The organism is Rhizobium sp. AN6A (assembly GCF_900215635.1).
GTDB lineage: Bacteria > Pseudomonadota > Alphaproteobacteria > Rhizobiales > Rhizobiaceae > Agrobacterium > Agrobacterium tumefaciens.
The window spans coordinates 460801-518471 of record NZ_OCNC01000002.1; the positions used below are offsets into that span (position 1 = coordinate 460801).

Below are 57671 nucleotides of genomic sequence, written 5' to 3' on the forward strand. Positions count from 1 at the left end.
CGTCGTTGTCCTCAACATGATGCACTGGCTGGCGATACTGTCGATCGGCTTTACCGGGCTTGTCGATGGTTTCGTCACGATCGGCGAATTCACGGCTGCCGTTTACGTCCTCAGCCGGCTGTCTGCTCACACCTTCACGTTCCTGCAGATGGGCCAACAGATCTTCCAGGCAGTCGGTACGATCAAGGATGCCATGCCCGTCATGACGACACCGCCCACCATCACCGATCGTCCAGACGCGGCGGAACTTGCCATTCGCCACGGGGAAATCCGCTTCGAGAACGTCCGTTTCGCCTACAAGACTGGCAAGCCGGTTATCGATGATCTCTCGCTGACGATCCGTCCCGGTGAAAAGGTTGGACTCGTCGGGCTTTCGGGGGCTGGCAAGAGCACACTCGCCAATCTCCTGCTGCGCTTCTACGACATCCAGGACGGCGCGATCCTGATCGACGAAAAGGATATTCGTTCGGTTACCCAATCGAGTCTGCGCCGCGCGATTGGCGTTATAGCCCAGGATGTGTCTCTGCTGCATCGTTCGGTCGGTGATAATATCCGCTATGGGCGGCCGCAGGCGAGCGCGCAGGAGGTGGAAGATGTCGCCAGAATGGCTGCTGCCGACACCTTCATAGCCGAACTCTCCGATAGCGATGGCCGCAAGGGCTACGACGCCTACGTCGGTGACCGCGGCATCAAACTGTCCGGCGGCCAACGCCAGCGTGTCGCGATCGCCCGCGTTCTCCTGAAAAACGCTCCGATCCTGATCCTCGATGAAGCAACCTCGGCCCTCGACAGCGAATCCGAAGCCGCCATTCAGGAGAAGCTTGATCTTGTGATGCAAGGCAAAACGGTCATCGCCATTGCCCACCGCCTTTCGACCATCTCCAGCATGGACCGTATCGTAGTGCTCGAAAACGGTCGCATAATCGAGGAAGGCCCACCGGGGGAGCTAATTGAAACCAATGGTCTTTTCGCGCGGCTGTGGCGGCGGCAGACAGGTGGATTTATTCCTGACGACATCAACTGAACTCGCCTTTGCGGTAAAACCCCAGTCATTCGCGACGCATTCCGGATTTGTTTGCTGAACAGATGATCCGCTTCACGGTGAATATTGTTCCTTCTCCAAAGGGCGGCGGACAATGCCAGAGTCGTCCTCGGCTCCCTGTTTAACCTGAAGCGTCGCGCGTTCTTCCTCCGGCCAATCGTGGCCGAAGGAGAACTCAAATCGATATCCCAAATATGATCCAGCTGGATTGGGGCGACCGGCACGCACCTGGCCCATCCAATGGAACTCTTCCAGCGCCCGGCGATCAAATTCTGATCGCCCATAGGAGGTGAAAATTGGATAAAAAAGGGGTCAATGTTCCGTGCTAATTTATCCTTCGCACATGCGCTGACTTGGGCGCTACCGAAGTACGAATTTTATCGAGATAGACCGCTCGCCAGTCATTCAATCGATGCAAGGCTGTTCGATGGTTGGTATCGCATCAAGACAGTGAAAAGAGACACACCCTCACTCAATTCTGGTGAGGGAGAACGCGACAGTTTTTGCAGGTCGGTCACGACAAACAAGCGACGCGGCGCCGAAACGCTTCGCTGCTCACTGGCCCTGCCTGCTCAGTCCTTTGCGCCAGAGAGCGAATGCACAAGATTGGTTTCCTCAAAGTGCCCTCACTTTGGAATTTGCATCTTTGATTATCTATGAAAACTATAGAGATTAAAGATAACAGGAGTGAGGCTAACAATGAACGTACTTGGAATAAGCGGCAGCGTAAAACAACCGTCACGCACGGCGCGCATTGTCTCGGACATTCTGGCCTCGATCGAGAGACGGGCAAGCGTCTCTGTGGATACGATCGATCTGGCTGTAGCGGCGCCGATCCTGTTCAGGGCTCTTCGCGCAGATCAACTGGATGAGGCTGGCCGCAGGATTATTGATGCGGTGGAAGTTGCGGATGTACTTGTCGTCGGCTCACCGGTCTACCGTGCATCCTACACCGGCGCGTTAAAGCATCTCTTCGATCTCGTCGATTTCCGTGCGCTTCAAGGCAAGCGTGTGATCCTTGCGGCAACGGGCGGTACAGCGCTGCATGGCCTCATGCTGGAGCATCAGTTCCGGCCGCTGTTCGGCTTCTTTGGCGCCGTTACAGTGCCAACGACGGTCTACGCCGTTGAGGCGGATTTCACCGGATACACGCTCTCGAACCCCGTGGTTGAGGCGCGCGTCGAGCGTGCCGTCGCCGAATTGATCGATCTACTGCCGGCCAGAAACCTTGTCGCCGACGATCACCAGTCGGCTTTTCGCGTCGTTTCACACGAAGCGGTCGCCAACTGACATCAGGAAAGAGGAGATTTTCATGACTGAACACCACGCTGAGCCCGTGAAATTTGCCTATTGGGTCCCGAATGTGTCCGGCGGCCTCGTCATCTCGAACATCGAGCAACGCACTAGCTGGACAATCGACTACAACCGCAAGCTCGCGCAGATCGCTGAAGCGAGCGGTTTCGATTACGCGCTAAGCCAGATCCGCTTCACTGCCGGCTACGGCGCCGAATTCCAGCATGAATCCGTGTCGTTCAGTCACGCTCTTCTAGAATCGACGAAGACGTTGAAGGTCATCGCCGCCATCCTGCCTGGTCCGTGGAATCCGGCGCTTGCCGCCAAACAGATTGCCACGATCAATCACCTCACCAACGGTCGGGTCGCAGTTAACGTCGTCAGTGGCTGGTTCCGCGGCGAGTTCCACGCCATTGGTGAACCGTGGCTCGATCATGACGAGCGCTACCGCCGTTCGGAAGAGTTCATCCGGGCTCTGCGTGGCATTTGGACAGAAGACAATTTTACCTTTCGCGGCGATTTCTATCGCTTCAACAATTACTCCCTCAAGCCAAAGCCGATCGATCCGCAGCCGGAAATCTTCCAGGGCGGTTCCTCGCGCGCGGCCCGCGATATGGCGGCCCGCGTGTCCGATTGGTACTTTACCAATGGCAACACGCCGGAGGAGATCGCCAAGCAGGTGAACGACATCCGCGCCAAGGCCAAGGAAAACAACCATTCGGTCAAGGTCGGCGTGAATGCCTTCGCCATTGTGCGCGAGACCGAGGAGGAGGCCAGGGCCGTGCTCGCCGAGATCATCGACAAGGCCAATCCGGAAGCGGTCAACGCCTTTGGCCATGAGGTGAAGAATGCCGGTAAGTCTTCTCCCGAAGGCGAAGGTAACTGGGCGAAGTCCAGCTTCGAAGACCTCGTTCAGTACAATGACGGCTTCCGCTCCAACCTGATCGGCACGCCGCGTCAGGTGGCCGAACGCGTCGTCAACCTGAAGCGCGCCGGCGCCGATCTCATTCTGCTCGGCTTCCTGCATTTTCAGGAGGAAGTCGAATACTTCGGCAAGCATGTCATTCCGCTCATACGCGAGCTGGAGCAGGCGGAAGTCAGCGCTGCAATCGCAGCCGAGTAACATTGCAAAGCGCAGATGCAGCGGCCCTAAGCCGCTGCCATCGATGCGGGCGTGATCGCCTCCGCGATTGGAAACCTGTGCCCATCGGGGCAGAGAATGGACTGAACGATGTCGGCATCGAATTTTCTGCTTGCAAGTCTCGGCGCCGAGGTGGCGATCCCCACGGACATCCGCGCGCACGTCACCCTGCGTGATGAGCGCGTCGAGCATGATCGCAGCGCGCCGCGCCCTGATGAAGGGCTTGCGCTTGCCCTTCGCGGTATCGACCTTTCATTTGGAGGTATAGTCGCTCTAAGGGATGTCGACCTTGCCGTGCGGCATGGCGAAATCCGGGCCATCATCGGCCCGAACGGTGCCGGCAAGAGTTCGTTGATCAACGTCATCTCCGGCGTTTATCGCCCGGATCGTGGTCATGTCACGATCGATGGTAGGGCCTATAGACCTGTGCCGACGCAGAAGCTCGCCCGTCTCGGCGTGGCACGGACGTTCCAGAATCTCGCTTTGTTCAAGGGACTGAGTGTTCTCGATAATGTCGCGGCCGGCCGGGCTTACGTCGGGCGCGCAAATTTCATGAGCCAGATCGCCGGCCTGCCGCGCGCACGCCGCGAGCAGGCCGATGCCCGCGAGCGGGCAGGGCGAATCATCGACTTCCTGCACCTGACGCCCTATGTCGACCGACTTGCGGGCGCGCTGCCCTATGGCCTGCAAAAGCGGGTCGAGCTTGCACGCGCGCTTGCCGCCGAACCGCGTATCCTGCTGCTCGATGAGCCGATGGCCGGCATGACGGCGACGGAGAAGAACGAACTTGCCGAATATGTGCGGCTCGCACGGGACGAATATGCCGTCACGGTGGTGCTGATCGAACACGACATCGGCGTCGTGATGGGGCTTTCCGACCGCATCGCGGTGCTCGACTACGGCCGCAAGATCGCCGACGGAACGCCGGCGCAGATTGCCAGCGACCAACGTGTCATCGATGCCTATCTCGGCGTTGCGCCGGAAAATCAAGGCGGGGAGGGTATCTGATGACGTTTGACTGGCTGTTCTTCGCCGAAGTGCTGATCGGCGGGCTGCTCTCCGGGGTCATGTATTCGCTCGTCGCAATCGGCTTCGTGCTGATCTACAAGACATCGGGCGTCCTGAACTTTTCGCAAGGCGCGCTTCTCCTGTTTGCGGCGCTGACTTTCGTCAGCCTTGTGGAGCGTGGCGTGCCTTTTGCGGCGGCCTTGGCAATTACCTTTGCGATCATGGTGGTTCTCGGAATCGTGATCGAGCGCATGGTGCTTCGGCCGCTCACCAACAAGCCGCCGATCACGCTGTTCATGGCGACGCTCGGCCTTTCCTACATCATCGAGGGTGCGGCCCAACTCCTGTGGGGCACGCAGGTTCATGGCCTCGATCTCGGTATCGAGGACATTCCCTTTGATGTCGGCGGCGTGTTCATCAGCCAGTTCGACATCTTTGCCGGCGTCGTTGCGGCCGGCTTGGTGGCGGTTCTTTCCGTCTTCTTCCGCTACAATCGTATCGGCCTCGGTTTCCGCGCTGTCGCCGACGACCAGCTCGCGGCGTTGGCCGTCGGCCTCAAGCTACCCTGGATATGGGCGAGCGTCTGGGCGGCGGCGGGTCTCGTTGCCCTGGTCGCGGGACTGCTTTGGGGCGCGCGTCTCGGCGTGCAGTTCTCGCTGTCGCTGGTGGTGCTGAAGGCGCTGCCGGTGCTGGTTCTCGGCGGCTTCGATTCCATTCTCGGGGCGATCATCGGTGGTCTGATTGTCGGCGCGTCGGAAAAGCTGGCCGAGGTCTATATCGGCGAATATTTCGGCGGCGGCATCGAGGGGTGGTTTGCCTATGTCGTGGCCCTTGCCTTCCTGTTGATCCGTCCCTCCGGGCTCTTCGGTCAAAAGCTCGTGGAAAGGGTCTGAGATGTCCGCCGTTACAGCCCATCTTTCACCGCCGTTTTTCCTGCGGCGTCATGCCGGAACCGTCTGGGTGCTCGCTATCGCGTATCTCGTCGTGCCGTTCGTGGGCACCAGTTACCTCTTCGAGGCAATCCTGCTGCCATTCCTTGCCCTCAGCCTTGCCGGGGTCGGCCTCAACCTTCTCACTGGCTATGCGGGGCAGGTCTCGCTTGGTTCGGCCGCATTCATGGCTGCCGGTGCTTTCGCGGCCTATAATTTCAACCTGCGGGTCGACGGGTTGCCGCTTTTCGTGTCGATCGTGCTGGCCGGCTTTTCGGCGGCCGCCATCGGCATCGTCTTCGGCCTGCCGAGCCTTCGCCTTCGCGGCTTCTACCTTGCCGTCTCGACGCTTGCCGCGCAGTTCTTCGTGCAATGGGCTCTGACGAAATTCAGCTGGTTCTCGAACGAATCCGCATCGGGCGTGATCGATGCACCGGTGCTGTCGCTGGCCGGGGTTTCTTTCGAGGGACCAATCGGGCGCTATCTTTTCGCGCTGACGATCGTCGCCGTCCTCACGTTTCTCGCCTACCGCCTGGTGTCGTCGCAGACCGGCCGCAACTTTATCGCCGTGCGCGATAACGAAACAGCCGCACTCATCATCGGTATTCCGGTGCTGCGCACGAAACTTCTCGCGTTTGCGATCTCGTCTTTCATCATCGGTGTTGCCGGCGTGATCTGGGCTTTTGCCTATCTTCGCACGGTGGAGCCGGCCGGTTTCAATCTCGACCGTTCGTTCCAGATCCTCTTTATCGTCATCATTGGCGGACTTGCCTCGATCCGCGGTGCCTTTTTCGGTGCGGCCTTGATCGTCGTCTTTCCGCTCATCCTCTCCCGGGTCGGCTCATTGTTGCTGGGAAACGTCTTTGATTCCGGCGTGCTCGACATGACGCAGCGCATCGTCATCGGCGCCTTGATCATTCTGTTTCTGATCCTCGAGCCTGACGGCCTCGTGTCGTTGTGGGATCGCTTGAGGTCACGCATTGCGGTCGCCTTCAGGCGGGCGTGAACCCCTCGAAGCCCGGCCCTGAAGGGCAAAGGGCTTCCAACAAGAAAAGTCGCAACAGCCAGTGAATTCCTCAAACCAGCGCGGATGGCAGGGCGCCAGCCGACAGATGGAGTATGTCTAGATATGACCCTTTTCGCCAAGATCAAAGTATCAGCTTTCGCTGCCGGCATCAGCCTTGCGACCATTGCTTTCCCGGCCATGGCTGATGAACAGTACTTCCCCCTGCAGAGCTACCGCGTCGGCCCATACGCAGCCGGTGGCACAGGCTTCTTCGGCGGCTTTATCGACTATCTCAATCTCATCAATATCAGGGACGGTGGCGTCAATGGCGTCAAGCTTACCTGGTCGGAGGCCGAAACCCAGTACGAGGTCGAGCGCGGCGTCGAGGCCTATGAACGGCTTAAGAGCAATCCCGGCATTGCAGCCTGGAACCCGCTCTCGGTTGGCATCGCCTATGCCATGATCGACCGCATCACGCAGGACAAGGTGCCGCTCATTACCATCAACCATGGCCGAACGGATTCGACCGATGGCCGCGTTTTCCCCTATGTTTTCCCGTTGCTGCTCAATCCCTATAGCGAGACCTCCGGTATCGTGAATTATATCGCCTCCAAGGAAGGCGGGCTTGAGGGGCTGAAGGGCAAGAAGATTGTCGTACTCTATCACGGCTCGCCCTATGGCAAGGAAACGATCCCGATCTACGACCTGCTGGCTAAGAAGTATGGCTTTGATTTGCAGCAGATCGAAGTTCCGCATCCGGGCAACGAGCAGCAGTCGCAGTGGCTGACGATCCGCCGTGCGAAGCCTGATTACGTTGTGCTACGCGGTTGGGGCGTCATGAACCCGGTGGCGCTGAAGACAGCGGCAAAGACCGGTTTCCCGGTCGATCACATCATCGGCAATGTCTGGTCCAACTCGGAAGAGGACGTCATTCCCGCCGGCGCCGCGGCAAAGGGCTATACTGCCATAACCACCCAGGCGTCGGGAGCCGAATATCCGGTCGTCAAGGAGATCGTCAGGACGCTTTATGACCAAGGCAAGGGCAACCTCGAAGATAAGAGCCGCATCGGCTCCGTCTACCACAATCTTGGGATCGTCAATGGTATCCTGAACGTCGAGGCGGTGCGGATCGCCCAAGAGAAATTTGGCAAGCGCACCCTGACCGGCGATGAGGTTCGCTGGGGTTTCGAGCATCTGCAACTCGAACCGGCCCGCGTCGAGGCACTGGGCGCCAAAGACCTCTTCCACTCCATCAACGTCACCTGGGATAACCATGAGGGGAACGGCTACGTGACGTTCCAACAGTGGGACGGCAAGAAGTGGAACGTCGTCTCTGATTGGATCGCTCCGGACTGGGCCTTGCTGCGTCCGATCATCGAGAAGTCGTCCGAAGCCTATGCCGCTGAAAAGGGCATCAAGCTTCGGACCTCGCAAGATGCGGGTTCCGTCACGAACTGATGCTCGCGTGCCCGGACACGGGGTTCCCCTCCTGTCCGGCCACGACATCCCAAAAGCGCCAAGGAGATCGTGATGACTGAGGATGACAGGCTGCTCTCTGTGGAGGGCCTTAATGCGACCTACAACCATGTCGTTACCGCATTGCATGGCGTCACACTTTCGCTCGGACGAGGGGAAATTCTTGCCATTCTCGGTGCGAACGGTGCCGGCAAGACCACGACACTGAAGGCCGTTTCGAACCTTCTGCCGGCCGAACGGGGACAGGTGCTTGCCGGCCATATCCTTTTTGACGGCCGTGATGTCACTCGCCAAACCCCGGCCAGCCTTGTTCGTCTCGGTCTTGTGCAGGTGCTTGAGGGACGCCACTGTTTCAAAACGCTGACTGTCGAGGAAAACCTGGTCTGCGGCGGTATCGGTCGATCCGCCACCCGCAGCGAAATCGCAGCCGATCTTGAGAAGATTTACACGCATTTCCCTAGGCTTAAGGAAAAGCGCCGGCTCCTTTCCGGCCTCACCTCGGGCGGCGAGCAGCAGATGACGGCGATCGGCCGCGCACTGATGTCACGGCCGCGGCTTTTGGTGCTCGACGAACCATCGATGGGCTTGGCACCGCTCGTCGTGCAGGACATTTTCCGCACGTTGAAGCGCCTCAATCGTGAGGAGGGCCTGTCGATCCTGGTCGCCGAACAAAACTCGGCGGTGGCGCTGACCTATGCCGACAGGGCCGTCATCCTGGAAAACGGTGTCAGCGTGTTGTCGGGCACGGCCGTTGAACTCAAGGCGCGGAATGACGTCAAGGCCTTTTATCTCGGCCAGAAACCGGCCGCACCCGTCGCGGCGCACATCCACTGAAAATCAAATCGAAGAGGAGACATGCGATGACCATTTCCAACGTCAATACGACAAATGCTGCCGAAGGCGTTCCGGCCGTGCCACGGCCGAGCGAACCGGCACACATCATCAAGAGCGACGCCGAAGCGATCGAGGTGGCAAAGAGGTTGGCCGCCGAAATCGCGCCAGGAGCTGCACTTCGCGACCGCGACCGCATCTGGCCGGTGAAGGAACTCGATGCCTTTTCGCAAAGTGGCCTTTGGTCGATCAACGTGCCGAAAAAATTCGGCGGTCCGGAGGTCTCCTATGCGACACTGGCCAAGGTGATCGAGATCGTCTCCGCGGCCGATTCCTCCATTGGCCAGATCGCACAAAACCATCTCGGCGTCGTTGCGGCGATCCGCACGGTTTCCGATGAGGCACAACAGACGCTGCTGTTTGCAGAGGTGCTGCGCGGTACACGCTTCGGCAATGCCTTCTCCGAATTCGGCTCAAAGCGAGCGGCGGATTTCGAGACGAAGTTCGTCGATGCCGGCGACCACGTGATCGTCAACGGCCAGAAATTCTATTCCTCCGGGGCACTTCTTGCCCATCTTGTGCCGATCGTCGCGCTCGATGATGAAGGCCGTGCCTGGTATGCAATTGCCGAGCGAGACGCGCCTGGATTGACCGTCATTGACGATTGGTCATCCTTTGGCCAACGCACGACGCTGTCCGGCACGGTCATCTTGAACAATGTCAAAGTGCCGAAGACCTATCTGGTTCCCGGCTACAAGGGCTATGCGGAGCCGACTGCGGATGGCGCGATCTTCCAGATCATCCAGGTCGCGGTCGATACGGGGATAGCTCAGGCGGCGATCGATGAAACCGTTTCCTTTGTACGCACCAAGAGCCGTGCCTGGGTGGATAGCGGTGTCGATCATGCCTGGGATGATCCCTACACGATCCAGGCTGTCGGCGATCTGACGCTGCGCCTGCATGCGGCTCAAGCGCTCCTTGAGAAAGCCGGTTACGCGATCGACCGAGCCATCCAGAATCCGAACGCTGAAACGGTGGCAGAGGCGCAGATCGTTACGGCTGAGGCGAAAATCCTCTCGACCGAGATCGCGATTGCGGCGACCAACAAGCTCTTCGAACTTGCAGGTACCCGCTCCACGCTTGCAGAGCATCACCTCGATCGCCATTGGCGCAATGCCCGTACCCACACGCTGCACGATCCGGTCCGGTGGAAATATTCCATCCTCGGTAAGTACTTCCTCAATGGCGAGAAGCCACCGCTTCACGCCTGGAGTTAAGAAAATTTTGGAGGCCGGGGCGCGCAAACGCCCCGGCTGGGCAATTGATCTTGCTACATCCGCCAGCAGTAATGAGATATAGTGAGTGATGAGATGGTGCCCATCACGTCTGTTTCCAATCGAAGCGCCTTGTGACGAAGAGCTTTACCGGGAACTTCGGGAAAACAGAATAGTGGTGACGACGAGCCTTAAGCGCGGGAAGCGGAATTGCCTTCTGGAGCTTTGCTTATTAGCCCGTCGTGCAGGGCGCAGATCTCTTTGGGAGAACGTAGAGGCGATGAATTCTTTTGTTCCCATAGCTTCTGCCCGCTTAACCGTGGCAGTTGTCGGCGGTGGTTTCACCGGCGCGGCGATGGCAATGCATCTGGTAGCGGGCAAAGGATTCCCGACTGATGCATCCGTTGTGGTCATCGAGCCTCGATCGGAGCTGGGCCGTGGCTTGGCCTATAGCGCCACCGATCCTGCGCATCGGGTCAACGTCCCGGCAGCAAGAATGACGTTGTTTCCGGACATGCCCGATGATTTCGAGAATTATCTTAGTGATATGTCTTCCCATGACGATACTGAACTTGTGGGTCACGATGGTTCGCCTTATCCGAAGCGGTCCGTTTTCGGCGATTACGTCTCGGCACGGATCCAACCGTTTTTAGATGACGGCCGTATCAGGCACTGGTGGGCAAAAGCGATTTCGGTGTCGCAAAGAGGAAGCTGTTACGAGATTGCCGGGTCTGACGGGACGGAGCTCATTGCAGATATTGTCGTACTGGCCGTCAGCCATCCACCGCCTTTTCTGCCTCGGGTGCTAGAGCCTTTCAAAGACGATCCAAAACTGATCGCGGATGTCACTGTGACCGATGCAATCAACGCTATCGCGCCTGGAGATCGAGTTCTTATCGTTGGAAATGGCCTGACATCTGCCGATGTGGTTGCCTCTCTCAAGAGGCGTGGCCATGTCGGTCAGATAACGTCTATCTCTCGGAGAGGGTTGCGGTCTCGCGGCCATGGACCAGCGGGGCAGGAACCTTTCGGCGATTTCCTGTCGGAGCCGTCCAACTCCGCAAGCAAGCTGCTTCATAAGGTTCGCCACTTTCTGCGAGAAGCGGAACGACAGGGCATGACATGGCATAGCGTCGTGGATGCGCTGAGGGGGCAGGGTTACGAAATATGGAAAAACCTGCCCGTCGTTGAGAGACGGCGCGTTGCCCGACACTTGCGGCCAATCTGGGATGTGCATCGCTTTCGCATCGCGCCGCAAGTCGAGGCTGCTGTGGAGCAGGCGATCGCGAGCGGCCAAATGGATGTCCGGGCTGCCTCGCTCCTTTCCGTATCGCGGATGGATGCCGGCTACAGGGTGATGTTGCGACCCAAGCGCGCCAGGTTTATCGAAGCGCTTGATGTCGATGCGATCGTCGTCACAACGGGCCCGGCTCATGGCGGTATTCTTCAAAGCCAAGCATTGCTTCGAGAACTCGAGGAGGCAGGCCTGTTGCAACCCTGTCCAACCGGACTTGGCATTTTGGTCGATGCCAAGTCTAATCCCGTATCGGCTTCAGGCGAAAGCACGACTTCACTCTTTATTGCCGGGCCACTTGCGCGCGGGACCTTTGGAGAGCTGATGGGGCTGCCGCAGGTTACCGAGCATGCAATCTTCGTCGCGGCGCGTATTCGCGACTTAATCGATGAGCGTAGGATTTCGCATCCCGCGGCTCAGGCGGTGGCAGGCTGACGGTCTGCTGTTTTTGAAGACATTTCCTACGCTCTTTGAGAACGCGTTGGGACGGCAATTCTCGAATAGCATCCGGACATGCGAAAATTTCCAAAGTGAAGCCATTGGTATCATTCGCAAGTCGCACTTCAAGCTTGAACCCACCCCCTTACACGTTTATATCGCATAATACATATTATGGAACTTAATTTGTCGAAAAGGCGACACTCTTTCAATCCGGACTTGACCATAGCGATACGCGCAGGTGCAAACGGTGAGTGGTTCTATAGGTCGTCAACAAATATTGCTCGCCTTTACCTTGGGCATCCTTCCGATCCTGATCACAAGACCACTGAAGCGTTTTTATAAGACGAGCAGCTAGGAAAGGTTCTCTCCGTAAAAAAGCAGGATTGCAGTGAAGACGAGAACACCAAAGCCTGCCAGGCCGAAAGCGCGAAAAGAGGAAGCTCGGCCTTTCTGAAGCAGCGCTGCCACAAAAGCGCAGACCGACCAGAGTGCTGTGAAAATTACCAACAACCAGGAATACACAAACGGACCAAGATCGTAGCCTCCCCCGCCAATTGATGGTGCAGAACCTGTATCGACTTGAGCTGCTATCAGAACCGACACAGGGACAGCTAGCATCAGCAGCCAAATATAGAGCGACTTGTTTTCCATAGGGTCTGAAATCGTCTTATTTTGGAGGTCGATCCGCCCGTTCTGGCGTATGTGTTGACCCGGTTTGGCTCGTCAATATCGTGATAGTTGCTCTACTAGACTGCGCGACAAACGCCAAGAGAGCTTTCGATCCCCGGCAGGCAACAACCGAATGTCACATCTTAACAAGGGTCTCAACGTTGGATTACCCGGCCCATGATTCATTTGGACTGGGTTTTCCAATGACTAGATTTGAAGCCGTTGCAATGGACCAGCGGCATGGCATGAGAGGCCGGACGGAGCGAATGTGATGACTGGTGCTGCGCCAAATACGGAAGTCAGGGCAGAGAGAACATATTTCGTTCCGTATCCCTGCCGCTTCGGTTCAACGACCGCCGGTCCACCTGTTTCTATCCAATCCAGGGAAAGGACCGGCGATGCTTCCTCCGACATGGACCAGATAACATCGACACTGCCATCCTTTTGAGACAGCGCACCATATTTGATGGCATTGGTCGTCAACTCGTGAAGGCAAAGTGCAATCGTCGTGGCGGAGGTGCGGTTGACGCAGACATCAGGACCGCTAGCCTTGATCCGGCTCAACCCGTCGCCGTTATACGGTGCGACGACCATGGCAATCACTGAGGACAGGGAAACCTCTTCTCCGCCCGCCTCAAACACTGCCGTATGGACGTTGGACAAAGCCTGAAGGCGTCCGGTGAAGTCGGCTGCAAGCTCTTCGACAGTTGACGCGCCACGCCGGGTCATCTTGAAAATCGAGGTGACGCTCGCAAGAATGTTTTTGATGCGATGGTTGAGTTCCAGCCGGAGCTCGACCTCTCGCTCAATGGCATCACGCACCTGTTTCTGGCGCAACCGCACGAGAAGATTTGTCTGGATGCTGTTGACCAGCTCCAATCGCGCGATCGGGCGCGTGTGGAGCATAAGGCGAGCGCTTGGCCAAGACCGTTCAAGCTGGCTGTAGATTCGCGCCAGAGGGGCAGCCTTCTCAAGCAGGACAAGGATCGGGACTTCTGACCAATCCGGCTGGGATGCAAGATAATCGCCGATCGTTGCGATAACGGGCGGGTTCAATGCTTCATGGGTGATGATGACGACGCCGGGGGAAAGCGACAAACTATCGGCCAGCTCATTGTCGGCCCTGCTATGCCTGACAGCCACGTTCTGCTCCTGCAAAAACGCCGCGATGTAGTCGGCGTCCTTGCGAAACGGGGCCAGGATGAGCACCCAATCAAGCTCACTTTCGCTTTCGCTCGGTATTTCGTTCATTTCGGATCAGGAAGAGGGTTGTAGGAGACGACGCTGACGCTGCCACTTTCGATCAGCAATTCCTGGATATTGAGGTCATGCGGCCCGTGGCGCTTCTTAACAACGGTGATGTTGCGGCGCAGCCTGCCCTCGTGCTCCATGATACGCAGCAAAAGGACGGTGTCTCCGAGAAAGCTTACGTCGACGTCAATGCCGACATTTTGACCGATCAGGCCATGTTGGGCGACGATCAGCATCGTCAGTACACCGGAGCGGGCAAGAAATTTCAGCAGCGACTGAATATCCCGAACCGCCTTTTCCCGGTGCGGCAGCGAGTTCAGATATCCGGTGAGACTATCGATCACAACAACGCGGGCCTTGTTTTGCGTGACGGCACCCTGAACAATTTGGCCAAATTCGCCGGGCGAGATTTCGTTCGGATTGAAATCCCGCAGGATAAGCTTGCCATCCTTGTGGAACTGCCTGAGCTGCATGCCCAAGCCTTCGGAGCGGCGGAAGAATGTCTCAAGCCGCTCCTCGAAGAGGAATAGCGCAACGGTCTCCCCACGTTCGAGTGCTGCGGTGGCATAAAGCGATGACATGGTTGATTTGCCGGTGCCCGATTGTCCGATGACCAGCGTCGTGGTTCCTGCCTCTTGCCCACCACCAAACATATCGTCAAGCGCTGCAACACCCGATTTGATCAATTCCGGTTTGGTCGCCTCAGATGCTGTACTGGGCATGATGCGGGGAAAGACAACGACGCCCTCGCCTTCCCGGATCGCCATATCATGGTAGCCATCTGCTACTGGAACACCACGCATCTTCGAGATTTCGACACGGCGGCGCACACCCCCGTATTCCTCCAGCGCCTTGTCGAGACGTATGACCCCGTGGGCCAATCCCTCCACTTCTTCTCCGCTTCGGTCGTAGCCGGGCGTCTGGGTATCGAGAAGAAGAGCGACCACATTTCGCTTGGCCAGGAAGGATTTAAAACCGATCAGCTCCCGACGAAACCTTGGGGAGTCGCCGGTAATCAGTCGAATTTCCAGGAGCGAATCGTAAACCAGTCGTCGTGGCCTATGCTCTTCGATGGCGGCCTCGATCGCCTTTCGCGTCTCGTCGAGCCGAAGGTCGGCGGTCAGGAATATGCTCTGGTCATCGGCTTCGCTGACCAAGCCGGAGGTGGAGAGCTCCTCAACACGGATGCCATCTAGTGTCCAACCGTGTGAAACAGCGATCGCTTCGAGTTCTGCCGCCGTCTGCGAAAGCGTGACGTAGATACAACTTTCTCCCGCCTCCACCCCGGCGCGAAGAAATTGCAGCGCTGCCGTCGTTTTGCCGGATCCGGGTGCGCCTTGCAGCATGTAAAGATTGGATGCTGGCAGGCCGCCACGCAGGATTTCGTTCAGTCCCGTAATGCCAGTGCTGACAACTGCTGGGGCTTTTCGTTTCGGCATATCTCATCTTCCAAAGTTGTTAGCGTGTTCCGCGGCGGAATGCGCGCATCATCATCGGCGAAAGATGCCTCCCTGTTATATTTGGGATTTTCGAAACATCAATAACGGGCTGTGGGTAGCGCCGCGTGAATTACCACTGGAAACACCTTAACCCGGTGTCCATGAAACCGGCAGCAGGCCATTCTACGCCTGCCGCTCTAATACTCGAACCTTCCGCCAGGCGTTGACTAGGCCACATCATTTTGTCAGTTGAGACCTTACCGCGAGTTTATTTCCATCCGGATCGCGAAGATATGCGACGACCGCCCCATCCTGACGCTCTGCAGGTGGGGTCTGGATGCTATGCAAGATACTGGCGGCATACCACGCCAGAACATGTTCGGGATTCGCGGCGGCGTACCGATCGTCCCACCGTTGGCCGCTGTTGCCGGCTCGCCATCGATCGGCTTTGTGATCATCAAGCGGTTGCCCTCATCGGCGTAGATTAGCCGGCCTCTCGCATCCATCTCACCGGACTTGCCTCCCAATGCAGCAAGGTGGTGCCGTAGAAGCTTCTGGCCCGCTACAGGTCGTTGCTTCCGATCATGACGTGGGTGAACAGCCATCATCTCCTGCGGGGCGTTCTTTAAAGGTATTTCCTGAGGTTCAACGCTCGAAGCTCCTTAACGTGACGCCAGTACCAAGACGATGTCTGCTTTGAGGCAGGCGCGATGGCGCCTCCCACATAACGGCGATTCCTGCAGCAAGATTCGCCGTTTCATCGCCAAAACACCCGGCCTCCATTCACGCCATCTCAGGTTGGGCGGGTTCCACTCCCGGTGCGATAAGCGGCGCAGACGACTTCGAATGCGGGTGGGAAGCGTTAAGTCGCCGAGCCACGATATCGTGGTTGAGCCACAGAACTGGACCGGAGGGTTCGGACGATTCACCAAAGATTAGCTGCCCTGTTGCCGTCACGACGAGACTGCTCAGCAGATCGCTGATCATCACCTTGCTATCCCGATGCATCTGGCTGATCTCGTTGGACGTGCCGATGGTCAGATCGGCCTGCGCCTGGCTGTTTGCCATGGGCCATGCCGAAAAGTCATAGAACGGACGCATGACCTCGCTGGCCTGCATGGCGGCGATCTTGCCGAAGACGTCTTCCATCGTTAAGCCATCTACCAGCAGCTGCTGGCAGGCCTGCCACTGTTCATCTGCCCATTGGCCGCCGTTTTCTTTCTTCAACGCAAGCAACAGCGGTATCAGGGGCAGCTCGATACCGGTGAACACGTCGGACGAATTGGTCCGGATTTCGGGGCAATTATAAACAGTTGCCTTGATCCCTTTAGCCCAGGCTTCCTCAGCAATGCCTTCGAGCCGCATCTTCGCGTAACCCTGGGTGTAGTTGGTGTAGGTCTGCCAACGATAGCTTCCGTCAATGAGGACCGCCGATCCGTGATAACCATAGGCCGTATATCGCACTTGACCGCCCGAAGCTTCAACGCGCTCGCGGATCGCCGCACTGAAATCAATGAGATGGCGAAAGGTGTTTGCGGAGACGTCGTCAAAATTCTGCAGGATGAGTTTTCCCATGTCACTGTCGAGCAGGGTCTGCGACGACATGTGGCGAGGTCCGGTTCCCTTGTAGATCCGATTGGCGACGACCAGGAATACCTTCGCCTTCGGGATGCCGCCTGCCATTGTGTGGGCAAAGAAAACATTACGGCCATCGGCGATCATACCATCGAGAACGGTCATGACTTTTGAAAGCGATTCCGTAAAACGCGCATTGGCAATGTCGCGGCATTGCCTGACATAGTCCCAGTCGAGCTTGTCGTGCTCCCAGCTCTCAAGCGTCATCTTTGCCAGGAGATCGGTGGCAGTAGGTCCGTCTGCGGGCGCATCGCGATCGAAACCCGCCATAAGAGGTATGTTGATGATCCTGCCGCCCAGCTGGGCCTCCGCCGAAGACAGTTCATCGGCGTCGAGCGGCCGCAGCGCGTTGTTCTCGTCGCGCCGCCCGACAGTGATCCCCACAATCTCCATTCCAGCCTTTCTTGCTTCGTCGAGCAAGCCGGTGGCGTATCCGCGGCCGAACAGTTCGCCGAAGAGTACGAAAACGTCGCCCTTACGGAAGACCGTGTTTTCGGAAAGACGATTCAATGCAACCGGATTTTCCATGCTGTCAGCTCTTTGATAAGTGTGTCGTCGAACAATGGCTCGTACGAGTTTTGCAAAGACATGACCGCATTGGCACCGAATGGGAACTCATTTTCGGTGACCGTTCATTTCAAAACGTGAAGTCGGCCCCTGTTCGTCGCAAGCTTGCGAGAACACCGGTATCGACAAAATATGAACCAACGACCAGATTCACGACAAAGACAGGCATCCTCGTTATCAATTGTCGCTGGTCGAACGCTCTCGGATCAGCTCGATGAAGGCACGCAGTTTGGCTGGCATGTGTCGCCGTTGCGAAAAATAAAGACTAAGTCCCGGGTACTCGGGAGACCAGTCTTCCAAAACAGGAATGAGATCGCCTGAGGCAATATGGGGCGCAAGTGCATGTTCACCCAGATAGGCGAGCCCGAATCCGGCAAGAGCGGCCTCCAGGATCAGGTCAGACCCATCAAATGTGAGATGACCGCTGACATCGATCAAGTGTGTTTCCCCGTGCTTCTCAAACTCCCAGCGATAAAGTCTCCCGCTCGTCATGCGCATCTGGATACAGACGTGCCGGGCGAGATCGGCTGGGACGACGGGCTTTGAACGGCCGTCGAAATAGCGCGGCGAGCCGACGACGAAAGACCGCATTTTCGGAATGATCGCTACGGCCACCATGTCGGGCGAGATAGCCTCGGTGAGACGAATGCCCGCATCGAAACCTTTGCCAATCACATCCACGAGCGCATTTTCGGTCACGATCTCGATGTCGACCTCCGGGTATCGGCGGCTATACTCGAGGATGAGCGGCTGCAGCAGAATGCGCGCCGCGCCCGGCGCCATGTTCAGCCGCAGTCTCCCGGAGGGCCGATCTGAATGTTCACCGACATTTTCGATCGCTTTCTCGAGCGTCTGAAGGGCAGGTGCGATTTCAGATAGGAATTGCTCACCGGCTGCAGACAAGGACACGCTACGCGTGGTGCGGTTAAAAAGCCTGACGGCAAGGCGCTCCTCAAGCGCGGCGATCGCATGGCTCAAAGCCGATGACGACATACCGAGCTCGCGCGCGGCAGCCCGGAATCCACCGTGACGCGCGACGCCGGCAACCGCTTCAAGCTCGATCAGGCTTGCTCTCATTGCGCAATCCAGTTCATCAGGCTGTCCGATTTTGTCCTACTACACGCAACACTTACCGCATGCCATTTTTGCTGTGAAGCCATCACAGGAGAAGAAACATGCACATCATCGATCGGATCTATATCAACGGGGCGTTTGTCGAGCCCCACGGCGATCAATGGGCGCCGCTTTTCAATCCGGCAACCGAGGAACAGATCGGCAGCGTGCGGCTCGCAGATGAGCAGGACGCCGACCGCGCAGTTGCTGCCGCCAAACGCGCTTTCCCAGCCTTTTCGAATACCACCAAAAAAGAGCGGATCGACATGCTGAACGGGCTGCATGCCGCGGTGTCCGCCCGAACCGACGATCTCGCGTCCGCCATGCGTGCAGAATACGGTGCGCCATCGGGCTTCATCGGCTTTTCAGCGTCACGCGCAGGTCGCGTCTTTCTCGACATGGCAAGAACGCTGAAGGACTACGAGTTCCAACGCCGCATGGGCAGCACCGATGTCGAGATGCGACCCTCGGGTGTTGCGGTGGCGATCACGCCCTGGAACAGCAATTACAGTTTTATATGCGGCAAGCTCTCTGCCGCCATTGCAGCCGGAGCAACCATGGTGATCAAACCTTCAGAGATGAGCGCCCTGCAGACGCAGGTGATCACTGAATGCCTGCACGCGGCCGGTCTTCCCGATGGCATTTTCAATATCGTCACCGGGTATGGAGGCGTCGTTGGTGCGGCACTCACGGCTCACCGCGACGTGTCCAAGATCACCTTCACCGGTTCCACTGCCACAGGTCGCGGCATTGTTCAGGCGGCAGCGGCCACTATGAAGCGCGTCACAATGGAACTTGGCGGCAAAAGCCCCAGCATCATTCTGGACGATGCCGATCTCGAGGTCGCCATCCCGCAGGTGCTGGCGGCAGGGTTCCGCAACAGCGGGCAGGCCTGCATCGCCGGAACCCGCATTCTTGCTCCAGAAAGCAGGTTCGGTGAAATCGAGGAACGGCTCAGCCACACGATCAAAGGCTTCAGGTCGGGAGATTCGGCCGACGAACAGGTTCAGGTTGGTCCGATGGTCAGCCAGAAGCAGTGGGATCGCGTGCAGAGCTATATTCGCCTGGGACAGGAGGAAGGCGCCAGACTGCTGGCAGGCGGCGAAGGTCGTCCGGAAGGGCTGCAGCACGGCTGGTTCGTCAAGCCCACCATCTTTACCGGCGTTCGCAACGACATGCGCATCGCGCGCGAGGAGATATTCGGCCCCGTGCTATCGCTGATCTCCTACCGCGACGAGGAAGACGCCATCACGATCGCGAACGACACCGATTACGGCCTGCAGGCGCACGTCTTTTCCTCCGATGTCGCGCGGGCAAAACGCGTCGCAAACCAGATTGAGGCAGGCCGCGTGTTCATCAACGATGCGCCGCATGACCCAATGGCACCATTCGGCGGGTTCAAGCAATCCGGCTTCGGGCGGGAATTCGGCGTCTTCGGGCTCGAGGCCTTTCTCGAACCCCGTGCCGTACTGTCGTGACATTTAAAGGCCACGCAACTTTTTGGCTGCGTGGCCTGATGCCACGATACCGTCGATCGAACCCTGTTGGGCGGCCATTGTTGCACCTGGTGTAATGATGAAGTGTGAAGCGCGATCGTTCTCATCACCACGTAATAATAGCAATCTGCAGGTGCGGATCGGGAATTGACCCGAACGATACTCGCAGGAGCGCACAATGAAACTCTATCATCATCCTTTGTCGGGCCACTCGCATCGGGCCCGTCTGTTCCTGTCACTTATCAACCTGCCGCATGAGCTGGTTGAGGTGGACCTCATGTCCGGCGCGCACAAGAAGCCCGATTTCCTCAAGATGAACCCGTTTGGCCAGGTTCCGGTCCTCGACGACGACGGCGAATACGTATCCGATTCCAACGCGATCCTGGTCTACCTTGCCAAGAAAGCCGGACGGACGGACTGGCTGCCCGATGACCTGAAGAGCGCAGCAGCGGTCCAACGCTGGCTGTCGGTAGCTGCCGGCGAGATCGCTTATGGTCCGGCAGCCGCCCGCCTGGTCACCGTCTTTGGTGCCAAGTTCAATCCGGAAGAAGTCATTGGTCGCGCCCATGCGGTCCTTGGAAAGCTCGAAACTCAGCTTTCCGACCGCGAATGGCTGGTAGGCGAACGCCCGACGATCGCCGACGTCGCAATCTACAGCTACGTGGCCCGCGCCCCTGAAGGCAACGTGGATCTCTCCGCTTATCCCGCGGTCAACAGGCTGCTTCGTCGGATCGAAGCGCTTCCGGGCTTCGTGGACTTTATCGGGACTCCGGTTGGCCTCGCCGCCTGACCCGCATTCGGGTGCGCGCCGAAGCGTGCCCGATCCCTTCTTAGGAGAGCTGACATGACCGACACTTTGACAAAACTGCCGACATGGCACGAAGGCGAGAAGTTAATTCAGGAAAAAGTCGGTGTCGCCGAGCGTATGGAGGTCGTCGGCCAGCGGGTCGTTCGCGATTTCATGCCGGATCAGCATCGGGACTTCTATGCCCAGCTCCCGTTCATCGTCCTTGGCAGTGTGGATGGCCACGATGACGCCTGGGCCACCTTTGTCGAGGGCCGACCCGGCTTCATGTCCTCTCCTACGCCAACCACGCTCGATATCCGCTCTACCTTGGAGCCAAGCGACCCCGCCGGCGAAGGAATGGCAGACGGCAAACCGATCGGCCTGCTCGGCATCGAGATGCACACGCGTCGCCGCAATCGCATGAACGGCTTTGTTTCCACCGCAGCGAACGGTTATCGGATCGATGTGGATCAGAGCTTCGGCAACTGCCCGCGCTACATACAGTTGCGGGATTTCCAATTCGAGAGAGCACCCGGCCAACCAAGCCAGAACCAGCGTGAAGACCTGTCCGAGCTTGACGACCTTGCTCGCTCCACGATCACGACTGCGGACGCGTTCTTCGTTGCCTCCTATGTCGACCGCGAAGACAGACGACAGGTTGACGTTTCGCATCGCGGCGGGAATGCCGGCTTCGTCCGCGTTGGCGATGATGACGTTCTCACAATTCCCGATTTCGACGGAAACCTTTTCTTTTCGACACTGGGAAATATTCTGCTGAACAAGAAAGCAGGTCTGCTCTTCGTAGACTTCGCGACGGGCGATGTGTTGCAGATGACAGGCGAAGCCGACGTCATCCTGGAATCACCTGAGATTGCGGCCTTCCAGGGCGCGGAACGGCTCTGGACGTTCAGGCCAACCCGGATCGTCCGGAGGCCGAATGCACTCGCACTTCGCTGGGCATTCCAGAAGGATGGATGGTCGCCGAATTCTCTGATGACCGGGAACTGGGCGCAAGCAGCAGACCGGCTGCGTGCCACCGGACTTTCAGACACATGGCGGCCGATGACGGTCACCAGGATCGTCGAGGAAAGCACGACGATCCGCTCGATCCACCTGCAGCCAAGCGACGGCGCAGGGTTGCTGCCGCATGCTGCCGGGCAGCACCTCCCGATCCGGCTGACGCTACCGGGAAGCGAGCGGCCTGTTGTCAGGACCTACACCCTGTCTGTCGCACCGTCCGATGGCATCTACCGCATCAGTGTCAAACGCGGTGGGCTCGTGTCGCAGTTTCTGCACGACAGCATCTCCGTTGGCGACGTGATTGAGGCGCGGCCCCCCGCAGGGGGGTTCGGCGTTGACGCCCGTGCCACGCGCCCAGCCGTGCTCCTTGCCGGTGGTGTCGGCATCACGCCGCTGCTCGCCATGCTCCGTCATGCCGTCTACGAGGGCATTCGCAAACAGCGTATCCGGCCGATGACTTTGTTCCACGCCGCCCGCACGAAAGCCGAGCGACCTTTCGACAAGGAGATCGCCGAACTCGTGGCCGCGGCCAAGGGCGCGGTCCGGTTAGTGCGGGTTCTCAGCGACATCGGCGATGCCACAGAGGGCTCCGACTACGATACTGCCGGCCGTATCGACATGGCTATGCTCACCAAGCATCTGCCGTTCAACGACTACGACTTCTATCTGTGTGGTCCGCCGCAGTTTACGCAGGCGCTCTATGACGGCTTACGCGGCTACAACATTGCAGACGATCGTATCCACGCGGAAGCGTTCGGACCCTCGTCGCTGGTTCGGTCTGTAGACGCCAAAGATGCCAGGGCCGCCCCTTTGCGGGCGTTGCCGTCCGACAAGCCGGTGCCTGTCATATTCACGAACTCGCTGAAGGAGGCCCGCTGGGCACCCGGCTCCGGAACGCTGCTGGAACTCGCAGAAGCACGCGGTCTTCAGCCCGAGTTCAGTTGCCGCGAAGGCAATTGCGGTACGTGCAAAACAAAACTCGTCAAAGGCGCCGTGACGTACCTGAAGGAGCCGGTAGCGAAGGTTGACGATGACGAGGTCCTCCTTTGCTGTGCCATTCCAGCGAACCAGGAAGGCGGCATCCAGATCGCCGTCTAAACCAACATTACTACGCCTGACGCAACAGTCACTTCCTGCTTTTCGACGTTCAACAACAACGGGTTACCAATCATCTTGAGCATCAGAGAGCGACGTCTCTCAAAACCGTCAAAGGAGAATACCATGTCACGCATTCCTACCCCCACCACGATTGAGGAGGCGCCCGAAGCCTCACGGCCGATCCTGGAGACCATCCAGAAGCAGATCGGCTCCGTGCCGAATATCTTCCGCCTCGTCTCCACCAGCCCAGCGGCCCTCAACGGCCTCGCCTCGTTGCAGGGTGCGCTCGGCAAGGGCAAGCTTGCACCCGCCACCCGGGAAAGGATCGCCCTGGCTATGGCCGAAGCCAACGGTTGTGACTACTGCCTTTCGGCGCACACCTTCACCGGAACGAAGTTCGCCAAGCTCGATGAAGCGGAGATCGCTTCGAACCGCCGCGGAACATCGAACGACGCCAAGGCTGCGGCAGCCGTCGAATTCGCCCGCGCCCTGACGACCGCGCGTGGCTTGGTGGCACCTGGGGAAATCGTAAAAGTTAGGGACGCTGGCTACAGCGACGCGGAAATCGTCGAGATCATTGCGCATGTCGCGCTCAACACCTTCACAAACTACGTCAACGAAGCCCTCGATACCGAGATCGATTTTCCGCGTATCGATCGTCTTGCGGCATGACATTCAGGACGGGGTGACACGAGAGCCGTCACCCTTCCCTCCCCCCTTACGAAACCTGGAGCCATCACAATGTCCCGTCCCCCGCTTCCCCCTTTCACTGAACAGAGCGCCATCGAAAAGGTCCGCCTTGCGGAAGATGGCTGGAACAGCCGCGATTCTGCTAGGGTAGCGCTCGCCTACACGGTGGATACTCGCTGGCGCAACCGTGCCGAATTCGTAACCAGCCGCGCTGAAGCCGAGGCCTTTCTGGGCCGCAAGTGGAACAGGGAACTCGACTACCGCCTGATCAAGGAACTCTGGGCATTCACGGGCAACAGGATCGCGGTGCGCTACGCCTACGAATATCATGATGACAGCGGCCAGTGGTTCCGGGCCTACGGGAACGAGAATTGGGAGTTTGCCGAAGACGGCCTGATGCGGGCGCGTCACGCCAGCATCAACGAACACCCAATCGCTGAAGCCGATCGCAGGTTTCACTGGCCGCTCGGCCGAAGGCCTGACGACCATCCCGGTCTCAGCGACTTCGGCTTTTGAGCCGGACGTCGGTCCGTTGGCCTCGTCAATGCCGCCGTTCAAACTCAACGAGCGAGTTCGAGTGGCCGTTGAACTCGCTCTTACCGCATCGAGCGGCGACCTGTCGTGGAAGCGCAAGCAGGAAGAGGATAGCCGTGCGCTTGGGCTGACGGGTGCGGAAATCGATCTGGCACGCTGTGGCCTGAGCTTCGATGTGAAAATAGCGAGGGCCATAGCATTTGCGCTCGCGGTCAATGAGCACACACGTGCACGTGCAAGCGCCGCTGGCCTTTGTGAGCGAAGCTGCGTCGAAATCGAGCACCTTGCGGCTGCCAACCGACAGGTCGCTGGCGGCTAGTCCATGTCCCGGACGGCTTGCGGTCTTGTCGTCCAGGATTCTACTATGGTCACCGTATCGAGGGCATGGGGGACCGGATGGATCGTTGGCAGGCAATGCGGATTTTCGTGAAAGTAGCGGAGACCGAAAGTTTCGCAGATACCGCCCGCCAGATGCACATGAGTGCTCCTGCCGTCACACGGTCTGTTGCAGCCCTGGAAGATATCATCGGAGCACGCCTGTTCGTGCGAACGACCCGTTCGGTAAAAATGACCGAGGCGGGTGCCCGGTATTTCGAGGACTGCCGCAAGATTTTGTCAGACATTGCTGAAGCAGAGGCGGCAGCGGGAGGCTCCTACGCTACACCGACGGGCACGCTGTCCGTAACTGCTTCGGTCATGTTCGGGCAGATGTATGTGCTGCCCGTCGTGACGGGCTTTCTGGACGCATTTCCGACCATGAAGGCGCGAACCCTGTTTATCGACCGGCCTGTCAATATTGTCGATGAAGGCATCGATGTCGCTGTCCGCATAGGTCACCTCCCCGACTCCGGCCTCTCCGCCATAAAGGTCGGGAGCGTCAGGCGTGTCGTGTGTGGTTCACCGGCATACTTTGACCGACATGGCATTCCGACAACGCCATCCGACCTCAGGGATCATCGCATCGCGGCGTCAACCAGCGCCTGGGCCTCCCCTGAATGGCGCTTTTCCGACGATTTCCGCGTGACGATAGACGCTGCTCTTCAGTGCAACACCAACGAAGCGGCCATAACCTCCGCACGCGAGGGCTGGGGACTGACACGCGTGCTGAACTACCAGATAGGCCCTGACCTTATGGCGGGCGACCTTCAGATCGTGCTCAGCGAGTTTGAAGAGCCGCCCCTGCCTATCCATATCATGCATCCCGAGGGTCGGAATGCTCCCGCAAAAGTGAGGGCTTTCGTTGACATGGCAGTTGCCCGCCTACGTGAGAACCGCCTCCTGAACTGATCCAGGCGCAGCGGCGAGGGAGGCCTTCGACAGCATGGATGGAGGCAACAAGTCTGCCAGCAGGCCACTCATCCGCTTACAGGCATGACGTTGCGATAGCCCGGATCGAGCTCAAACCCCTGCTCCTGATATATTCCGCCCTGCCAGCGCTACTTTGAACACCAGATTGACGCTAGGTTTAAAAAGGATACCCATATCTTCGTCAACAATACTTTGCAGGTCGCATGATTCCGCGTGATGAGAACGCGGCGCTCATTTGGGAAAAGCTAATGGCACAAGAAAAGGCAGTGAGCCGCCCGCAAGGCGCGCGGGACACAATCGTTGCTGCCATTGCTCGATCCAATAGCTGTATTGTCGTCACCGACAATGAGCGAGATTGTTACGGGATCGAAATCATCAATCCCCTTCGAGGAAAGGCACGCTGAAAGAATTGGGAGATCTGGTGACTCGAGTTCGCTTCCTCAGAACAGCTCAGCTCATTGAATAGCCTTCCTTTGGATCGACCACGACGCGGGCTACCAAATGCTTCTCGTCACCGAGCGTACGGTTGCGCTACCCGTAACCGCCACCGTCCGGTCTCTCACCCCAGACTATTCTCATTCCGAAATGAAATACCCGGTCTCGGATATAATCGGGATATCCGTTTCGCGCGCGCGGAGCCTGGCAAAATATTGCCGCTTGCTTCCTCCCCATTTGATAACTTATGTTGGCAATGTTCTCAGGGCGGGGTGCAATTCCCCACCGGCGGTATCGGGATTTTCCCGGAGCCCGCGAGCGCTTCCGGTCTCCAAAGCCGGAAGGTCAGCAGATCCGGTGAGAGGCCGGAGCCGACGGTATAGTCCGGATGGAAGAGGACAAGGCAAAAGACGCCCGCACGCAGCGGGCTTCACATTGCATTGTTCGCCCAAGGGATATTTGGCGCTTCTTGAAGCGCGAAAATGCCGCAAAACGGCATAACCCTTGAAAGGCTTGAAAGAAAATGACCATTGCTAAAATTGAAGACGCGATCGAAGCCATATCCCGTGGCGAGATGGTAATTGTCGTTGACGACGAAGACCGTGAAAACGAAGGCGATATCATCGCCGCGTCCGATAGCATAACTCCGCAGCAGATCGCATTCATGATGAACCATGCGCGCGGGCTGATCTGCGTCGCCATGCCGGGAGAGCGCCTCGACGCGCTCGACATTCCGCTGATGGTGTCGCGCAATACCGAATCCCTCAAGACAGCCTTCACCGTCTCCGTGGACTATATTCCCGGCACCACGACAGGCATTTCCGCTGCCGACCGGGCAAAAACCGTGCGTGCGCTGGTGTCGGAAGGCTCGCGTCCCGAAGACTTCGCCCGCCCCGGCCATATCTTCCCGCTACGCGCCAACCCTCAAGGCGTGCTCGGCCGCACCGGCCACACCGAAGCTGCCGTCGATCTGTGCCGCCTGGCCGGCAAATACCCCTGCGGCACCATCTGCGAAGTCGCCAATGACGACGGCACCATGGCCCGCCTGCCACAGCTCGAAATTTTCGCCGAACGCCACGGTCTGCTCGTCATCACGATCAAGGATCTCGTCTCTTATCTGAAGGGCGAGCTTGTGGAAGAAGTGGTGCAGAAGCAGGTTGCCTAGTCTTCACGCGCCTGTGCGGTGAATAGAAAAACGCCCGGCGAAAGCCGGGCGTAAAATCAAAAGGCAGACCACCTTGCCTCTTGCACGTGGTCATCAATTCGAGCGGCGCTGCCGCGCAAACCCTACCAGCAGCAGAACCCGCCATCTACCAAAAGGTCCACGCCCGTCACGAAGCTCGCCGCATCTGACAGCAGGAAGATCGCCGGGCCGACCATTTCATCGACGCCCGCCATGCGCTGCATCGGGGTCTGCTCTTCGAACAGTTTCGTCTGGTGCACCATTTCCGGCCGCGTGTTCATCGGCGTCGCGGTGTAACCAGGCGAGATAGTGTTGACGCGGATGCCGCGCCCCACCCATTCCATCGCCATGGATTTCGACATGTGGATGACGCCCGCCTTCGATGCATTGTAGTGGCACTGCATCAGGCCGCGATTGACGATGACGCCGGACATGGAAGCAATGTTGACGATTGCTCCGCGACCGTTCTTCAGCATGGCATTGGCTTGCGCCTGGCAGGAGAGGAACACACCCTTCAGATTGATGTCCATCATCGTCTGGAACTGGCTTTCCTCCATTTCCTCAGCCGGATTGGCGTTGGCGATGCCGGCGGCATTGACGGCAAGCGAAAGCGCACCGAGTTCGGCCTGCGTGCGTGCTACCGCGTCGCTCAGCGCCTGCCTGCTGGTGACATCGGCGGCGATCTGGATCGACTTGCGGCCAGTTCTGGCAATGAAATCGGCCGTCTGCGCCAGGCCGTCATCGGTGCGGCGGTCAAGCAGCGCGACATCGGCACCGGACTGGGCAAGCCCCATGGCGATCCGCTGGCCAATGCCGGAACCGGCACCGGTGACGAACGCCACCTGGCCGGAAAGATCGAAGAGTTTCGGCGCGTTGAGCGTGATGGTGGACATCTCTATTTCCTTCTTCAAATGGTTGCCAGTTCCATGACCGAGACGTCGTTGGCCTCGTCGCGGTTGAGGATTCCGGCCTGTTTTCCCTGCGCAAGAACGAGGATGCGGTTTGAAACGCCCAGCACCTCTTCGAGATCGGAACTGACGACGATGACGGCAACGCCGCTTTTGGCCAGACCGACGATAATATCGTAAATGCCAGCCCGCGCGCCGACATCGATGCCGCGCGTCGGCTCGTCCAGCACAACCACGCGCGGGTTGCGGGCAAGCCATTTGGCGATGACGACCTTCTGCTGGTTGCCGCCCGAGAGATCCGAGGCAGGCTGTTCGCTGCGGCCCTTCACCCCGAATTTGGCAATTGCCTCCTTCGTAAAAGCACGCTTGATGCTAGGCGTTATCCAGCCGGTGCCGACACGGTCAAGATTGGCGTAGATCAGGTTTTCACCGATCTCATGCTCGACAACCAGCCCCTGAAGCTTGCGGTCTTCCGGCACCATGACGATGCCCTTCGCAATCGCATCCGCCGGGCTTTTCAGCGTCAGTACCTGTCCATCGAGCAAAACCTCGCCCGCACTGGTCGGATCGGCACCGGAAATGGCACGCACCAGTTCGGTACGCCCCGCGCCGATCAGCCCGGCAATTCCAAGAATTTCGCCGGCACGGACGCCGAAACTGATGTCGCGGAAAGAATTGTCCGTGCCAGTCAGCCCCTTGACCTCCAGCACCGTTTTTTCCTGCGGTTCGGGCAGCGCCGGGAACAGGCGTTCCAGCGACCGGCCGACCATGCTTTCGACGATGGTGCGTACCGGTGTCGCGCTGTCTTCAAATTCATGCACCCGCTCACCGTCGCGCAGCACGACGATGCGGTCGGTGATCTGCTTGATCTCTTCCATGCGGTGGGAAATATAGATGATGCCCACGCCCTCGGCGCGCAGCTTGCGAACCTGCTCGAACAGGGCCTGGGTTTCCGCACCGCCAAGGGCCGCCGTTGGCTCGTCGAGGATTAGGAGCTTGGCATCGAGCGCCAGCGCCTTGGCGATTTCGATCAGCTGCTGGTTTGCGGTCGAAAGGCCCGCCACCTTGCGGGTTGCGGGAATATGCAGATTGAGCCGCGCCAGCTGCTGCTGCGCCCTCCGGACCATTTCGGCGCGGTCGACGATGCCGTTCTTCATCGGCCAGCGGCCGATAAAGACGTTTTCAGCGATGGAAAGCTCCGGCAGAAGCTTCAGCTCCTGATGGATGAGTACAATGCCCTTGTCTATCGCCTCACGCGGCGAAGCGGGCGTATAAGGCTGGCCAAGCCAGGTCATCTTTCCTTCGGACGGCTCGCGGGAACCGGCGATGATGCCTGAGAGGGTGGACTTGCCCGCCCCGTTTTCACCCAGCAACGCCACGACTTCACCCGGATAGACGTCGAGATCGACGCTTTTCAGAACCTCGAGCGGGCCGTAACGTTTGCTGATGCCACGGAGCGAAAGAACCGGCTCGCGCATGACGGGACCTCCTGGGAAATACGCGTGGCAGCGATGCGCCACGGCTTTGCGTCCGAATTGCCTGAAAACGAACAGATGACGCCCCCGCGCATCCGGCTGGAGTGCGCGGGGGCGGATGCATCAGGGGTGGTTGGCAATGAAGCCGTCGACGTTTTCCTTCGTCGTCAGCGTCGCCTCGGAGAGCTGCACGGCCGGAACCTTCTCGCCGCCGACGATCTTGACGGCCATCTCCACAGCCGTGCGGCCCATCTTCTGGGTCTGCTGCGTCGCTGTCACGTCAAAGACGCCGTTCTTCAGCGCCTCAAGCGCTGCCGTGTCGCCATCGAAGCCGCCAACGACGATCTTCTGCGAGGGGTTGGCGACCTTGATCGCCTGTGCCGCGCCGAGCGCCAGACCGTCTGCCTGGGCAAAGACGATGGAAACGTCCGGATTGGCCTGCAGCATGTTCTGCATGATCTGGAAGCCTTCATCCTGGCTCCACATGTTGGACCATTGTTCGGCAACGATCTTCACGCCGGAATTGGCCTTGACCGATTCCATGCAGCCCTTGGTGCGGTCGACTTCCGGTGTCGTGCCCTTCTGGCCATGAATGATGACCATCTTGCCCGAGCCGCCTGCCTGCTTGATGATGTAGTCGCAGACCGACTTGGCGGAAGCGACGGAATCGGTGGCGAGGAAGGTATCGCCCGGTGCGCCGTCGGCATTGCGGTCGATGTTGATGACGGGCACACCGGCCGCCTTGGCAAGCTTGACCGGAACGGTCGCCGCAGCCGCACCAGCCGGAATATAGATCAGCGCGTCGATGTTCTGCGTCAGGAGATCCTGGATTTGGTTAACCTGCGTCGGACCGTCGCCCTTGGCATCGACGGTGACGACGGTGATGCCGCGCGTCTTGGCTTCGGCTTCGACGGCCTGCTTGATCTGGTTGAAGAAGTTCGCCTGAAGATTGGCAACGGCAAGGCCGATCTTCTTGACTTCGGCGGCGTTGGCCGAACCGAGCGACAGGGCGAGAAGGGCGGCGGATGTCAGCAGAATGCGTGAAAATTTCATGATTATTCCTCCATTTGTTGATTTTGACCTTCGGGCAGATCAAACCTCCTCCCCTTCGGCCGCTTTTCACGCCTCCCATACCGGGAGGGTCGTCTATTGCGCGGACGGCTCATCGCCCTCCGCAGGCAAATTCAGCTTCTGCGCCGGCGCAATGTTTCAGCGCCCACAGCCAGCACGATAACCACACCGATGATGACCTGTTGCAGAAAGGGAGAAACATTGAGCAGGTTGAGGCCGTTGCGCAGCACACCGATGATGAGCACGCCGATCAGCGTTCCGCCGATGCCGCCGGCACCGCCCGAAAGGGAGGTCCCGCCGATGACGACAGCCGCAATCGTATCCAGCTCGTAGCCAAAACCGCTGGAGGGCTGCACCGAGTCGAGACGGGCTGCAAGAACGATACCCGCCAGACCGGCAAGAACCGCACAGGCAACATAGACGCAGATCGTCACCAGGGCGACGTTGATGCCGGCAAGTCGCGCCACTTCCGGGTTGCCGCCAACCGCATAGACGGTGCGGCCTTCGGAGCGGAAGCGCAGGAAAAGAAACGACACCAGAACAACGACCAGCATCAGCAGCACGGTCGCCGTCAGCACGCCGAAATGGCGGTCGATGGCCAGCATCATGAACCAGTCAGGGAAACCGACGATCTGCTGACCGTCCGTGATCATATTGGCAAGGCCGCGCGCCACCGACATCATGGCAAGCGTCGCGATGAAGGCCGGAACCCGGAAGGCAGTTACGAGAACGCCGACGACAAGGCCGCACGCTGCGGATGCGATGAGCGCCAGCATGATGGCCATTCCCATGGGCATGCCCGCGACATTTGCGGTCCAGCCCATAATCATCATCGAAAGCGCCAGCACCGAACCGACGGACAGATCGATGCCGCCGAGCAGAATGACGAAGGTCATGCCAACGGCCATGATGCCGAGCACGGTGATCTGGTCGAGGATGTTGAGACCGTTTCGAAGCGACAGAAAATTTTCGCTGGTGAAGGTCAGGAAGACACACAGCAGCAGCAGGCCCAAAAGAGGTCCGGTCGCACCGCTTAGCCAGGCAAGCGGGCTTCTGGTGTGCGTAACCCCCTCATTGCGTTCAAGCACGGACATGGCTCCTCCCAGTGGCTATCTTGCATTTTTTAAACCGATTAGAATAATTATTCATGCTCGGTGAAACATGCATAAGCCAGTTGAGAGAAACTTGTCAATAGGCTTGGAGGGCGGGACGGGCCTTGCGGGGTGATGGGATGGCGGCAGACCTGCGCCTCCCATCTCGTTCCGGTGCACATCGCAGAAATCCAGCGCAAGCGCGTCTGCGTGGCAAGGAGAGCCCTTTCACCCCAAGGGCTTGGGCTGAGCAGATTCCTGTTACGAGCCCAGGAATGAGGCGGGAGGTGCGCTTCATCATCAGCGCAAATGGAGCGACAGAAATAATTGGCACGGATTGAAACAGGACAATTCACAATTCCGGCTTGACAGAAACGCCACGTCTGCAATTATATAAACAGCTGTATAAATATTCACACGCATGTTTTGAAGAGGATCCCATGCAGCCCACAGAGCTAGAGCGCATTGCGCGCCAGATTCGCCTTCGCGACGTCCAGGCTGTTTTCGAAGCGGGTGCCGGCCATATCGGCGGCGAAATGTCGGCGATCGACATCATGACCGCCCTTTATTTCCGCGTATTGCGCATCTGGCCGGACGAACCGAAGAACCCTGCCCGCGACCGTTTCGTGCTGTCGAAAGGCCACACCGCCTGCGCGCTTTATGTGACGCTCGCCAAACGTGGCTTTATCCCGGAGGAGGAAATCTCGACCTTCCTTCAACCCAATTCCCGCCTCAATGGCCACCCCAACTGTAACAAGGTGCCGGGGGTCGAGACCAATACCGGCCCGCTTGGCCACGGGCTTCCAGTTGCCGTCGGAATGGCCAAGGCGGCCAAGCTTTCGGGAGCGGATTACCATACCTATGTCATGACCGGTGACGGCGAGATGCAGGAGGGCTCCAACTGGGAAGCCATCATGTCCGCCGCGCAGTTCGAGCTTAACAATCTGACGCTGATCATCGACCATAACCGTTTCCAGCAGGGTGCTGCGATCTCGGAAACAAACGACGTCGCGCCGCTTCGCCCCAAGCTGGAAGCATTCGGCTGGGAGGTGAGCGAAATCAACGGCAACGCGATGGAAGAGATCGTCCCGGCGCTCGAACATCGCGGCGACCGCCCGCATTGCATCGTCGCGCACACCAACAAGGGTCACGGCATTTCGTTCATGCAGGACCGCGTCGACTGGCACCACAAGGTTCCAAGCAAGGAACAATACGAAATTGCCGTCAAAGAACTTTCGGAGGCATTGTAATGAACGCGCCCGTAACTGCCGCCAAACTCTATGATTGCCGCGACGCCTTCGCCGAAACGCTGGAAGCGCTGGCCGCCGCAAACGACAGGGTCGTGGCCGTCTGCAACGATTCGGTCGGCTCCTCGAAGCTCGGCGGCTTCAAGTCGAAATTCCCCGAGCGCCTCGTCAATGTCGGCATCGCCGAACAGAACATGGTGGGCGTCGGTGCCGGCCTTGCCAATGGCGGCCAGCTTCCCTTCGTCTGCGGCGCATCCTGTTTCCTAACCGGTCGCGCGCTGGAACAGATCAAGGCAGACCTCGCCTATTCCAACGCGAATGTTAAGCTCATCGGCATCTCCTCGGGCATGGCCTATGGGGAACTGGGTCCGACGCATCACTCGATCGAGGATTTCGCCTGGACCCGCGTTCTGCCGAACCTGCCGGTCATTGCCCCCTGCGACCGCATCGAAACGGCCGCCGCCGTCAAATGGGCTGCGGACTATGCCGGCCCCTGCTTCCTTCGCCTGTCACGCGTCGGCGTGCCGGACCTTCTGCCTGATGGCCACGTCTTTGAACTCGGCCGCGCCAACCTGCTGCGCGAAGGTTCCGACATAACGCTGATCGCCAATGGCACGCTGACACACCGCATCGTCAAGGCCGCCGATATTCTGGCCAGTCGTGGCATCAAGGCGCGTGTGCTTAACATGGCAACCGTGCGCCCGATCGACGAGGCGGCCATCATTGCCGCAGCGAAGGAAACCGGCGCAATCCTGACGGCCGAAGAACATTCGATCTTCGGCGGTCTCGGCTCTGCCATCGCCGAAGTCGTGGTGGATCATGCCCCCGTGCCGATGAAGCGCCTCGGCGTTCCCGGCGTCTTTGCCCATACCGGCTCGGCAGAATGGCTGCTCGATGAGTTCGGCATGGCACCCGCGGCCATCGCGGAGGCTGCGGCAGCGCTGCTCAAGAGAAAGTAAGTTTCCTCCCAGGGTCGTCGCGTGTCTTCGGATGCGCGGCGACGCCCTTTTGCAATATCGTCGTTTAACCACCGCAAGGCTGAAACGAAAAAACTGCCGACGAAAGAACTCAAGTGATGCGCGCCATTCTGTCCATCGATCAGGGCACCACCAATTCCAAGGCCATTCTCGTTTCTGAAACAGGAGAATTGCTGGCGCGCGGTTCATCGCCGGTCGGCATCACCTATCCGCAGCCCGGCTGGGTGGAACAGGATCCGAACCGTATCTGGGCCTCGGTGCGCGAAGCGATTTCCGCCTGCCTGTCATCGGCACCCTCTGCGGTCAGCGTTGAAGCCATCGCCATTTCCAACCAGCGCGAATCTGTGACGATCTGGGACGGTGAAACCGGCAAGCCGCTCGGCCCGGTCTTGAGCTGGCAATGCCGCCGCACGGCGCAGGAATGCACCGATCTCATCGGCAAGGGACATTCCGAACGTGTCATGGCGCTGACCGGCCTGCCCATCGACCCGATGTTTCCCGGCGCGAAGATGCGCTGGCTGTTGGAGCGTGCGCCGAAGGGCCGCAGCCTTCGCCTCGGCACCATCGATAGTTGGCTGATCCACTGCCTGACCGGCGGCAAGGTGCATGCCTGCGACGCCTCCAACGCGGCCCGAAGCCAGGTGCTCGATCTCAACCGGCAGGTCTGGAGCGAAGAGCTTTGTGACCTTTTTGGCATCGACATCAACGCCCTGCCCGACCTGCGCGACAGCAGCGGCGACTTCGGCGTGACATCAGGTGTTCCCGGCATCAAGGACGGAACGCCTATTCTGGCTGCCGTCGGCGACAGCCACGCCGCCCTCTTCGGCCACGGCGCCTTCAATCCCGGTGACGGCAAGGTGACGTTCGGCACCGGCTCATCGGTGATGACGACGCTGCCGCATTTCATCGCGCCAGAGCGCGGCATCACCACGACAGTTGCCTGGAGGCTTCACGGCAAGCCGACTTTCGCGTTCGAGGGCAATATTCTTGTGTCTGCCGCCTCCCTGCCGTGGATGACGGACATTCTCGGCCTGCCCGATGTCGCCTCTCTTGTGGAGCTTGCCGCTACCGCTGAACCAGATGGCCCCGGTTTTGTCCCGGCCTTTGTCGGCCTCGGCGCGCCCTATTGGGATTCCAATTGCCGCGCGCTATTTTCGCAGATCAATTTCAGCACAAGCCGCGCGCAGATGGCCCGCGCCGTTACCGATTCCATCGCCTTTCAGGTTTATGACGTCTTCTCGACCATGCGCGCGCAGTCGCCCTCCGGCTTCGGACAGCTGTTCGTGGATGGCGGGCCGAGCCAGAACCGTTTCCTGATGCAATGCGTTGCCGACATGCTGGACCACCCCGTCATCCAGCGTGACGCGCCGGAAGCCTCCGCGCTTGGCGCGGCCTATCTTGCCGGCCTCGCCCTCGGTCTGTGGAGCGATCTCGACGCCATCGCCGCGCTCAACAGTCACGGCAACGCCATCGCGCCTTCGCCCAGTGACGGCAGGCAACGGCTTGCCGTCTGGCGCGACGCGATTGCGCGCTCGACGTTACCTGTGACGTCGGGTAAGGGTGAATAAAAATTCACCCTGGAGGGCTTATGGGCAGGATCAACGAACTTCGGATGATATCCCGCGTGGCGCAGATGTATTTCAGCGAGCACAGGCGGCAGGCGGAGATTGCCGAACATCTCAATCTTTCGCAGGCCACTGTCTCGCGCATGCTGAAGCGTGCCGAAACGGAAGGTATCGTGCGCACCAGCATCATTCCGCCGCCCGGTACCTATAGCGATCTTGAAGCACAGCTTCGCGAACGCTTCGACCTGCCGGAAGCCATTGTCGTCGATTGCAGCGAAGACCGCGACGGCGCGATCATGGCCCGCATCGGCGAGGCGGCCGCGCATTTTCTCGAAGTGACGCTGTCGCAAAACGAGATCATCGGCGTTTCCAGCTGGAGCCAGACGATCTTCAAGATGGTGGAAAACATCCATCCGCTGAAAGGCGCCAAAGCGCGTTATATCGTCCAGACGCTGGGCGGCATGGGCGATCCTTCCGTGCAGACGCACGCGACCCAGATCACCACACGGCTGGCGCGACTGACGGAGGCCGAACCGAAATTGCTGCCGGTCCCCGGCGTCGCCACCTCTCGCGAGGCGAAGCTTTTGATGCTGGCCGATCCCTTCGTGCGCGAAACCATCGATCTTTTCGGTTCGATCACGCTCGCCATCGTCGGTGTCGGTGCCGTCGAGCCATCGGAGCTTCTTGCCCGTTCCGGCAATATCTTTTCCGCCAAGGAGCTTGCCGATCTCGCACAGGCGGGCGCCGTGGGCGATATTTCGCTCAGGTTCTTCGACAAGGACGGCAAGCCCGTCAAGACACCGCTCGATGACCGGGTCATAGGCCTTCCGCTGGAAAACCTCTCCAATGTCGACCGCGTCATTGCACTCGCCGGCGGCTCGAAAAAGACCGAGGCGATCGCCGGTGCGCTCAGAACCGGCGTGATCGATGTCCTCGTCACCGACAAATTCACCGCCGAACGACTGGTCGGCACATAAACATAGCCGTTATCCCATAAGGAGGAGACATGAGGCGCTTTGAAGGTCAATCCGTATTCGTGACTGGAGGCAACAAGGGCATCGGTTACGGCATCGCCCGCCGTTTTGCCGAGGAAGGCGCGAAAGTCGCCATCGCCTCTATCGACAGGGACACCAATGACGCCGCCAAAAAGCTGGCGGACGAAACCGGCTCAGTCACCCATGGCGTGATCCTCGATGTGCGGGATGCGGCGGCGGTGCGCGAGGCCTATGGCGCAGCCGAAGAGGCAATCGGTCCGCTTTCCATCTCGGTCCAGAACGCCGGCGTCATTACCATTTCCAGGATCGAGGAACTGACGCAGGAACAGTGGGATTTCAACCTCGACGTCAACACGAAGGGCGCGTTCCTGTGCTGCCAGGAGGCGATTCGCCGCTTCCGCGCAAGTGGCACCAAGGGCCGCCTGGTCAACACCGCCTCCGGCCAGGCCCGTCAGGGTTTCATCTATACCCCCCACTACGCCGCTTCAAAATTCGGCGTCGTCGGCCTGACGCAAAGTCTTGCCAAGGAACTTGCGCCCGAAGGCATCACCGTCAACGCCATTTGCCCCGGCATCATCCACACCGAAATGTGGGATTATAACGACCGCGTCTGGGGCCAGATGCTAGGTGACTACAAGCCCGGCGAACTCATGGCCGAATGGGTGCGCAACATTCCAATGCGCCGCGCCGGAACGCCCGCCGAAGTGGCGGCCCTGGTGGCGTTTCTCGCCTCCGACGATGCGGCCTACATCACCGGCCAGACAATTAATGTCGATGGCGGGTTGATCATGTCGTAGGACGTCTATGTCCTCTTGATCCGCCCATTCTTGAGCCATCGAAAACAGGTGTTATTGCGAAAATGGTGGTGAGATCGACCTTTAATCCACCACCTTCTCGCCTGTTATTGCTTCCCTCACCCTAACTGAAACCCCAAGGATAATCGTGGAAAAACCCGCCGGGAAGAAACTTTGTGTGGCGTTATGCAAATAGCGGCAGCGTCGTCATGTTGCGTTCGAAATACAAGAGAGGAGAGCGACCCTTGTTGCCCTTCGCGAAATGAACGTTACACACAAAAATCGTGTGCGTTCCGGATTGATGCGCCTCGTGAACTGAACAGCTGAAATGCGCGCATGCCCCTTCGAGCAAGGGCTGCCCCAATTCGTCCGATGTCCATTCTCCCAGTTCGAAGCGCTTCTCTGGCGGCACTTTCCCACCAAATGCCGCGGCGATTTCACTGTGCTCGTTGGAAAGGATGTTAAGGCTTAGCCGCCCGTTGTCTAGAATGGCCGCGTGCGCCGATGCCTTGGTATTCACGCAAACCAGCAGCCTTGGCGGCTCCTGGCAGACTGAGCATGCTGCGGTGACGGTCAGGCCTGCACGTCCTGCGCTGCCGTCCGTTGCCACGACCTGCACCGCAGCCGCCATCATCGCCATCGCATCTTTGAAACTCAGTGCATCCGCGCACTCTAGAGTATTTACCAACATTTTTTCCATCCATCGATCAGGGACAAATGAGGACCCGGACAAAGCCGGGTCCGTGGCGCCTTACTCGGCAGCGTCGAGGGACTGCCCGCTAAATGCGCTCCGATAGGAAGCGCCAGGATGATTTTCAGGGAGAAGCGATCCCCGCCCGAAAAGCTTGTCGCGGAGCGTTCCTTCCGCATATTCGCCTTGTGCAAGCCCGCGTTGTTGAAGAACCGGCGTGACGTGATCGATAAAATCAACGAACGTATCAGGGTGAAGTTGGCATATCATGTTAATGCCATCGACACCTGCATCCTGCCACTGCTCCAGTTCATCCGCGATTGATTCGGGAGTTCCCACGATACGGCAATTGTAGGAGAGTGCATTTGCCAGATCCTTGACAGTTGCCTTCTCGCCCTCGGGCTTGCCCATCTCGATCATGCGGGCATAACCCTGCAATCCATCCAGGCCCGACTCGTCGATCGGCTTGTCAGGATCCATGTTTGAAAGATCGACTCCCATGTCGCGGCTGACATGCGCGGCCAGCCCCTCATAGCTGACCCATTCGTCGATTTCCTTCGCCTTGCGTTCTGCTTCATCCATCGTGCTGCCGACGACGAAGGACAGTCCCTGGATGAACTTTAGATCGTCAGGGCCCCGCCCTGCCTGGCTGGCCACTTGCTTGGTGCCCGCGATGCCGATACGGGCTCCGTTCACATTTGGATAGAGGACGAATGTTCCTTCGGCATGCTGCGCCGCAAACTGGCTTCCGCGCTTCGACGCGCCGGCCTGATATAACATCGGCGTGCGCTGTGGCGAGGGGCTGACGAGATGCGGCCCCTGAACCCTGTAGCGCTCGCCCTGATGGTTGATGCGGTGCACCTTGGTATGGTCGCTGAAGACGCCGCTTTCCCGGTCCGCAATCATTGCACCTGCATCCCAGGACCCCTCCCAGAGCTTATAAAGCACATCCATGTATTCATCCGCCCAGTCATAGCGCTGATCGTGGGGGACGATCTTGTCGAAGCCGAAATTCCGTGCAGCGTTGTCGGTCACGCTCGTGACGATGTTCCAGCCGATGCGGCCGCCGCTGATGTGATCGAGGGTCGATGCCTTCTTGGCAAACGCGAATGGGTGTTCGGAAAGAAGCGAACTCGTAAAGACAAGCCCCAGATCCTTCGTCACGCCTGCCAGAGCAGCGCAGAGCGTGAAGGTGTCGTTGCAAGGCATGTGAAGGCCTTGCTGGAAGTATGTATCCCATTTCCCGTCATAGGCGGGATCGACACCCAGGATATCGGCAAAGAAGATCGCGTCGAATTTGCCCTGCTCCAGCTTCTTGACGAGGTTGGCCCATGTTGCGAAATCGTTGAAATTGGCCAGTTCATTTTTCGGATGCCGCCACGTTCCATGATAGATGTGCGAAGGGACGTTCATGGTAAAACAATTGAATATCAGACGCTTGCGCATAGCTTCTCCTGTTTGTTGTCTTTGTTCCCGGAAACAAGCTTATGCCGCAACGCAACATGCGTCTTGGCTCACAGTGAACAGTTTCTGTGCGCAAAGTGACACTGGCCATAAAGGTGTTCATCATCTTCATGCCCGAAGACTGCGGAATGGCCCAGGTTCGGGTCGATCGTCCCAGCAGACGATGATTGCTTGGCATGTTTTTTGCCTCACCATTGCGACAATCGTCGCTGACGGAGGCGCTGGAAATGACTGTCTGGAACGCAACCGAATTGCCGCAGAAGGACCGTTTCCCTTTCTGGAAAGAGGTGCTCTGCCAGGAATACGTCGCTTTGAACTCGACAACAGAAGGGCATGCCCCGTTTTTCGGCCACGTTCGTGCCAAGCTGCTAAACTCGATCAACGTCACGACAATTTCGTCGAGCAGGCAAAAAATTCATCGCCGCAGGCAGGAAATCAGCCGAATGCCCGAACAGGTGTACTTCCTCAATCTACAAGTGGAAGGTCACTGCCGGATGATGCAGAACGGCAGGGAAGCGCTTTTGCAGCACGGTGATTTCTCGATCGTCGATTCGACCGAGCCATATATCAACGACTACTGCAGCGACAGTTGGACCCAGCATTCGTTCCGCATTCCCAAGGCAATTCTGCAGCCTCTTCTGAAGCAACCCGACAGACTGATGGCCACTAAAATAAGCAGCAGTGCTCCACTTGCGCGTCTTGCGACAGACTATCTGTCATCGATTGCGATGAATGCCGAGCATCTAGACGCCGCCGCGTCCTTTTCCATCACCAACCATTTGGTGGAACTGGTTGCGTTGGTTCTCGGCGTATCCGATCGCGAGGGAGACCGAGCCAGGGGGACATTGCGCAATCAGCTCGCTTTTTCCCTGATCAATTACATCACTTCGCATGCGGCAGATCCGGCGCTGACACCGGCGAAGGCAGCCGAACATTTCCGCATTTCGGTTCGCTATGTTCACCGACTGCTGGAAGACAACGGCGAGACATTTAGCCAGTTTCTGCTTCGGCAAAGGTTGCAAAAATGCGCGAACGATCTCCGTGCCAAAGGTGGCGGCTCTATTGGAGAGATCGCTTTCCGATGGGGGTTCAATGACCTCTCGCATTTCAGCCGGTCGTTTCGGAACCAGTTCGGTGTCGCGCCACGCGAATATCGAGTGCAGTAGTGCAAAGCAAGCAGCACCCATTTGACGTATACGGGTTCGTGGACGGTGGATAGCGACGGAATTACCATGGCAAGCGACTTGTCTTACGCCTTGAAAGGATGAAAACCGTCACATCCTCAGTTGATGGGGAATGAATGTGTAAATTTTCTAATCTGGCAACGTCCTGCTCTTCGGAATGGCCGGCTTGAGCAGGCGGTCTTGGCAGCTTCGCGCCAAGACGCGGACATCCTTCGAAGCCTTAAGGATGATCCGCGCCATGACCTTATAGCCCATTCGTAAGTGTCGCGATGGGCGCGGTGGCGGCGAACGGCTGCCATCCGCAGGTTCAGACTATCAAAAAATTAAACAGTGAGCTCTCTCCGGACGATCTCAGCTCCTGCGCTCAAGGAATTCAGCTTGCCTCTTGCCACACGACGAGACAGGGGGGCCATGCCGCAATTGGTGCAGGGGCAAAGTTTATCTGCGTCGACAAACTTAAGCGCCTTGCGCAGCGTTGCAGCGACTTCCTCCGGGGTTTCGATGGTATCGCTTGCCACATCGATGGCCCCGACCATCACTTTCTTACCTCGAACAAGTTCCAGAAGATCCATTGGAACATGAGAATTGTGGCATTCGAGTGAGATCATACCGATGCCGGATTTCTGCAGCTTGGGGAGAGTTTCCTCATACTGCCGCCATTCTGACCCGAGTGTCTTTTTCCAATCCGTATTGGCCTTTATGCCGTAACCGTAGCAGATATGGACGGCGGTCTCGCACTTCAGCCCTTCAATTGCCCTGTCCAAAGTGGCGACACCCCAGTCATTCACATCGTCAAAGAAAACGTTGAAGGCAGGTTCGTCGAACTGGATAATATCGACGCCGGCAGCCTCCAATTCCTTTGCTTCCTCGTTAAGTATCCCGGCAAATTCCCAGGCAAGCTTTTCACGGCTCTTATAATGGCCGTCAAAGAGAGTATCGATCATCGTCATCGGACCCGGCAAAGCCCATTTGATGGGTTGTTTGGTCTGTTGACGCAAAAACTTGGCGTCTTCGACGAACACGGACTTCTGGCGAGACACGGCGCCGACGACTGTCGGGACACTCGCATCGTAGCGATCGCGAATTCTGACGGTTTCGCGTTTTGCAAAATCGACCCCGTCGAGGTGCTCGATGAAAGTCGTGACGAAATGTTGGCGTGTTTGCTCGCCATCACTGACGATGTCGATGCCGGCCTGTTGCTGATCGTCCAGTGAAAGGCGCAGGGCGTCTCTTTTACCTTCCAGCAATTCCTCGCCCTCCAGTTTCCAGGGCGACCACAGTTTTTCGGGCTGCGCAAGCCAGGAGGGTTTCGGCAGGCTGCCGGCGGTCGATGTGGGGAGAAGTTTCTTCACGATGGGGACCTCTTCTAAGTGATGATCAGGCGGGGCAGTGAGCAAACAATTGCTCAAGGACGGCGCGGTATGGGTTGATGAAGTGTTTTTCGGTGAACTTGCCCTGATCCACCGCCAAGCGATTTCGTTCGTCGCGGTCGTAGATGATCCGGGTCAGCGAATAGTCCTGGTGCTTTAGGTTGGGCTGGTAAAATGTCCCGGCTGCTGCGTTCGCATTGTAGATTTCGGGGCGATAAATTCTCTGAAACGTTTCCATCGTGCTGATGACGCCGATTAGCTCAATATTGGAGTAGTCGCCCAGCAAGTCCCCAACAAAATAGAACGCCAGCGGCGCAACGCTGCCCGCAGGCATAAAGTAGCGAACCTGCAATCCCATTTTCCCGAAATACTGGTCGGTGGACGAGAACCCATTCTGCCGGTATTCGACGCCCATCACGGGGTGATGATTTTCGGTCCGGTAATAGGTCTTGCTGGTCGAGGCGCTGATGCAAATGACCGGCGGCTTGCGAAAGTGCGAACGGTAGGCATCCGACCGCAGAAAAGACTTGAACAGGTTTCCATGCAGGTCGCCGAAGTCGGCCGGAATGCTGAAGGCAGGAACGCCCTTGTTATGCTCCGGCAGCACAATGCTGAAGTCGTAGTCCCGCACATAGGAGGAGAAGTTATTCCCCACAATGCCGTCGATACGTTCACTGGTTTTGTGATCGATGATCGTCGTCTTCAGTATCTCGATGAGGGGAAATTTTTCACCTGCAACATCGAAGCTCATGTCGACCGAAATGATCTCCAACGCTACCGAGTATCGGTCCGATTTGGGATTATCCCAGTGCGCGAGGGCGTTGAAGCGGCTATCGATCATGCGCAGGACATTGCGCAGGTTCTCCTGCCGCTTTTCGCCCCTGGCCAGATTGGCGAAATTGGTGGTGATGCGCGTATGTTCTGAAGGACGATAGTCCTCATCGAAGGGTACGCTCGTGATCGTAAAAATGCAGGTCTGAGACATGTTGTGCCCCTATAAAGTTGGGGGCATGGGTCTGCGGACGCATAGCAAGACAGGCCGCAACAATGCAGCCTTTGCTACGGCACACTGGGACACCCCGCCCGTGGACGTTATTTCACCAAAGGCAGGTCTCCTGGCTCACGGATCATCACTTCCGTCCGTCTTCCCGGGGTAAACCAGTGACATATTGGACTTCAGCTCGCCGCTTACAGTTGCGGGGGCAGCGTCGGCTTTTCCGCATAACACGGAGCACCGACTTCCCTCTTAGCCCCGGCACGTTGCGTGCAACGACTGGGGAACCTTAGGCGTGATGACCATATTGTAAGCCACGTCATCGGTCAACATCATATAACGATATCTTTATGTCCTTAAGTCTGCGCTGCATCGTAGGTTCTGACCGAATAGATTGCATTCGGCGGTATCAGACGATTCTCACATACGCGGACCTGGCCGTGGCAAACTAAAGATGAATCGTCGACTGTCGGTTCGATTCCGACAAGCGCAGGTAAGCGTGCGTGATGACAGCTTCCGGGCAATAGTAGACGTCTCACGCCACGCAGTTGAAAGGATCAGAACCGGCGACGCCGTTATTAAAGCAGATGCGTGGAGACAACAGCGCCTGCATTTATTGCCCTTTCGCTCCATTCGATGTCAGTAGGCTTTAGCTCCTTCCGGTTTCCTGAAGAAGGCAGAGAAGTCCGCCGCCATATACCAACTCGACAGGCTTGTCGGATGGGAATGAGCAGATTTCCGTTTTCCAACGATAGGTCGACCCTTCGACATGATGGACATGCGGCGAAACAGCCACCATAGTGCCGAAAAAGAGCGGCGCGCCAGACAGACGCTCAATAGCGGGGCGAGCCAACGGACGGGGCTGAAATACCGGTGAAGGCCGAAGCTTTGCAGCAGTGAAGGAAGAGTTCTAAAAGTGGCCGTGCCGTGGTCGATAAAGGTTCGGCCTACCTGCTGGCTCAGTTGAATGCCCTACTACATTAACGAGTTGTACGTCGCTGGAGGATTTGGCTGATGAAAATGAGATTTCTCAGTGAGGGATTTTTCGCCCTGATGCTTTCCACCGCGGTCGCCTCCGCGCAGCAGGCGTCCGACACGGTGGCGCCCGAAAAAGCGACCGATATTGCGACTGCCAAACGCATCGAGTCAAAGAGCTTCATGGTAGCGGCGGCCAATCCGCTGGCGACTGAGGCAGGGCGTGATGTGATCGCCAGGGGCGGCAACGCCATCGATGCAATGGTGGCGGTGCAGGCCATGCTCGGCCTCGTTGAACCGCAGAGTTCCGGACTCGGTGGGGGTGCCTTCCTGGTCTATTACGACGCAAAAAGCAGCAAGCTGACGACATTTGACGGCCGCGAGACCGCGCCGATGGAAGCCACGCCAAAGCTCTTCCTGGATGACAAAGGTCAACCGTTAAAATTCATGAACGCAGTGGTCGGCGGCCGCTCTGTTGGCACGCCGGGAACGGTGCGACTTCTGGAGGAAGCCCATAAACGCTATGGAAAGGCGGAATGGGCAAGCCTCCTGAAGCCGGCCGAAACGCTGGCTACCGAGGGCTTTAAGGTGTCGCCGCGTCTTGCCTCCCTGATCGCGTCCGAGGGGGACCGGTTGAAGAAATATACAGAACCCCGGTCCTATTTCTTTGACACCTCCGGGGCCGCCCTGCAGGCCGGTGCTCCTTTGAAGAACCCGGCCTATGCCGAGACGCTTGCGGCGCTCGCCAAAGGCGGCGCCGATGCCTTTTACAAGGGGCGAATTGCCGAGGCGATCGTCAAGACGGTGCGCGAGGCGGCCGACAATCCCGGCGTGCTGTCGCTGGCCGATCTTTCCAACTATCGGGTCGTCGAGCGCGAGCCGGTCTGCTTTGTCTATCGTGCTCTTGACGTTTGCGGCATGGGCCCGCCGTCGTCGGGCGGAATCGCGATCGGCCAGATGCTCGGCCTAGTGGAGAATTTTGATCTCAAGACGCTTGGGCCAAAAAATGTCGACAGTTGGCGCATTATCGGCGACGCCCAGCGTCTCGCCTTCGCCGACCGCGAGCGTTACGTCGCTGATACCGATTTCGTGCCGCTGCCGATCAAGGGCCTGTTGGACAAGACCTATTTGGGCGAGAGGGCAAAGCTGCTCGACGGCGATAAGGCGTTGACCAACGATGCCGTCAAGGCCGGCGAGCCGGAATGGAACCACGCGCTGCTTTTCGGCCGGGATGCGGCGATCGAGTTGCCCTCCACAAGCCATTTTGTCATCGTCGACAAGGACGGAAACGTGGTCTCGATGACGACAACGATCGAAAGCGGCTTCGGCTCGCGTCTGATGACGAACGGCTTCCTGCTCAATAATGAGTTGACGGACTTTTCCTTCAAGACCCATGAAGGCGGTCTGCCGATCGCCAACCGCGTTGAGCCAGGCAAACGACCGCGCTCCTCCATGGCCCCGACGATCGTGATGAAGGATGGCAAGCCGCTGCTCGCCATCGGTTCGCCGGGCGGCAGCCAGATCATCGGCTATGTAGCGCAGGCGCTGATCGCCTATATCGACTGGGGCATGCCTGTAGAGGCGATCGTCTCCCAGCCGCATCTCATCAACCGCTTCGGCACCTACGACATCGAGGCCGGTACAAGCGCGGAAGGTCTGGCAAGGCCACTGAAGGCGCTGGGTTACGAGGTGAAACCGGGCGAGATGAATTCCGGTTTGCATGCCATCGAGATAACCGCCGAAGGTTTGATCGGCAGCGCGGATCCACGACGCGAGGGAGTGGCGGCAGGGGAATGAAACGCCCCGCCTGCGGAAAGGGCATGAGAGTAGGTCAACACAAAGGGTGTGTGTTTCGCCAAGGGGCGCCAACACCTTGACAAGAACCTGCGGCCTCCTGACGCAATTGTGGATGAGGGTGCACGATCTCTTCCAGATTGCGCGGGGAGGCTGACCGGTTTATCGGCAGCAATTACGTTCTTCCGGCTAACCACTACACGTGGGTTGCGACCACCGCTGTGTTTGACATACAGCCTGCAAACAGAAACTGACAGGCTGCGCTGTTCGAGCGCACGACACAAGAGGATACAACACCATGGCAACATCCCGACGACCGTCCAATCCCAAAGACGCAGCCGAGGCGCTATTCAAAGCGGCAAAGAAGGTCGCAGCGCCGGCCGTTGAACGGCCTGCAATTCCCAACACCAAGGAGCTTGTATCATTGAAGATCGACAGCGATGTGCTCGCACATTTTCAGGCCGACGGTCCGGGCTGGCAAGAGCGCATCAACGATACCTTGCGAGCCGCAATCAATGCGTCCAATTAACCTCTTGAAAGATCCCGAACCCGTGCCCCGCCAATAGCCGCCGCTGCGTTTAGCCTGTTGCTGTGATGAGTTTTCGGTCAACAGGGATTGCAGCTCCACCGCGGCGGCGTCCCGATGTGGTCGTTGAGCGCCTCCGTAAACGCCCTGACTTTTGCAGACGGCACCTGCAGCGAACGGAGGAGGTAGATACCGGAAGGCCTTTCATTCCACCTTTCCCCCGCCAGCGAAAGGCGGACAAGATCACCGGCTTTTACGGAAGGACCAGAGACCCAGCTTGGTAGGAGCGCCACACCCATCCCTGCGATCGCAGCGCTGTTCAACGCTTCAAAATCATCGGAGCGGAAAGAGACCTGGCTGCATGCCTCACCGGCCGGGCATCCGAGAATGTCGAACCAGCCGAGTAGATCATTGCCATGAAGCTTGTCGAGGAGACGACAATGACGGAGAGCCCCTTCGTCTTTCGGCTCTCCGCACTGCTCTACATATTTACGGCTCGCCACAAGAATACGGTCAAGCGGGGCGAGCTTCGTGGCGATCAAGGAGCTGTCCGCCAGATCCCCCATCCTGACCACCAAGTCGAGCCGTTCGGCGACGGGGTCGGCCAGTCGTTCGGTGAGATCTAAGTCGACATGCAAACTCGGGTGCTGCTGCGCAAGAGATGCAAGAACAGGGATGACGTAGCGTTTTCCGAAGGTCGGGAAGCAAGCGATGCGAAGGGTGCCGCTGACCGCATTGTCGAAGGCTGCGACTTCCGCATGGGTGTCGGCCAGGTCATCCAGCAGGCGCTGAGCCCTATCGAAGAGATGGCGACCCGCGTCCGTCAACGACAAGGCACGTGTCGAGCGGACCAAAAGTGGAACGCCAAGGTCCTGCTCGAGCGCATCGATCTGCCGGACGACGGCGGAGGGGGTTACGGCACGACGCCGTGACGCTGCGGAAAAGCTTCCCGCGCGGACGACATCGACGTAGACGGCGAGATGTTCGGCGAACCTTGGGTCCTTCATCTTTGCCTACGACGCAAAACCGTTTCGACAAATCAGTTCGTTATCATCAGCATGCATCCGGCGCACATTCCTTCTCGTCAACGGGCGGTCGCCCAACAAACAGAAGGAATACTATGATGGTTAAGGTCCTCGATACAATTCTCTCGCAGTCCGCCTATTCCGCAGAGATCGACGTCCCGTTCGAAAAAATCGATATCGCCGACTGGCTCTTCAACCTGGCGGAAGCCGAATACCTGCGCTGCTGCCCACCGGATCATATCGCTGCCGGCGTGACATGGACCGATGATGGTCGTCGGATGTCAATCAATGTCGAGCAAATCGGTTCTGGCCTCGTCGTGCAGCACTATGTGGCCGAAGTTGACGAGGCTGCCTATTGCCGCATGAACTCGATCTCCGACGTATTCACGGCCAGCGGCCACACCAAGGTCAACGTCGTCTGGGAGTTGATCGCCGAAAAGATCGATGAAAACAGGACCCGTTACACGAACCGGGTTACTGCGCATCCGACGGATGTCTTCATGGCATTTCTCGAAGAGCATGGCATCAGGTTCGAGGATGCCGCCGCTGCCCGGCAGGCCGCAGGTGGCGATCACAACAGCCGCGAGACACCGCTCTTTGCGGCAAGCATCGCTCGCCGGGCCCTCTCCAAGTAAGGGTAGCTCCGATGAAAGCAATCACATTCGCCAATTTCGGCAGCCCAGACGTGCTACACCTCGCAGAATATCCACTTCCCGAGATCCGGCCAGACGATATTCTCGTCAAGGTCATGGCGGCAGGCGTCAATCGCGCTGATCTTCTTCAGCGTGAGGGCGTCTATGGTTCGCAAGCTTATGGGGACAGCCCGATCCTTGGCCTCGAAATCGCCGGTGAAGTCGTGGCATCTGGATCTGAGGTTGTTGATTTTGCGGTTGGGGACCGTGTCATGGGCATCGTTGGCGGCGGTGCCTATGCCGAGTACGCACGCCTAGACAGCGGAATGGCAGCGATCATTCCGGACGGCATGTCTTTCATCGAGGCGGCGGCGGTCATGGAAAGTTTTGTCACCGGATGGGAGGCGCTCGCCAACCTCGGAAAAATTGCCAAAGGAGAAACCGTTCTTGTCCATGCTGCCGCCGGTGGCATTGGATCTGCTGCCGTTCAACTCGCAAAGGCGGTCGGAGCACAGGTGCTGGCAACCGCTTCGGCAGGTAACATTGAGAATGTGCTTTCGCTGGGCGCTGAGGCCGTTTTCGATTATCGACGTTCGGACTTTGAGGCGGAGGTCATCGATGCGACAGCCTCACGGGGTGTCGAGCTGATCATCGACTTCGTCGGCGGATCCTACCTTTCCCGCAACATTCGCAGTCTTGCGCCCGGCGGGCGGCTTGTCCAGGTCGGTCTCCTGGGACGCGACGACAACGCCATCATCCCGCTCGATCTCGTTCTTCACAACCATCTGCGGCTGATAGGGACTGTCATGAAGTCACGGTCGAGATTGGAAAAGAGAGCGATGGTTCGCCGATTTGCCGAGCAGCTTCTGCCGATGATGGGAGGAGAACTTCGACCGATTATTGGCGCCGTATACCCGCTCAAGGAAGCAGCGGAAGCCCATCGCCGAATGGAAGCCGGCGGGCTGTTTGGAAAGATCGTTCTGACTGGATTTCATCAATGAGGCAGGCATACTATGTGCATACCAACCGTCTTGAGAGGGTAGAACCTACGACCCTGTCGTTCAGTGGTTGCCCTTGCAGCAATCTTCCATCAGATCTACGTTTTGAACGATCACATGGTTGATCTTATCGAAGGCGGCTTCATGTAGCGATCCGCATCAGTGACCTGTCAGATTCGCGCCGCCTTCTGCCGCATCGGCTATGCTGCTATGCCTCGCCCGAATATCTGGCCGGGCGCAGCCCGCCGACCAATCCGGACCAATTGGAAGAGCACGAGACTGTCTGCTTGCTATACCAAAGTAGCGGCCAGTTGTTCCGCTGGCCTTTCCGCGTCGGGGTCAGGGAGGTGGAGATCGTGCCGTCCTCCGGCGTTATCGCCGACGCGAGCGAAGCCGTGCCTGCGACGATCGCAGCGGGTGCCGGCATCGGAATGGCAACCAGTTTAATGGCCAGCGGCTGGGTGAGGCGTGGAGCGCTTATGCCGGTACTGGCCGATTATGCGGTGGAACGGCACAATATCACGGCGCGGTGGCCCGAGCGCTGGCGGTCAAACCCGGCCGTCCGCGCCTCCTGGCGCGTCGCTGCCTAGGCAGCAATTGCCAAAAGCGGCCTTGAGGACAGATGACAACCTTTCGACTGATTCCTTAGCATTCTACAAGCGGCATTAGGCAGCAACCTTCTCCAGCTCCAACAGTGCCTCCGAGGGGAGCTCAATCGTGGCCACTGCGAGGTTCTCTCGCAGATGGCCGCGTGACGACGTGCCAGGGATCAGGAGAATGTTCGGCGATCGCTGGAGAAGCCAGGCAAGCGCCACCTGAATCGGCGTGGCGTTGAGCCGGATGGCCACGTCAGACAGGGTAGAGGATTGCAGCGGCGAGAAGCCGCCAAGAGGAAAGAACGGCACATAGGCGACCCCGCGGGAGGCGAGCGTGTCGATTAAGGCTTCGTCCTGCCGATGCGCAAGATTGTACTGGTTTTGCACGCAAACGATGTCGGTGATCTTTCCGGCGTCCTCGATCTGCTTCGCCGTAACACTAGACAGTCCGATATGCCGGATCAGGCCCTGTTGCTTCAAACCCGCCAGAACTTCAAGCGGCTCGTCCAATGAGCCTTCCGCGGGGCCGTGCACGTCGAACATAGCGCGCAGATTGACCACATCGAGCACATCGAGTCCGAGATTGCGGAGGTTGTCATGAACGGCCTGTGTCAGCTCCGCGCGCGAAAATGCCGGATACCACGAAGCGTCGGCGCCCCTGCCTGCGCCGACCTTGGTGACGATCACAAGGTCGTTGTCATAGGGATGCAAAGCTTCGCGGATTATCTCGTTTGTGACATGCGGGCCATAGAAATCGCTGGTGTCGATGTGGTTGACGCCGCTTTCCACCGCCTCGCGCAGGACGGCTATGGCCTCCGGACGATCGCTCGGAGGCCCGAAAACGCCCTTGCCTGCAAGCTGCATCGCGCCATAGCCCAGCCGGCGCACCGTATGATCGCCAAGCGTGAAGGTTCCTGAAGTTGCAATAGTGCTCATGGTCTATCTCCTTGTGTTTCTCGAAAATAGACAGGTGGCATATACGCTACAAGAAGCTATAATCCGGACAGATTGTCCGGAAAGATGGACAATCGGTTTGAACGTTTGGAGAGCAGGGTGTCGGATTTAACGGATCTGAATGCGTTTTTATTGGTGGCTAGATCCAAAGGTTTTCGGCAGGCCGCGCGCGAAAGTGGCGTCAGTTCCTCGGCGTTGAGCGATGCGGTGAAACGCCTGGAAGAAGACCTTGGGGTACGACTATTCAATCGCACCACCCGGAGCGTGCTCCTGACGGATGCAGGACGTCTTTTGCTGGAGCGCACCGGACCCGCATTCGCAGAGGTGGCATCGGCGCTCGACGAGGTAAAAAGCAGCCGCGGCCGCACCTCGGGGGAGCTCAGACTCAATGTTCCGATGAGTGCGGCAAGGCTGGTTCTGCCCCCGATCGTGCCGCCGTTCCTAAAGGCCTATCCGGAAATAAGGCTGGAAATCGTGACCGATGAGAATTTCGTCGACATCATAAAGAGCGGTTGCGATGCTGGCATCCGTTATGACGAACGGCTCGAGCAGGATATGGTGGCTTTGCCGATCGGACCACGCCAGCAGCGCTACGCCCTTGCCGCGTCGTCGCACTACCTTGCAAGAAGGGGCAAACCGCAACATCCACAAGACCTGCTTTCGCATGATTGTATTTTAGGCCGGTTTTCGGGGCGCGCCCTTCCATCTTGGGAGTTCGAACGCGAAGGGGAAGAAGTCGCCATAAATCCTAAAGGTAGCCTCGTTGTTCAGTTCGGGGGCGGCACCGATCTTGGCATCGACGCAGCCATTGCCGGTTCTGGCATGATTTATATTTTCGAGGACTGGCTAAGGCCACACTTCGACAGAGGAGATCTGGTACCGGTGATGGAAGAATGGTGGCTGCGGTTTTCCGGCCCTTTCCTCTACTATTCTGGACGGCGGCTTGTGCCCGCGCCTCTACGCGCATTTATCGATTTCGTGAGACAATCGCAAAAATCGCGTCTGCCGCCATCATGGCGCCCCTCGTGGAAGTAAGTCGCGGCTATGCGGGCGGCGAGGAATGGTCCGGCCTGCCCGGCCCCGATGAAGATTGCCTCCAACTCTCTCATGACCGCATCATCGACCGGGCAGCGAGACGGTCGCGACCGAAATGTTCAACAGGGCGCCGGTGTAGAGGCACGATCCAGAGATCGTCTTTTCGGGTTGTTTCGGATGCTGCAAATTTGACGGCGTAACACGCTGCCTGCCTCCGGGGGCAAGACCTCAATTATTTCCCGGAATACAAGTCCTTGCCGGGCATGCCGCAATGGCTGCAATCGCCAGATAGACCGACAGCTCATCAGCCAGTTCCGGTTGCCGGTCGGCTTCTGTCAGCAGCCATTTGTAGAGGTCGGGATGGAAATTGGTGCCCCCCCCCGTGAAACCACGCGATCCCGCTTTCATGACGTCAAACGCAATCGCCGCATTATCGGCGCTGTTGTTCGAATGACGACCTATCCAGACGATCACTGCAAAAATTGCTGGGCTAACGACTGCGTTTGGGACATTTTGCGTTTTCGGTATCCGCCCACTCAATAACCCCCGGTAAGAAAAATCGTTTCGCCCGTCATGAAACTACATGCCTCCGAGGCCAGGAAGACAGCTGCCCCCACCATCTCGTCGGGTTGTCCGGCCCGCCCCATCCAGTTCAGTGCGCTTACATATTCATTCCAGCCCTCCGGATCCTCAACGCGGCGGTGAGCGTTGCGGTCCGTATCGATGAGGCCGGGAGCGAGAGTATTGAGCAACACGTTATCGCGGGCATAATCTCTAGCCTGGCTTTGAATTAAATTGTGCTGTGCGGCCTTCGTCGCTGCATAAGCGGTAACGATGCTTTTGGGCCTCAGCTGATTGACTGATCCTATGGAGACGATCCTGCCCCATTTCCGAGCCGCCATCCGCGGCAGTGCCGTCTGCAGCATGTCGACCGTGGAGCCCAGATTGACTGCCAGTTGAAACGCCAGATCACCTGGTGTCAGCGCCGAGAGCGTGGCATTGATCTGGGCACTGGCGTTGATAACAAGGATATCAAGTGGTGCGATCGCCTCTGCTCGCTCGATAAGATCCCGACCGGCCCCGACTTCGGAGAGATCGCCAGCCAGATGATCCGCCGTTCCGCCGTGCGTAACTATCCGCTCGTGTACAGCCGCTGTGGCACCCGGCTTGACACCATGCAGGATGACATGGGCACCTGCCCCAGCCAACCCTTCGGCAATCGCGGCTCCTATCCCCCGACTTGAACCGGTAACGAGCGCCGCGCGGCCCTTCAGGCCAAAGATGTTTTCGAGGTTCATCCTTTATCCTTCGAACAATGAAACGCGCGCACCGGCAATCCCCGGGCGGCACAAAAACAGCCCGCCTGACAGAGGCGCGTCGGCGAGTGTGGAGGCCGGCAGGCGGGTACGGGCGCTGGTGATAAACAGCGTCGACAGATCCGGGCCACCAAAGGCGATGCTGGTGGGGCGCGGCACCGGCATCTCAATCACCTGGTCGAGCTTCCCGTTTGGAAGATAACGGCGCACGGACCAGCCATCCCAGATCGCACACCAAACCCCTCCTTCCGCATCCACCGCAAGACCATCCGGCCGGCCGTCAGCGACGGGAATGCGTGCGAATTCTCGGCACCCCGACAGCGTTCCGGTCGCGGGATCGCAATCATAGGCGTGGATGAGGCCGGGCACCGTATCAACGAAGTAGAAGGTTTTCCCATCCGGGCTCCAGCCGAGCCCATTGGAGACAACGATACCGCCTTCCTTGCGTTCGAACGCGCCATCGGTGTTGATACGATAAAGCGCACCAGTGGGCTTAGAGGCGTCAATCCTCATCGATCCCACCCAGATCGCGCCGTCCGGCCCGCATTTGGCATCATTCAAGCGGTTGTCGACGATGCCCGCCTCCGGGCTGACGAAGGGTGTGAGACGACCTGATGCAAAATCCAGCCATTCGATCCCATCCTGAGACGCCACAAGCAGACGCCCACCGCGAACCGGAATGACCGCGCTGACCAACTTCCCGGTCTCGCAGGTTTCGTTCCGGCCGCTCGCTGGGTCAAACCGGTGGACAGCGGGATGAAGAATATCGACCCAGTAAAGCGTATTTTCGCCATCGTGCCACACTGGACTCTCGCCAAGCTGTGCACCCCATGGCAAGACGCAACTCAGCTCGGCACTCGGGCGGCCCGTGACAGACCGGGGCCTTGGCCTGGAACTAATGGCGACGGCCCCGGCCGCACCCGTGATACGACGGGCGGCAGCAATCAATTCGCGCCCGGCGGGATGAATATTGGAGGAACTGAGCCGCGATGATGGGCCAAGCGCAACAAGCACGCCCATCGGCGTATTGTCGCGACCCATGACAGGGGCGGCCACCGAATTTACACCTGGCAGATGTTCCTCATAAGAAATCGAATAACCGCGTGCCCGGGTCAGCGTCAGGTCGGCCTGCAGCGCATCGAGCGTGGTGATGGTTTTCGGGGTCTGCACATCCAGCTTCAGACGGTCCAAGAGGGCACGGCCGACGGCGGGGTCCTGAAAGGCGAGCAGCGCCTTGCCGGGTGCCGTGCAGTGCAGGGGGACGCGGCGCCCTACCTCGACGCGCACAGAAAGACCATTCGGCGAACGCTCGGCCAGATATTGCGTCATCGTACCGTCAAGCCGGCACAGCGCAACCGTCTCCCCCAGTTCGGCCGCCAGCCGCTCGAGTTCCGGGGTCGCCGCCGAGACGAGATCGAAACTCTCCCAGACCTTATGGGACATTTCCAGAAAACGCTGGCCTAGAACATAAGTGCCACGGGCCGCATCCTGACGGACGAGGCCATAGGCGATAAGGGTGCGCAGGATGCGTGCAAAGGTCGGCTTCGGCAGGCCGGAGGCGCGCAACAACTCGGCAAAACGCAGCGGCTCCGGCGCATCGGCAACCATGTCGAGCAGGGTTAGCCCCTTGGCCAGCGCCGCCGTGCCGCCCGGCGTCTCGGGCTTCATCGCCTCTGCTCCTTCGCGAGCCGCCCCCGCCTTGCGGCCGCCGCGTCGTCCAGCATCCGGTCCATCGTCCATTCTGCTTCAAACCCCAAAGTGTTTCTGATCCGCTCGTTGGACGTATGGTAATAAACGCCGTCGCCGGGAAAATCGACTGTCACGATGGGAAGGCCGGTCAGCGCCGCGATCTTCGGCAGAAGCGCGGCGAAATCTGCCGGTTCATCGGCACCGAGATTGAAGGTTCCACCCGCCGCCTCGGGGTGATCGAGAGCGAGCAGAATGCCTGCCACCATGTCGCGCGTATCGGTGATGTGCATACGGAACGGTCGGCCGTTTTCATTGCGCGCCAGAATGTGCGACGGCTCACCAATATCCCGGGACTGCAGGAGTTTGGCGATGGCAACGTTCCCGAAATTCTGCTGCTGGCGAATGCGTGGCCGCAGGAAAAACCGGGGACCGGAAAAGAAACTCTCCTCGTCCAGCAGTTCCGCCGCATCCTGCGTATGCGAAAACCGCAGGATCACTGTTTCCATGGTGCCGCTTCGCTGGTGAAAGCGCACCAGCTCTTCGCCCAAAAGCTTTGTCAGACCGTAAGGAGAATTGGGGCAAAGCGGATGATCCTCGGTGACCGGCAGGAATTCCGGGCGGTTTTCCGGATAGACCTCGCCTGAGGAAGCGAAAACGAACCGTCGCACGCCAGCCGCTGAAGCCGCATCCAGAAGCCGGCGCGTGCCCTCGACATTGACAGCGAACATGCGATCGCGATCCGCCGGAGCCCAGGACATGAAGGCTCCCAGATGCAGGACGGCGCTCACGCCCTTTATGGCTTCGTACAGTGCCTGCACATCCTCAAGCGACCCGACGACGTCCTCGCCGACGGCTCCCGATGGCGTGAGATCAAAACCGCGAACGGTGCGGCCCTGTGCGCGCAAGGCGGCGACAACGGCACGGCCGACACGGCCGGCCGATCCGGTGACGAGAATCATAGCCGTGCTCCGGTCTTTGCATCGAAGAGATAAAGCTTGGCCGGATCGAAACCAAGCCGGAGCGCCTCGTTGCCAGGAAGGTTGCCGGTATGCGAGACGCGAGCGATCAGTCCCTTGGACTTGCCCTCCTCGCCATCGGCCACCCTTGCTCCTTCCGCGTCGAAATAGACGTATTTTTCCGATCCGAGGCTTTCCACCAGCGTCGGGTGAACATCGAAGGTGACCGGCGCATCGCCGAGAATGAGATGTTCCGGCCGCAGACCGACGATCACGCTGCCTTGGCGGCCAGCCGCGCCCGGCACGGAAACATGTTGCCCAAACAGAGTAACAGTGCCGTCACTCAGTTGCGCATTGAGGAAGTTCATGCCCGGCGAGCCGATGAAACCGGCAACGAAAAGATTGGCCGGGTTGTTGAACAGCTCGTCCGGTGCGGCAATCTGCTGGATGATGCCGCCCTGCATGATGACCACCCGGTCCGCCATGGTCATTGCTTCGACCTGGTCATGCGTCACGTAGACGGTGGTGACCCCTATGCGCTTGTGCAAAGCGCCGATTTCGGCACGCATATGGACGCGCAGCTTGGCATCGAGGTTGGACAGCGGCTCGTCCATGAGGAAGGCCTGCGGCTGGCGCACGATGGCGCGACCAAGCGCGACGCGCTGCCGCTGGCCGCCCGACAGATCCTTGGGCTTGCGATCAAGATAGGGCGTCACTTCCAGAATGCGCGCCGCATCGTCGACCCGACGGTCAATCTCATGCCTGTCCGTGCCGCGCATCTTAAGCCCGAAGCCGATGTTCTGGCGAACCGTGAGATGCGGATAAAGCGCATAGTTCTGGAACACCATGGCAATGTCGCGGTCCCCGGGAGCCAGATCCGTGACTTCATTGTCGCCGATGAAGATCTGCCCTTCGCTTGCCGGCTCGAGACCAGCAAGGATTTTCAACATCGTCGACTTGCCGCAGCCGGAAGGCCCGACCAGCACCACGAACTCGCCGTTCTCGATCTCAAGCGAAAAGGGCCTGAGCACGTTGAGCGCGCCATAGGACTTGCTGACGTTGCGAATGGAAATATTGGCCATGCTTATTTCTCCGCGCCAGCGGTCAAACCGCCGACCAAATAACGTTCCAGGAACAGATAGATTGCGATGATCGGCAGCGCGATGAACACCGATGCGGCGGAAATGTCATTCCAGTAGGTGACATATTCGCCCTGCATCGTGGTGATGCCGAGATTGGCCGTCCAGTTGTCCGGCGAGTTGACCAGAAAGGTGCGCGCATAGGCATAGTCCGCCCAGCTGAGCACAAAGGCGTAAAGCGCGGTGGCGGCAAGCCCGGGTGTTGCGATTGGAAGCACAACACGAACCATCGCGCCGATCGGCGAGCAGCCATCGACCATGGCTGCATGCTCCAGTTCCTTCGGGATCGTGTCGAAATAGCCCTTCAGCATCCAGGTGGCGAAGGGAATGATCATCGTCGAATGCGCAAGCACCAGCGTCCATAGACTGCCGATCAGACCGAAGCCCGAAAAGATCGAAAACAGCGGGATGACGAGAAGTGTGGCGGGCAACATCTTGGCTGTGAGAACGAACATTCCCATGGTAGCGCCGCCTCGCATCGAATAGCGAGACAGCGCGTAACCGGCACTGACCGAAACCAGCATCGACAGCGCCACCGAACCGACAGCGGCAAGCATCGAATTCCACAGCCACAGAAGGATCGGCTTTGCCGCCCAGACACGGGCAAAAATGTCCCATTGCGGATCCTGCGGCCAGAAAGTCGGCGGCAGGCGGTAGAGTTCGTCGGTGGTGGAAAGGGCGGTAACCAGCAGCCAGTAGACCGGGAACAGGATCATCACCAGCGTGAAGATGACCGTCGCGTAGAGGGCAATGCTCTGTGCAAAGCTCCGTTTCATGAAAGCCTCCTCAGTAGATCGATTTCGAGCGCCGGCCGAGCATCAGCAGGCTGGCAACGATGCAGATCACCAGCGTCAGCACGCCGACGGCGGCGGCGCGACCGAAGTTGTGATACTGGAAGGCCTGGTCATAGGTCATGATCGACAGCGTCTGGGTTGAACGCAGCGGCCCGCCGCCGGTCAGAACCTTGATGATGGAAAAGTCGCGGAACACCCAAAGCAGGGTCAGCACCAGCGTGACCCCGAGAACCGGCATCAGTAAAGGCATGGTGATCCAGCGGAAACGCTGCCAGACACTGGCGCCATCCACCTTGGCAGCGGCGTAATAATCGGTGGGAATGGACTGCAGACCGGCCAGACACATGATCGACACGAAAGGAAAGCCCTTCCACACCATGGTGATGGCAACGGCCCAGAAGGCGGCCGTGGAACTGCTGACCCACGGGATCATCTGGTCGGTGAAACCGAGCTTTA

52 protein-coding genes, 1 pseudogene and 2 riboswitches (2 of these 55 only partly in view) are annotated in these 57671 nt (G+C 58.6%); of the genes and pseudogenes, 30 read left to right on the forward strand and 23 right to left on the reverse strand.

Annotated elements, in window-relative coordinates; genetic code table 11:
- From CRO62_RS03490 to CRO62_RS03540, 10 genes are all read left to right on the forward strand, one after another.
- A protein-coding gene (locus CRO62_RS03490; RefSeq protein ID WP_097099198.1) for an ABC transporter ATP-binding protein crosses the window boundary here: on the forward strand, window positions 1-1024 show its 3' portion. 830 nt of this gene lie to the left of the window's left edge; the window shows 1024 of its 1854 coding nt (coding positions 831-1854); its start codon lies beyond the left edge, outside the window; its stop codon occupies window positions 1022-1024.
- Window positions 1025-1741: 717 nt separating this feature from the next.
- Entirely contained in the window at window positions 1742-2332 is a 591-nt protein-coding gene (msuE, locus tag CRO62_RS03500) for an FMN reductase (protein ID WP_154961958.1), read from the forward strand.
- 22 nt (window positions 2333-2354) lie between these two features.
- Window positions 2355-3458: a dimethylsulfone monooxygenase SfnG gene (gene sfnG, locus CRO62_RS03505; RefSeq protein WP_097099201.1), complete on the forward strand. Its 1104-nt coding sequence runs from the start codon at window positions 2355-2357 to the stop codon at window positions 3456-3458.
- 108 nt (window positions 3459-3566) lie between these two features.
- Window positions 3567-4484 carry an ABC transporter ATP-binding protein gene (locus tag CRO62_RS03510; protein WP_097099202.1) on the forward strand — a complete coding sequence of 306 codons (918 nt, stop codon included), beginning with the start codon at window positions 3567-3569 and terminating at the stop codon, window positions 4482-4484.
- Window positions 4481-5377 (forward strand): branched-chain amino acid ABC transporter permease, encoded by an 897-nt coding sequence (locus CRO62_RS03515; protein ID WP_097099203.1) that lies wholly within the window; start codon window positions 4481-4483, stop codon window positions 5375-5377. The genes CRO62_RS03510 and CRO62_RS03515 overlap by 4 nt, the downstream gene beginning before the upstream one ends.
- A 1-nt stretch (window position 5378) precedes the next feature.
- Window positions 5379-6419, forward strand: a complete 1041-nt coding sequence (locus CRO62_RS03520) for a branched-chain amino acid ABC transporter permease (RefSeq protein ID WP_097099204.1) — start codon at window positions 5379-5381, stop codon at window positions 6417-6419.
- A 123-nt stretch (window positions 6420-6542) separates the two neighbouring features.
- A complete protein-coding gene (locus tag CRO62_RS03525) occupies window positions 6543-7877 on the forward strand; it encodes an ABC transporter substrate-binding protein (protein WP_179784447.1) in 1335 nt (444 codons plus the stop codon).
- A gap of 72 nt (window positions 7878-7949) precedes the next feature.
- Window positions 7950-8729 (forward strand): ABC transporter ATP-binding protein, encoded by a 780-nt coding sequence (locus CRO62_RS03530; RefSeq protein ID WP_097099206.1) that lies wholly within the window; start codon window positions 7950-7952, stop codon window positions 8727-8729.
- Between the two features lie 26 nt (window positions 8730-8755).
- Window positions 8756-10003, forward strand: coding sequence for an SfnB family sulfur acquisition oxidoreductase (locus CRO62_RS03535; RefSeq protein ID WP_097099207.1), 1248 nt, complete (start codon window positions 8756-8758; stop codon window positions 10001-10003).
- Between the two features lie 277 nt (window positions 10004-10280).
- Entirely contained in the window at window positions 10281-11729 is a 1449-nt protein-coding gene (locus CRO62_RS03540; protein ID WP_097099208.1) for an FAD/NAD(P)-binding protein, read from the forward strand.
- A gap of 357 nt (window positions 11730-12086) precedes the next feature.
- On the opposite strand, the gene CRO62_RS03545 is transcribed toward CRO62_RS03540, so the two are convergent.
- The 6 genes and pseudogenes from CRO62_RS03545 to CRO62_RS03570 form a co-directional block, all read right to left on the reverse strand.
- Window positions 12087-12386: a hypothetical protein gene (locus CRO62_RS03545; RefSeq protein ID WP_097099209.1), complete on the reverse strand. Its 300-nt coding sequence runs from the start codon at window positions 12384-12386 to the stop codon at window positions 12087-12089.
- A 225-nt stretch (window positions 12387-12611) separates the two neighbouring features.
- Entirely contained in the window at window positions 12612-13655 is a 1044-nt protein-coding gene (locus tag CRO62_RS03550) for a sensor histidine kinase (protein ID WP_097099210.1), read from the reverse strand.
- A complete protein-coding gene (locus CRO62_RS03555) occupies window positions 13652-15094 on the reverse strand; it encodes an ATPase domain-containing protein (RefSeq protein ID WP_097099211.1) in 1443 nt (480 codons plus the stop codon). The genes CRO62_RS03550 and CRO62_RS03555 overlap by 4 nt, the downstream gene beginning before the upstream one ends.
- A 237-nt stretch (window positions 15095-15331) precedes the next feature.
- Window positions 15332-15695, reverse strand: a pseudogene (locus tag CRO62_RS27530) (VOC family protein).
- Between the two features lie 182 nt (window positions 15696-15877).
- The gene (locus CRO62_RS03565; RefSeq protein WP_097099212.1) at window positions 15878-17257 is read right to left on the reverse strand and encodes an enoyl ACP reductase FabMG family protein; all 1380 of its coding nucleotides are present in this window, start codon (window positions 17255-17257) and stop codon (window positions 15878-15880) included.
- Window positions 17258-17473: 216 nt separating this feature from the next.
- Window positions 17474-18373: a LysR family transcriptional regulator gene (locus CRO62_RS03570; protein WP_097099213.1), complete on the reverse strand. Its 900-nt coding sequence runs from the start codon at window positions 18371-18373 to the stop codon at window positions 17474-17476.
- Window positions 18374-18471: 98 nt separating this feature from the next.
- On the opposite strand from CRO62_RS03570, the gene CRO62_RS03575 reads away from it, so the two are divergent.
- The 8 genes from CRO62_RS03575 (at window position 18472) to ribB (ending at window position 26942) form a co-directional block, all read left to right on the forward strand.
- Window positions 18472-19887, forward strand: a complete 1416-nt coding sequence (locus CRO62_RS03575; protein ID WP_097099214.1) for an aldehyde dehydrogenase family protein — start codon at window positions 18472-18474, stop codon at window positions 19885-19887.
- A gap of 196 nt (window positions 19888-20083) precedes the next feature.
- A complete protein-coding gene (locus CRO62_RS03580; protein ID WP_097099215.1) occupies window positions 20084-20695 on the forward strand; it encodes a glutathione S-transferase family protein in 612 nt (203 codons plus the stop codon).
- A gap of 54 nt (window positions 20696-20749) precedes the next feature.
- Window positions 20750-22810 carry a pyridoxamine 5'-phosphate oxidase family protein gene (locus CRO62_RS03585; protein ID WP_097099216.1) on the forward strand — a complete coding sequence of 687 codons (2061 nt, stop codon included), beginning with the start codon at window positions 20750-20752 and terminating at the stop codon, window positions 22808-22810.
- 123 nt (window positions 22811-22933) lie between these two features.
- Window positions 22934-23482 (forward strand): carboxymuconolactone decarboxylase family protein, encoded by a 549-nt coding sequence (locus tag CRO62_RS03590; protein WP_097099217.1) that lies wholly within the window; start codon window positions 22934-22936, stop codon window positions 23480-23482.
- A gap of 69 nt (window positions 23483-23551) precedes the next feature.
- The gene (locus CRO62_RS03595) at window positions 23552-24016 is read left to right on the forward strand and encodes a DUF1348 family protein (protein ID WP_097099218.1); all 465 of its coding nucleotides are present in this window, start codon (window positions 23552-23554) and stop codon (window positions 24014-24016) included.
- A gap of 61 nt (window positions 24017-24077) precedes the next feature.
- Entirely contained in the window at window positions 24078-24353 is a 276-nt protein-coding gene (locus tag CRO62_RS03600) for a hypothetical protein (RefSeq protein ID WP_097099219.1), read from the forward strand.
- A 77-nt stretch (window positions 24354-24430) separates the two neighbouring features.
- Window positions 24431-25321: a LysR family transcriptional regulator gene (locus CRO62_RS03605; protein WP_003517041.1), complete on the forward strand. Its 891-nt coding sequence runs from the start codon at window positions 24431-24433 to the stop codon at window positions 25319-25321.
- 710 nt (window positions 25322-26031) lie between these two features.
- Window positions 26032-26181, forward strand: a riboswitch (FMN riboswitch).
- Window positions 26182-26300: 119 nt separating this feature from the next.
- The gene (gene ribB, locus CRO62_RS03615; RefSeq protein WP_097099221.1) at window positions 26301-26942 is read left to right on the forward strand and encodes a 3,4-dihydroxy-2-butanone-4-phosphate synthase; all 642 of its coding nucleotides are present in this window, start codon (window positions 26301-26303) and stop codon (window positions 26940-26942) included.
- 122 nt (window positions 26943-27064) lie between these two features.
- Here the strand turns inward: ribB and CRO62_RS03620 are convergent, their stop codons facing one another.
- From CRO62_RS03620 to CRO62_RS03635, 4 genes are all read right to left on the reverse strand, one after another.
- Window positions 27065-27853, reverse strand: coding sequence for an SDR family oxidoreductase (locus CRO62_RS03620; RefSeq protein WP_097099222.1), 789 nt, complete (start codon window positions 27851-27853; stop codon window positions 27065-27067).
- Window positions 27854-27867: 14 nt separating this feature from the next.
- Window positions 27868-29346 carry a sugar ABC transporter ATP-binding protein gene (locus tag CRO62_RS03625; protein ID WP_060725042.1) on the reverse strand — a complete coding sequence of 493 codons (1479 nt, stop codon included), beginning with the start codon at window positions 29344-29346 and terminating at the stop codon, window positions 27868-27870.
- A 120-nt stretch (window positions 29347-29466) separates the two neighbouring features.
- Window positions 29467-30396, reverse strand: coding sequence for a sugar ABC transporter substrate-binding protein (locus CRO62_RS03630; RefSeq protein ID WP_003517083.1), 930 nt, complete (start codon window positions 30394-30396; stop codon window positions 29467-29469).
- Window positions 30397-30527: 131 nt separating this feature from the next.
- On the reverse strand, window positions 30528-31508 hold the full coding sequence (locus CRO62_RS03635; RefSeq protein ID WP_003517084.1) for an ABC transporter permease: 981 nt from the start codon (window positions 31506-31508) through the stop codon (window positions 30528-30530).
- Between the two features lie 437 nt (window positions 31509-31945).
- Between CRO62_RS03635 and CRO62_RS03640 the strand changes: the two genes are divergently transcribed.
- The 5 genes from CRO62_RS03640 (at window position 31946) to CRO62_RS03660 (ending at window position 37086) form a co-directional block, all read left to right on the forward strand.
- Window positions 31946-32755, forward strand: coding sequence for a transketolase (locus tag CRO62_RS03640; RefSeq protein WP_097099223.1), 810 nt, complete (start codon window positions 31946-31948; stop codon window positions 32753-32755).
- The gene (locus CRO62_RS03645; RefSeq protein ID WP_097099224.1) at window positions 32755-33711 is read left to right on the forward strand and encodes a transketolase family protein; all 957 of its coding nucleotides are present in this window, start codon (window positions 32755-32757) and stop codon (window positions 33709-33711) included. The genes CRO62_RS03640 and CRO62_RS03645 overlap by 1 nt, the downstream gene beginning before the upstream one ends.
- Window positions 33712-33827: 116 nt before the next feature.
- Window positions 33828-35297 carry an FGGY family carbohydrate kinase gene (locus CRO62_RS03650; protein WP_097099225.1) on the forward strand — a complete coding sequence of 490 codons (1470 nt, stop codon included), beginning with the start codon at window positions 33828-33830 and terminating at the stop codon, window positions 35295-35297.
- A 20-nt stretch (window positions 35298-35317) separates the two neighbouring features.
- Window positions 35318-36271, forward strand: coding sequence for a sugar-binding transcriptional regulator (locus CRO62_RS03655; RefSeq protein ID WP_019565848.1), 954 nt, complete (start codon window positions 35318-35320; stop codon window positions 36269-36271).
- A gap of 29 nt (window positions 36272-36300) precedes the next feature.
- Window positions 36301-37086, forward strand: coding sequence for an SDR family oxidoreductase (locus tag CRO62_RS03660; RefSeq protein ID WP_097099226.1), 786 nt, complete (start codon window positions 36301-36303; stop codon window positions 37084-37086).
- Between the two features lie 181 nt (window positions 37087-37267).
- Here CRO62_RS03660 and CRO62_RS03665 read toward each other — a convergent pair whose 3' ends face one another.
- Window positions 37268-37783, reverse strand: coding sequence for a flavin reductase family protein (locus CRO62_RS03665; RefSeq protein ID WP_323455449.1), 516 nt, complete (start codon window positions 37781-37783; stop codon window positions 37268-37270).
- Window positions 37784-37834: 51 nt separating this feature from the next.
- A complete protein-coding gene (locus tag CRO62_RS03670; protein WP_097099228.1) occupies window positions 37835-39220 on the reverse strand; it encodes an LLM class flavin-dependent oxidoreductase in 1386 nt (461 codons plus the stop codon).
- Window positions 39221-39414: 194 nt separating this feature from the next.
- Here CRO62_RS03670 and CRO62_RS03675 point away from each other — a divergent pair, with 194 nt between their 5' ends.
- A complete protein-coding gene (locus tag CRO62_RS03675) occupies window positions 39415-40404 on the forward strand; it encodes a helix-turn-helix domain-containing protein (protein WP_097099229.1) in 990 nt (329 codons plus the stop codon).
- A gap of 341 nt (window positions 40405-40745) precedes the next feature.
- Here the strand turns inward: CRO62_RS03675 and CRO62_RS03680 are convergent, their stop codons facing one another.
- Window positions 40746-41774, reverse strand: a complete 1029-nt coding sequence (locus tag CRO62_RS03680; protein ID WP_097099287.1) for a methionine synthase — start codon at window positions 41772-41774, stop codon at window positions 40746-40748.
- A gap of 25 nt (window positions 41775-41799) precedes the next feature.
- On the reverse strand, window positions 41800-42777 hold the full coding sequence (locus CRO62_RS03685) for a DUF1852 domain-containing protein (RefSeq protein ID WP_097099230.1): 978 nt from the start codon (window positions 42775-42777) through the stop codon (window positions 41800-41802).
- 102 nt (window positions 42778-42879) lie between these two features.
- Window positions 42880-43093: riboswitch (cobalamin riboswitch) on the reverse strand.
- Window positions 43094-43800: 707 nt separating this feature from the next.
- Here CRO62_RS03685 and ggt point away from each other — a divergent pair.
- Window positions 43801-45558 (forward strand): gamma-glutamyltransferase, encoded by a 1758-nt coding sequence (gene ggt, locus CRO62_RS03690; RefSeq protein WP_097099231.1) that lies wholly within the window; start codon window positions 43801-43803, stop codon window positions 45556-45558.
- 295 nt (window positions 45559-45853) lie between these two features.
- Entirely contained in the window at window positions 45854-46084 is a 231-nt protein-coding gene (locus CRO62_RS03695; RefSeq protein WP_097099232.1) for a BrnA antitoxin family protein, read from the forward strand.
- 77 nt (window positions 46085-46161) lie between these two features.
- Here CRO62_RS03695 and CRO62_RS03700 read toward each other — a convergent pair whose 3' ends face one another.
- Entirely contained in the window at window positions 46162-47088 is a 927-nt protein-coding gene (locus CRO62_RS03700; RefSeq protein WP_097099233.1) for a LysR family transcriptional regulator, read from the reverse strand.
- A gap of 116 nt (window positions 47089-47204) precedes the next feature.
- Here CRO62_RS03700 and CRO62_RS03705 point away from each other — a divergent pair, with 116 nt between their 5' ends.
- The 3 genes from CRO62_RS03705 to CRO62_RS03715 all read left to right on the forward strand — a co-directional run bounded on the left by CRO62_RS03705 (window position 47205) and on the right by CRO62_RS03715 (window position 49326).
- Entirely contained in the window at window positions 47205-47741 is a 537-nt protein-coding gene (locus tag CRO62_RS03705) for a hypothetical protein (RefSeq protein ID WP_097099234.1), read from the forward strand.
- 11 nt (window positions 47742-47752) lie between these two features.
- On the forward strand, window positions 47753-48739 hold the full coding sequence (locus CRO62_RS03710; RefSeq protein WP_097099235.1) for an NAD(P)H-quinone oxidoreductase: 987 nt from the start codon (window positions 47753-47755) through the stop codon (window positions 48737-48739).
- Between the two features lie 185 nt (window positions 48740-48924).
- Window positions 48925-49326, forward strand: coding sequence for a LysR substrate-binding domain-containing protein (locus tag CRO62_RS03715; protein WP_323455465.1), 402 nt, complete (start codon window positions 48925-48927; stop codon window positions 49324-49326).
- Window positions 49327-49401: 75 nt separating this feature from the next.
- Here CRO62_RS03715 and CRO62_RS03720 read toward each other — a convergent pair whose 3' ends face one another.
- A complete protein-coding gene (locus tag CRO62_RS03720) occupies window positions 49402-50268 on the reverse strand; it encodes an aldo/keto reductase family oxidoreductase (protein ID WP_097099237.1) in 867 nt (288 codons plus the stop codon).
- 117 nt (window positions 50269-50385) lie between these two features.
- Here CRO62_RS03720 and CRO62_RS03725 point away from each other — a divergent pair, with 117 nt between their 5' ends.
- A complete protein-coding gene (locus tag CRO62_RS03725) occupies window positions 50386-51321 on the forward strand; it encodes a LysR family transcriptional regulator (protein WP_097099288.1) in 936 nt (311 codons plus the stop codon).
- A gap of 228 nt (window positions 51322-51549) precedes the next feature.
- Here the strand turns inward: CRO62_RS03725 and CRO62_RS03730 are convergent, their stop codons facing one another.
- The 7 genes in view from CRO62_RS03730 to CRO62_RS03760 are tightly spaced (at most 10 nt apart) and all read right to left on the reverse strand, a layout consistent with a single transcriptional unit that may run on beyond the window.
- The gene (locus CRO62_RS03730; protein WP_323455450.1) at window positions 51550-51861 is read right to left on the reverse strand and encodes a hypothetical protein; all 312 of its coding nucleotides are present in this window, start codon (window positions 51859-51861) and stop codon (window positions 51550-51552) included.
- Window positions 51858-52619 carry an SDR family NAD(P)-dependent oxidoreductase gene (locus CRO62_RS03735; protein WP_097099238.1) on the reverse strand — a complete coding sequence of 254 codons (762 nt, stop codon included), beginning with the start codon at window positions 52617-52619 and terminating at the stop codon, window positions 51858-51860. Before CRO62_RS03735 ends, CRO62_RS03730 begins: the two co-directional genes overlap by 4 nt.
- 3 nt (window positions 52620-52622) lie before the next feature.
- Entirely contained in the window at window positions 52623-54305 is a 1683-nt protein-coding gene (locus CRO62_RS03740) for an SMP-30/gluconolactonase/LRE family protein (protein WP_097099239.1), read from the reverse strand.
- Window positions 54302-55285 (reverse strand): NAD-dependent epimerase/dehydratase family protein, encoded by a 984-nt coding sequence (locus CRO62_RS03745; RefSeq protein ID WP_097099240.1) that lies wholly within the window; start codon window positions 55283-55285, stop codon window positions 54302-54304. The genes CRO62_RS03740 and CRO62_RS03745 overlap by 4 nt, the downstream gene beginning before the upstream one ends.
- Window positions 55282-56364, reverse strand: a complete 1083-nt coding sequence (locus CRO62_RS03750; RefSeq protein WP_097099241.1) for an ABC transporter ATP-binding protein — start codon at window positions 56362-56364, stop codon at window positions 55282-55284. Before CRO62_RS03750 ends, CRO62_RS03745 begins: the two co-directional genes overlap by 4 nt.
- Window positions 56365-56366: 2 nt before the next feature.
- The gene (locus CRO62_RS03755; protein WP_097099242.1) at window positions 56367-57197 is read right to left on the reverse strand and encodes a carbohydrate ABC transporter permease; all 831 of its coding nucleotides are present in this window, start codon (window positions 57195-57197) and stop codon (window positions 56367-56369) included.
- A gap of 10 nt (window positions 57198-57207) precedes the next feature.
- Window positions 57208-57671: the 3' portion of a carbohydrate ABC transporter permease gene (locus tag CRO62_RS03760; protein WP_097099243.1), read on the reverse strand. Its footprint extends 463 nt past the window's final position; the window shows 464 of its 927 coding nt (coding positions 464-927); the start codon falls outside the window, past its right edge; it ends in the stop codon at window positions 57208-57210.

What these genes read in the sequence shown, in the direction of transcription:
- msuE (WP_154961958.1), top strand. Translation starts at nt 1,742, where the DNA reads ATGAACGTACTTGGAATAAGCGGCAGCGTAAAACAACCGTCACGCACG.
- sfnG (WP_097099201.1), top strand. Translation starts at nt 2,355, where the DNA reads ATGACTGAACACCACGCTGAGCCCGTGAAATTTGCCTATTGGGTCCCG.
- CRO62_RS03510 (WP_097099202.1), top strand. Translation starts at nt 3,567, where the DNA reads ATGTCGGCATCGAATTTTCTGCTTGCAAGTCTCGGCGCCGAGGTGGCG.
- CRO62_RS03520 (WP_097099204.1), top strand. Translation starts at nt 5,379, where the DNA reads ATGTCCGCCGTTACAGCCCATCTTTCACCGCCGTTTTTCCTGCGGCGT.
- CRO62_RS03525 (WP_179784447.1), top strand. Translation starts at nt 6,543, where the DNA reads ATGACCCTTTTCGCCAAGATCAAAGTATCAGCTTTCGCTGCCGGCATC.
- CRO62_RS03530 (WP_097099206.1), top strand. Translation starts at nt 7,950, where the DNA reads ATGACTGAGGATGACAGGCTGCTCTCTGTGGAGGGCCTTAATGCGACC.
- CRO62_RS03535 (WP_097099207.1), top strand. Translation starts at nt 8,756, where the DNA reads ATGACCATTTCCAACGTCAATACGACAAATGCTGCCGAAGGCGTTCCG.
- CRO62_RS03540 (WP_097099208.1), top strand. Translation starts at nt 10,281, where the DNA reads ATGAATTCTTTTGTTCCCATAGCTTCTGCCCGCTTAACCGTGGCAGTT.
- CRO62_RS03545 (WP_097099209.1), bottom strand. Translation starts at nt 12,386, where the DNA reads ATGGAAAACAAGTCGCTCTATATTTGGCTGCTGATGCTAGCTGTCCCT.
- CRO62_RS03550 (WP_097099210.1), bottom strand. Translation starts at nt 13,655, where the DNA reads ATGAACGAAATACCGAGCGAAAGCGAAAGTGAGCTTGATTGGGTGCTC.
- CRO62_RS03555 (WP_097099211.1), bottom strand. Translation starts at nt 15,094, where the DNA reads ATGCCGAAACGAAAAGCCCCAGCAGTTGTCAGCACTGGCATTACGGGA.
- CRO62_RS03565 (WP_097099212.1), bottom strand. Translation starts at nt 17,257, where the DNA reads ATGGAAAATCCGGTTGCATTGAATCGTCTTTCCGAAAACACGGTCTTC.
- CRO62_RS03570 (WP_097099213.1), bottom strand. Translation starts at nt 18,373, where the DNA reads ATGAGAGCAAGCCTGATCGAGCTTGAAGCGGTTGCCGGCGTCGCGCGT.
- CRO62_RS03575 (WP_097099214.1), top strand. Translation starts at nt 18,472, where the DNA reads ATGCACATCATCGATCGGATCTATATCAACGGGGCGTTTGTCGAGCCC.
- CRO62_RS03580 (WP_097099215.1), top strand. Translation starts at nt 20,084, where the DNA reads ATGAAACTCTATCATCATCCTTTGTCGGGCCACTCGCATCGGGCCCGT.
- CRO62_RS03585 (WP_097099216.1), top strand. Translation starts at nt 20,750, where the DNA reads ATGACCGACACTTTGACAAAACTGCCGACATGGCACGAAGGCGAGAAG.
- CRO62_RS03590 (WP_097099217.1), top strand. Translation starts at nt 22,934, where the DNA reads ATGTCACGCATTCCTACCCCCACCACGATTGAGGAGGCGCCCGAAGCC.
- CRO62_RS03595 (WP_097099218.1), top strand. Translation starts at nt 23,552, where the DNA reads ATGTCCCGTCCCCCGCTTCCCCCTTTCACTGAACAGAGCGCCATCGAA.
- CRO62_RS03605 (WP_003517041.1), top strand. Translation starts at nt 24,431, where the DNA reads ATGGATCGTTGGCAGGCAATGCGGATTTTCGTGAAAGTAGCGGAGACC.
- ribB (WP_097099221.1), top strand. Translation starts at nt 26,301, where the DNA reads ATGACCATTGCTAAAATTGAAGACGCGATCGAAGCCATATCCCGTGGC.
- CRO62_RS03620 (WP_097099222.1), bottom strand. Translation starts at nt 27,853, where the DNA reads ATGTCCACCATCACGCTCAACGCGCCGAAACTCTTCGATCTTTCCGGC.
- CRO62_RS03625 (WP_060725042.1), bottom strand. Translation starts at nt 29,346, where the DNA reads ATGCGCGAGCCGGTTCTTTCGCTCCGTGGCATCAGCAAACGTTACGGC.
- CRO62_RS03630 (WP_003517083.1), bottom strand. Translation starts at nt 30,396, where the DNA reads ATGAAATTTTCACGCATTCTGCTGACATCCGCCGCCCTTCTCGCCCTG.
- CRO62_RS03635 (WP_003517084.1), bottom strand. Translation starts at nt 31,508, where the DNA reads ATGTCCGTGCTTGAACGCAATGAGGGGGTTACGCACACCAGAAGCCCG.
- CRO62_RS03640 (WP_097099223.1), top strand. Translation starts at nt 31,946, where the DNA reads ATGCAGCCCACAGAGCTAGAGCGCATTGCGCGCCAGATTCGCCTTCGC.
- CRO62_RS03645 (WP_097099224.1), top strand. Translation starts at nt 32,755, where the DNA reads ATGAACGCGCCCGTAACTGCCGCCAAACTCTATGATTGCCGCGACGCC.
- CRO62_RS03650 (WP_097099225.1), top strand. Translation starts at nt 33,828, where the DNA reads ATGCGCGCCATTCTGTCCATCGATCAGGGCACCACCAATTCCAAGGCC.
- CRO62_RS03655 (WP_019565848.1), top strand. Translation starts at nt 35,318, where the DNA reads ATGGGCAGGATCAACGAACTTCGGATGATATCCCGCGTGGCGCAGATG.
- CRO62_RS03660 (WP_097099226.1), top strand. Translation starts at nt 36,301, where the DNA reads ATGAGGCGCTTTGAAGGTCAATCCGTATTCGTGACTGGAGGCAACAAG.
- CRO62_RS03665 (WP_323455449.1), bottom strand. Translation starts at nt 37,783, where the DNA reads ATGGAAAAAATGTTGGTAAATACTCTAGAGTGCGCGGATGCACTGAGT.
- CRO62_RS03670 (WP_097099228.1), bottom strand. Translation starts at nt 39,220, where the DNA reads ATGCGCAAGCGTCTGATATTCAATTGTTTTACCATGAACGTCCCTTCG.
- CRO62_RS03675 (WP_097099229.1), top strand. Translation starts at nt 39,415, where the DNA reads ATGTTTTTTGCCTCACCATTGCGACAATCGTCGCTGACGGAGGCGCTG.
- CRO62_RS03685 (WP_097099230.1), bottom strand. Translation starts at nt 42,777, where the DNA reads ATGTCTCAGACCTGCATTTTTACGATCACGAGCGTACCCTTCGATGAG.
- ggt (WP_097099231.1), top strand. Translation starts at nt 43,801, where the DNA reads ATGAAAATGAGATTTCTCAGTGAGGGATTTTTCGCCCTGATGCTTTCC.
- CRO62_RS03695 (WP_097099232.1), top strand. Translation starts at nt 45,854, where the DNA reads ATGGCAACATCCCGACGACCGTCCAATCCCAAAGACGCAGCCGAGGCG.
- CRO62_RS03700 (WP_097099233.1), bottom strand. Translation starts at nt 47,088, where the DNA reads ATGAAGGACCCAAGGTTCGCCGAACATCTCGCCGTCTACGTCGATGTC.
- CRO62_RS03705 (WP_097099234.1), top strand. Translation starts at nt 47,205, where the DNA reads ATGGTTAAGGTCCTCGATACAATTCTCTCGCAGTCCGCCTATTCCGCA.
- CRO62_RS03710 (WP_097099235.1), top strand. Translation starts at nt 47,753, where the DNA reads ATGAAAGCAATCACATTCGCCAATTTCGGCAGCCCAGACGTGCTACAC.
- CRO62_RS03720 (WP_097099237.1), bottom strand. Translation starts at nt 50,268, where the DNA reads ATGAGCACTATTGCAACTTCAGGAACCTTCACGCTTGGCGATCATACG.
- CRO62_RS03735 (WP_097099238.1), bottom strand. Translation starts at nt 52,619, where the DNA reads ATGAACCTCGAAAACATCTTTGGCCTGAAGGGCCGCGCGGCGCTCGTT.
- CRO62_RS03740 (WP_097099239.1), bottom strand. Translation starts at nt 54,305, where the DNA reads ATGAAGCCCGAGACGCCGGGCGGCACGGCGGCGCTGGCCAAGGGGCTA.
- CRO62_RS03745 (WP_097099240.1), bottom strand. Translation starts at nt 55,285, where the DNA reads ATGATTCTCGTCACCGGATCGGCCGGCCGTGTCGGCCGTGCCGTTGTC.
- CRO62_RS03750 (WP_097099241.1), bottom strand. Translation starts at nt 56,364, where the DNA reads ATGGCCAATATTTCCATTCGCAACGTCAGCAAGTCCTATGGCGCGCTC.
- CRO62_RS03755 (WP_097099242.1), bottom strand. Translation starts at nt 57,197, where the DNA reads ATGAAACGGAGCTTTGCACAGAGCATTGCCCTCTACGCGACGGTCATC.